General features: G+C 67.6%; 48 protein-coding genes and 1 tRNA gene (2 of these 49 running past the window's edge). 34 read left to right on the top strand and 15 right to left on the bottom strand.

The window, feature by feature from the left end; genetic code table 11:
* Positions 1 to 46, top strand: the 3' portion of a protein-coding gene (locus CTB96_RS14975; RefSeq protein ID WP_110127631.1) for a helix-turn-helix transcriptional regulator. 857 nt of this gene lie to the left of the window's left edge; 46 of the gene's 903 nt are visible here — the last part of the coding sequence; its start codon lies beyond the left edge, outside the window; its stop codon occupies positions 44 to 46.
* A 60-nt stretch (positions 47 to 106) separates the two neighbouring features.
* Here CTB96_RS14975 and CTB96_RS14970 read toward each other — a convergent pair whose 3' ends face one another.
* Complete coding sequence (locus CTB96_RS14970) at positions 107 to 1,582, bottom strand: MFS transporter (RefSeq protein WP_110127630.1); 1,476 nt, start codon at positions 1,580 to 1,582, stop codon at positions 107 to 109.
* A 198-nt stretch (positions 1,583 to 1,780) separates the two neighbouring features.
* Between CTB96_RS14970 and CTB96_RS14965 the strand changes: the two genes are divergently transcribed.
* The 4 genes from CTB96_RS14965 (at position 1,781) to CTB96_RS14950 (ending at position 3,900) form a co-directional block, all read left to right on the top strand.
* Positions 1,781 to 1,999 carry a dodecin gene (locus tag CTB96_RS14965; protein ID WP_110127629.1) on the top strand — a complete coding sequence of 73 codons (219 nt, stop codon included), beginning with the start codon at positions 1,781 to 1,783 and terminating at the stop codon, positions 1,997 to 1,999.
* 107 nt (positions 2,000 to 2,106) lie between these two features.
* The gene (locus CTB96_RS14960) at positions 2,107 to 2,958 is read left to right on the top strand and encodes a PHP domain-containing protein (RefSeq protein ID WP_110127628.1); all 852 of its coding nucleotides are present in this window, start codon (positions 2,107 to 2,109) and stop codon (positions 2,956 to 2,958) included.
* Positions 2,959 to 3,074: 116 nt separating this feature from the next.
* Complete coding sequence (locus CTB96_RS14955; protein WP_110127627.1) at positions 3,075 to 3,329, top strand: YciI family protein; 255 nt, start codon at positions 3,075 to 3,077, stop codon at positions 3,327 to 3,329.
* Between the two features lie 154 nt (positions 3,330 to 3,483).
* On the top strand, positions 3,484 to 3,900 hold the full coding sequence (locus tag CTB96_RS14950) for a cupin domain-containing protein (protein ID WP_110127626.1): 417 nt from the start codon (positions 3,484 to 3,486) through the stop codon (positions 3,898 to 3,900).
* A gap of 36 nt (positions 3,901 to 3,936) precedes the next feature.
* Here the strand turns inward: CTB96_RS14950 and CTB96_RS14945 are convergent, their stop codons facing one another.
* On the bottom strand, positions 3,937 to 5,262 hold the full coding sequence (locus tag CTB96_RS14945) for a glycosyltransferase (protein ID WP_248283392.1): 1,326 nt from the start codon (positions 5,260 to 5,262) through the stop codon (positions 3,937 to 3,939).
* Positions 5,263 to 5,415: 153 nt separating this feature from the next.
* Between CTB96_RS14945 and CTB96_RS14940 the strand changes: the two genes are divergently transcribed.
* Entirely contained in the window at positions 5,416 to 7,065 is a 1,650-nt protein-coding gene (locus CTB96_RS14940) for a SulP family inorganic anion transporter (RefSeq protein WP_110127624.1), read from the top strand.
* A gap of 9 nt (positions 7,066 to 7,074) precedes the next feature.
* Entirely contained in the window at positions 7,075 to 7,743 is a 669-nt protein-coding gene (locus tag CTB96_RS14935) for a GAP family protein (RefSeq protein ID WP_110127623.1), read from the top strand.
* A 30-nt stretch (positions 7,744 to 7,773) separates the two neighbouring features.
* Here CTB96_RS14935 and lipA read toward each other — a convergent pair whose 3' ends face one another.
* The 3 genes from lipA to CTB96_RS14920 all read right to left on the bottom strand — a co-directional run bounded on the left by lipA (position 7,774) and on the right by CTB96_RS14920 (position 10,196).
* A complete protein-coding gene (gene lipA, locus CTB96_RS14930; RefSeq protein WP_110127622.1) occupies positions 7,774 to 8,760 on the bottom strand; it encodes a lipoyl synthase in 987 nt (328 codons plus the stop codon).
* Positions 8,757 to 9,392, bottom strand: a complete 636-nt coding sequence (gene lipB / locus CTB96_RS14925) for a lipoyl(octanoyl) transferase LipB (protein ID WP_110127621.1) — start codon at positions 9,390 to 9,392, stop codon at positions 8,757 to 8,759. The genes lipA and lipB overlap by 4 nt, the downstream gene beginning before the upstream one ends.
* Positions 9,393 to 9,464: 72 nt before the next feature.
* Positions 9,465 to 10,196: an alpha/beta fold hydrolase gene (locus CTB96_RS14920; protein ID WP_110127620.1), complete on the bottom strand. Its 732-nt coding sequence runs from the start codon at positions 10,194 to 10,196 to the stop codon at positions 9,465 to 9,467.
* Positions 10,197 to 10,454: 258 nt separating this feature from the next.
* Between CTB96_RS14920 and CTB96_RS14915 the strand changes: the two genes are divergently transcribed.
* Positions 10,455 to 11,126: a phosphoribosyltransferase gene (locus CTB96_RS14915; RefSeq protein ID WP_110127619.1), complete on the top strand. Its 672-nt coding sequence runs from the start codon at positions 10,455 to 10,457 to the stop codon at positions 11,124 to 11,126.
* Between the two features lie 107 nt (positions 11,127 to 11,233).
* Here CTB96_RS14915 and CTB96_RS14910 read toward each other — a convergent pair whose 3' ends face one another.
* On the bottom strand, positions 11,234 to 11,611 hold the full coding sequence (locus tag CTB96_RS14910) for a YciI family protein (protein ID WP_110127618.1): 378 nt from the start codon (positions 11,609 to 11,611) through the stop codon (positions 11,234 to 11,236).
* A 69-nt stretch (positions 11,612 to 11,680) separates the two neighbouring features.
* A complete protein-coding gene (locus CTB96_RS14905) occupies positions 11,681 to 12,319 on the bottom strand; it encodes an MBL fold metallo-hydrolase (RefSeq protein WP_110127617.1) in 639 nt (212 codons plus the stop codon).
* Positions 12,320 to 12,493: 174 nt separating this feature from the next.
* On the opposite strand from CTB96_RS14905, the gene CTB96_RS14900 reads away from it, so the two are divergent.
* Together CTB96_RS14900 and CTB96_RS14895 are read left to right on the top strand one after the other, a co-directional pair.
* Positions 12,494 to 12,566: transfer RNA gene (locus CTB96_RS14900), tRNA-Glu, on the top strand.
* Positions 12,567 to 12,763: 197 nt separating this feature from the next.
* Positions 12,764 to 13,324: a DoxX family protein gene (locus CTB96_RS14895; RefSeq protein WP_181397275.1), complete on the top strand. Its 561-nt coding sequence runs from the start codon at positions 12,764 to 12,766 to the stop codon at positions 13,322 to 13,324.
* Between the two features lie 60 nt (positions 13,325 to 13,384).
* Here CTB96_RS14895 and CTB96_RS14890 read toward each other — a convergent pair whose 3' ends face one another.
* Positions 13,385 to 13,675, bottom strand: a complete 291-nt coding sequence (locus tag CTB96_RS14890; protein WP_181397274.1) for a 2TM domain-containing protein — start codon at positions 13,673 to 13,675, stop codon at positions 13,385 to 13,387.
* 297 nt (positions 13,676 to 13,972) lie between these two features.
* Here CTB96_RS14890 and CTB96_RS14885 point away from each other — a divergent pair, with 297 nt between their 5' ends.
* The 11 genes from CTB96_RS14885 (at position 13,973) to CTB96_RS20370 (ending at position 36,481) form a co-directional block, all read left to right on the top strand.
* Complete coding sequence (locus tag CTB96_RS14885; protein WP_110127615.1) at positions 13,973 to 14,998, top strand: TerC family protein; 1,026 nt, start codon at positions 13,973 to 13,975, stop codon at positions 14,996 to 14,998.
* A gap of 117 nt (positions 14,999 to 15,115) precedes the next feature.
* A complete protein-coding gene (locus tag CTB96_RS14880) occupies positions 15,116 to 15,994 on the top strand; it encodes a PP2C family protein-serine/threonine phosphatase (RefSeq protein ID WP_110127614.1) in 879 nt (292 codons plus the stop codon).
* A gap of 37 nt (positions 15,995 to 16,031) precedes the next feature.
* The gene (locus tag CTB96_RS14875) at positions 16,032 to 17,384 is read left to right on the top strand and encodes an FHA domain-containing protein (protein ID WP_181397273.1); all 1,353 of its coding nucleotides are present in this window, start codon (positions 16,032 to 16,034) and stop codon (positions 17,382 to 17,384) included.
* A complete protein-coding gene (locus CTB96_RS14870; RefSeq protein ID WP_110127612.1) occupies positions 17,384 to 19,051 on the top strand; it encodes a serine/threonine-protein kinase in 1,668 nt (555 codons plus the stop codon). The genes CTB96_RS14875 and CTB96_RS14870 overlap by 1 nt, the downstream gene beginning before the upstream one ends.
* Positions 19,035 to 19,826 carry an FHA domain-containing protein gene (locus tag CTB96_RS14865; protein WP_248283391.1) on the top strand — a complete coding sequence of 264 codons (792 nt, stop codon included), beginning with the start codon at positions 19,035 to 19,037 and terminating at the stop codon, positions 19,824 to 19,826. The genes CTB96_RS14870 and CTB96_RS14865 overlap by 17 nt, the downstream gene beginning before the upstream one ends.
* A gap of 160 nt (positions 19,827 to 19,986) precedes the next feature.
* Positions 19,987 to 25,374, top strand: a complete 5,388-nt coding sequence (locus CTB96_RS14860) for an Ig-like domain-containing protein (protein WP_110127611.1) — start codon at positions 19,987 to 19,989, stop codon at positions 25,372 to 25,374.
* A gap of 164 nt (positions 25,375 to 25,538) precedes the next feature.
* Complete coding sequence (locus CTB96_RS14855; RefSeq protein WP_181397272.1) at positions 25,539 to 30,908, top strand: Ig-like domain-containing protein; 5,370 nt, start codon at positions 25,539 to 25,541, stop codon at positions 30,906 to 30,908.
* An 85-nt stretch (positions 30,909 to 30,993) separates the two neighbouring features.
* The gene (locus CTB96_RS14850; protein ID WP_110127609.1) at positions 30,994 to 31,962 is read left to right on the top strand and encodes an AAA family ATPase; all 969 of its coding nucleotides are present in this window, start codon (positions 30,994 to 30,996) and stop codon (positions 31,960 to 31,962) included.
* A gap of 155 nt (positions 31,963 to 32,117) precedes the next feature.
* The gene (locus CTB96_RS14845) at positions 32,118 to 33,260 is read left to right on the top strand and encodes a DUF58 domain-containing protein (RefSeq protein WP_181397271.1); all 1,143 of its coding nucleotides are present in this window, start codon (positions 32,118 to 32,120) and stop codon (positions 33,258 to 33,260) included.
* Positions 33,257 to 35,737, top strand: a complete 2,481-nt coding sequence (locus tag CTB96_RS14840; protein ID WP_110127607.1) for a transglutaminase TgpA family protein — start codon at positions 33,257 to 33,259, stop codon at positions 35,735 to 35,737. The genes CTB96_RS14845 and CTB96_RS14840 overlap by 4 nt, the downstream gene beginning before the upstream one ends.
* A gap of 9 nt (positions 35,738 to 35,746) precedes the next feature.
* Positions 35,747 to 36,481: an FHA domain-containing protein gene (locus CTB96_RS20370; protein WP_146215825.1), complete on the top strand. Its 735-nt coding sequence runs from the start codon at positions 35,747 to 35,749 to the stop codon at positions 36,479 to 36,481.
* 10 nt (positions 36,482 to 36,491) lie between these two features.
* On the opposite strand, the gene CTB96_RS14830 is transcribed toward CTB96_RS20370, so the two are convergent.
* Positions 36,492 to 38,174 (bottom strand): MFS transporter, encoded by a 1,683-nt coding sequence (locus CTB96_RS14830; RefSeq protein WP_110127605.1) that lies wholly within the window; start codon positions 38,172 to 38,174, stop codon positions 36,492 to 36,494.
* Between the two features lie 209 nt (positions 38,175 to 38,383).
* Between CTB96_RS14830 and leuC the strand changes: the two genes are divergently transcribed.
* The 6 genes from leuC to CTB96_RS14800 all read left to right on the top strand — a co-directional run bounded on the left by leuC (position 38,384) and on the right by CTB96_RS14800 (position 44,879).
* A complete protein-coding gene (gene leuC, locus CTB96_RS14825) occupies positions 38,384 to 39,856 on the top strand; it encodes a 3-isopropylmalate dehydratase large subunit (RefSeq protein ID WP_110127604.1) in 1,473 nt (490 codons plus the stop codon).
* Between the two features lie 11 nt (positions 39,857 to 39,867).
* Positions 39,868 to 40,476, top strand: a complete 609-nt coding sequence (gene leuD / locus CTB96_RS14820; RefSeq protein ID WP_110127603.1) for a 3-isopropylmalate dehydratase small subunit — start codon at positions 39,868 to 39,870, stop codon at positions 40,474 to 40,476.
* Between the two features lie 83 nt (positions 40,477 to 40,559).
* Positions 40,560 to 41,888 carry a UDP-N-acetylglucosamine 1-carboxyvinyltransferase gene (murA, locus tag CTB96_RS14815; protein WP_110128513.1) on the top strand — a complete coding sequence of 443 codons (1,329 nt, stop codon included), beginning with the start codon at positions 40,560 to 40,562 and terminating at the stop codon, positions 41,886 to 41,888.
* Positions 41,889 to 41,991: 103 nt separating this feature from the next.
* On the top strand, positions 41,992 to 42,732 hold the full coding sequence (locus CTB96_RS14810; RefSeq protein ID WP_248283390.1) for a lysophospholipid acyltransferase family protein: 741 nt from the start codon (positions 41,992 to 41,994) through the stop codon (positions 42,730 to 42,732).
* Entirely contained in the window at positions 42,722 to 43,849 is a 1,128-nt protein-coding gene (locus CTB96_RS14805) for an NAD(P)H-dependent glycerol-3-phosphate dehydrogenase (RefSeq protein WP_110127602.1), read from the top strand. The genes CTB96_RS14810 and CTB96_RS14805 overlap by 11 nt, the downstream gene beginning before the upstream one ends.
* A complete protein-coding gene (locus CTB96_RS14800) occupies positions 43,752 to 44,879 on the top strand; it encodes a D-alanine--D-alanine ligase family protein (protein WP_110127601.1) in 1,128 nt (375 codons plus the stop codon). The genes CTB96_RS14805 and CTB96_RS14800 overlap by 98 nt, the downstream gene beginning before the upstream one ends.
* Positions 44,880 to 45,191: 312 nt before the next feature.
* On the opposite strand, the gene CTB96_RS14795 is transcribed toward CTB96_RS14800, so the two are convergent.
* The 4 genes from CTB96_RS14795 to CTB96_RS14780 are packed head-to-tail and all read right to left on the bottom strand — an operon-like array spanning position 45,192 to position 47,262.
* Positions 45,192 to 45,512, bottom strand: coding sequence for a DMT family transporter (locus CTB96_RS14795; protein ID WP_110128511.1), 321 nt, complete (start codon positions 45,510 to 45,512; stop codon positions 45,192 to 45,194).
* Positions 45,512 to 45,889 (bottom strand): DMT family transporter, encoded by a 378-nt coding sequence (locus CTB96_RS14790; RefSeq protein WP_110127600.1) that lies wholly within the window; start codon positions 45,887 to 45,889, stop codon positions 45,512 to 45,514. Before CTB96_RS14790 ends, CTB96_RS14795 begins: the two co-directional genes overlap by 1 nt.
* Positions 45,886 to 46,731 carry an SDR family oxidoreductase gene (locus tag CTB96_RS14785; RefSeq protein WP_110127599.1) on the bottom strand — a complete coding sequence of 282 codons (846 nt, stop codon included), beginning with the start codon at positions 46,729 to 46,731 and terminating at the stop codon, positions 45,886 to 45,888. The genes CTB96_RS14790 and CTB96_RS14785 overlap by 4 nt, the downstream gene beginning before the upstream one ends.
* A 27-nt stretch (positions 46,732 to 46,758) precedes the next feature.
* The gene (locus CTB96_RS14780) at positions 46,759 to 47,262 is read right to left on the bottom strand and encodes a DUF3515 family protein (protein ID WP_110127598.1); all 504 of its coding nucleotides are present in this window, start codon (positions 47,260 to 47,262) and stop codon (positions 46,759 to 46,761) included.
* Positions 47,263 to 47,286: 24 nt separating this feature from the next.
* On the opposite strand from CTB96_RS14780, the gene thiL reads away from it, so the two are divergent.
* Complete coding sequence (thiL, locus tag CTB96_RS14775; RefSeq protein WP_110127597.1) at positions 47,287 to 48,297, top strand: thiamine-phosphate kinase; 1,011 nt, start codon at positions 47,287 to 47,289, stop codon at positions 48,295 to 48,297.
* Here thiL and CTB96_RS14770 read toward each other — a convergent pair.
* Both CTB96_RS14770 and rsmD read right to left on the bottom strand, forming a co-directional pair.
* On the bottom strand, positions 48,267 to 48,860 hold the full coding sequence (locus CTB96_RS14770; protein WP_110127596.1) for a flavodoxin domain-containing protein: 594 nt from the start codon (positions 48,858 to 48,860) through the stop codon (positions 48,267 to 48,269). The two genes, thiL and CTB96_RS14770, sit on opposite strands and share 31 nt — an antisense overlap.
* Before the next feature lie 106 nt (positions 48,861 to 48,966).
* On the bottom strand, positions 48,967 to 49,542 hold the full coding sequence (rsmD, locus tag CTB96_RS14765; protein WP_110127595.1) for a 16S rRNA (guanine(966)-N(2))-methyltransferase RsmD: 576 nt from the start codon (positions 49,540 to 49,542) through the stop codon (positions 48,967 to 48,969).
* 125 nt (positions 49,543 to 49,667) lie between these two features.
* On the opposite strand from rsmD, the gene CTB96_RS14760 reads away from it, so the two are divergent.
* The 6 genes from CTB96_RS14760 to CTB96_RS14735 form a co-directional block, all read left to right on the top strand.
* Positions 49,668 to 51,929 carry an ATP-dependent DNA helicase RecG gene (locus CTB96_RS14760; protein ID WP_110127594.1) on the top strand — a complete coding sequence of 754 codons (2,262 nt, stop codon included), beginning with the start codon at positions 49,668 to 49,670 and terminating at the stop codon, positions 51,927 to 51,929.
* 130 nt (positions 51,930 to 52,059) lie between these two features.
* Positions 52,060 to 52,548 carry a pantetheine-phosphate adenylyltransferase gene (coaD, locus tag CTB96_RS14755; RefSeq protein WP_110127593.1) on the top strand — a complete coding sequence of 163 codons (489 nt, stop codon included), beginning with the start codon at positions 52,060 to 52,062 and terminating at the stop codon, positions 52,546 to 52,548.
* Positions 52,545 to 53,645 carry an AAA family ATPase gene (locus CTB96_RS14750; RefSeq protein WP_110127592.1) on the top strand — a complete coding sequence of 367 codons (1,101 nt, stop codon included), beginning with the start codon at positions 52,545 to 52,547 and terminating at the stop codon, positions 53,643 to 53,645. The genes coaD and CTB96_RS14750 overlap by 4 nt, the downstream gene beginning before the upstream one ends.
* A gap of 42 nt (positions 53,646 to 53,687) precedes the next feature.
* Positions 53,688 to 55,160 carry a DUF58 domain-containing protein gene (locus CTB96_RS14745; RefSeq protein ID WP_181397270.1) on the top strand — a complete coding sequence of 491 codons (1,473 nt, stop codon included), beginning with the start codon at positions 53,688 to 53,690 and terminating at the stop codon, positions 55,158 to 55,160.
* Positions 55,161 to 55,269: 109 nt separating this feature from the next.
* Positions 55,270 to 57,600: a transglutaminase TgpA family protein gene (locus CTB96_RS14740; protein WP_110127590.1), complete on the top strand. Its 2,331-nt coding sequence runs from the start codon at positions 55,270 to 55,272 to the stop codon at positions 57,598 to 57,600.
* 11 nt (positions 57,601 to 57,611) lie between these two features.
* Positions 57,612 to 57,671 carry the 5' portion of a YceD family protein gene (locus tag CTB96_RS14735; protein ID WP_248283389.1) on the top strand. It continues 513 nt past the right edge of the window, so the window shows 60 of its 573 coding nt (coding positions 1-60); its start codon is at positions 57,612 to 57,614; its stop codon lies off the right edge, out of view.

The following is a 57,671-nucleotide window of genomic DNA, read 5'->3' as shown; positions in this document are numbered from 1 at the left end:
GATTGCGCGCGACCCCCACACGCGGCAGCACATTCCGGTCGATTGAGCGCTTCGTCAAGACTCCGCCGAATCGAAGTCGCCACATTCGCAGCCCCAAAATGCCCAGTCAGAGTGCGGGGCGACGGGTTCGGCTCCGCGCCATGCCGACCAGGACGAGGGCGGCGGCCGCGGCGGTGAGGGTGAACCCGGCTACGGTGACTCCGTCCTGAAAGGTCGCAGCTTGGCGCACGCTCCAGGTGGACGATGACATGTCGCCGGTGAAGAGCGCCGCAAGAATCGTACCGGTCACGGCGATCCCGACTCCCGTCGCGACTTGGCTGGACGTGTCGACGAGAGCTGCGCCTATGGTCGTGCGGTTCGCCGGCAGGCCAGTCATGACGTTGGTGCCTGCGACCACTCCGACCACACGCATGCCTGCGGCGACGAGCACGAGGGCGATGGCGATCCAGATGTAGCCGAAGCGACTTCCCGCGGCGAAGACGGCAAGGCCGAGAACCACGGATGCGGCGCTCATCCACGCTGCGTGGTTCATTCCAACCTTCCGCAGGAACGGTCCGACGATGCGGCCGCTGAAGAGGAGCACGACGACTTGGGGGAGTAGGCCGATTGCAGCCAGGGCCGGCGGCCATCCCCAGGCGAATTGGAGCTGCAGGGTCGCCATGTAGCCGATACCGGCGATCGCGAGGCCCGACGCGGCCTTGTAGGCCAGCCCGCTGGACACCAACGGCAGTGCGATGAGCTTCACGTCGAGGAGGGGGTAGCGAGCGGTGCGTTCGCGAACGACGAAGAGGATCGCCGCAGCCGCGGCACCACCAGCCGCCGCCCACGGCATCCAGGATCCGGTGCCTTCCTCAAGGAACAGGGTTGGAGCAATGAGCGCCAGCACGATGGTGGCGGTGCCGAGAAGCGCCCCAATGACGTCGAGAGGGTCGCGGTGTAGTTCCTCAGGGAGATCCTTGGCGACACCGATCCTGATTCCGATGAACGCGAGTACGGCGAGGGGTATGTTGATCAGCAGCAGGACTTGCCACGGCGCGATGGCCAGGATGAAGCCCCCGAGGGTTGGGCCTACAGCCAAGCCCACGAGACCCACCGTGGAGATGAGCGTGAGCGCGCGAACGCGTAGGGACTCCGTGTCGAAGAGACGGAACGCAAGAGCCATGGACCCTGGGGTGGTCATCGCCGCGGCGACGCCCATGGCGGCACGGACGGCGATGAGCTGCTCAGGCGTCGTGACGAATGCGGTGGCGAGACTGGAGAGAGCCAGCAGAGCGAGACCCACCAGCATCACTCGTCGGCGCCCGAACCGGTCTGCCATAGCGCTGAACAGCAGCATCAGCCCGCCGAAGACGACCGCGTACGCGCCTGTGACCCACTGCAAACCGGTGGCCGACGCGTTCAGTTCACGCCCGATCGTGGGAAGTGCCACGTTCAGGATCGAATTGTCGAGCATCTCGAACAGGAATACCGCCGACAGGCCCGCCAGTGCGACCGCAGCAGCTCTCAGCGTTTCGGGACGGCCTGGATGAGATGAGGTCGGAGACCCCTGGATCTTGTCTGGTGATTCGTTCTGCACGCTCATTCACATTCTCCTTCTAGGGGAGAAGTGGCGGCTCTAGGAGCGGCGTACGAGCGTGAGCGAAAGCCCACGGTTTTACTTCCGGTGCCACGAGTCTAGCTCGGACGTTCGAGAGATTTCGGTCCTCCGGGTGCGAGCCAGAGAGCAAGCACGTAATCTCGGTGCATCGACCTTTGAGTGAATCAAGAAGGAGTGACAGTCATGGCCAACCACACCTACAGGGTGATCGAGATCGTCGGGACCTCGCCTGACGGCACGGATGAAGCAATTCGCAATGGGATCGAACGAGCATCCGAGACGATTCGGAGCATTGACTGGTTCGAAGTCGTCGGAACTCGCGGTGACATTGAAGACGGGAAGGTGGCTCATTTTCAGGTCACGTTGAAAGTCGGATTCCGGCTCGAGGAGCCTAGCGTCTGATGGGTGGCATAGCCGCTCGCGCGCACGGTTGCGAGTCGCCCGAGGTGGATGGTTTCTCCTGTCGCTGACGCGAGTGCGTCGATCACGCCTTGGCTAGGGTGTGCGGTATGACCTTGACGGCAGACGCTCACGTTCACAGCGAGTGGTCGTGGGATGCAGGGTCGGACCCTGCCTCGGCGGGCGCCATGAATCGGATCTGCGAACGTGCGGTGCGCATCGGGCTGCCGGCGATCGTCTTCACTGAGCACCTCGACTTCGAGGATGCGTGGAAGGTGGACGCCGGTGATATCGGCGAGCACGGCCAGCGCTACGTCGATGACGAGGGATATGTCAGGCTTCCACCGTTCGACGTCGATGGATACCTGGCCGCGATCGATCGGTGTCGGCACGACTTCCCGGAGCTCCGAATCCTGACCGGAGTCGAGTTCGGGCAGCCGCACATCTGGGACGCCCGGGCGGCGTCGTTGCTGCGGAGTGGTGTGATCGATCGCGTGAACGGCTCCCTGCACATGCTCTCGTTCACGGATGGTGACCGCTCCGAGCCGACCACGCTGTACCGCCACCTACCGGCTGACCAGGTGATGTGGGAGTACCTCGCGGAGATCCCTCGAATGGTCGGCGGGTCCGACTCGTTCGCGGTCTTCACTCATATCGACTACGCCGTTCGGTCGTGGCCGGTGTTCACAGCCGGCCCGTTCGACCCGGGGCGGTTCGAAGAAGGGTTCCGCGGCGCGATGCGTGCGATCGCTGAATCAGGACGAGCGCTCGAGATGAACACGCGCCGTCTCTGGCCATGGATTCCGCGCTGGTGGGCAGAAGAGGGCGGGCAGGAGGTGTCGTTCGGCAGCGATGCTCACGACGCAGGTTCCGTTGCGGCGAATTTTCCCGAGGCGATGGCGATGGTCGAATCGTTCGGGTTCACGCCGGGACGGCGCCCGGAGGACTTCTGGATGCGCTGAGTCACTGTCGCCGGAACGGGACGGATGTGCGCGGTGATGGCTATTTCGGTCGATCCCGTTCGACGTCATAGTAAAAGGGCGCATCGGGCGGCCTCGCACCGGCGGACGAAGGCGTCGTGGTCGATTTCGCCGGCGACAAGCCCATCGTGACCGACGGACCGTACGGCGAGACGCATGAATTGTTCAACGGGTTCTGGATCCTCGAGGTCTCGAGCCAGCAGGAAGCCGCCGAGTGGGCGAGCCGTGCTCCACTCGGGCCGGGCTCCAAGCTGGAGGTGCGCCGCATCCCGAGCCAGGAGGAAGCGTTCGCAGACCATGCCGACAACGAGTACGTCAAGAAGGCGGCGGAACTCAGGGCTGACAGTCACTGAGAGCGGCGGCGCGGTCTGATCGTGGGTGGGGCCGTCGCTTTGTCGCGCGCCGCGTTGCGGGAGCTGGCTGAGGGGGTGACTCACAGGGACTCCCAGAACCCGCCAGTGCCTCTTAGCGTGGTGGTTCTGCCCATCCGATCAGAAGGAGCGCTCCATGAACATCGAGCCCGCAATTCCCACCACCAAGAACCCGCCGGAACAGTTTGCCGGCGACGTGTGGCTGGATCCCATCGCCCTGCCGCACGAAGAGGGCCAGCGGATGGTCGTCGCCACCGTGCGCTTCGCCCCTGGCGCCCGCACCGCCTGGCACTCCCACGGCCGCGGCCAGTACCTTCGGGTCACCGACGGCATCGGGCGCTTCGGCACCCGCGACGGGAAGATCATCGAGGTGCACGCCGGCCAGACGATCTACACTCCGCCCGGCGAAGAACACTTCCACTCCGCACCGGAGAATTCGTACATGCAGCACATTGCCATGCTCGAGGGCGCCGACGACCCCGCCGAAACCACGATCTGGCTCGAGCACATCACCGAAGACGAGTATCGCGGCAACGCCACGACCGCAGACTGATCACCATCACCGCACGCGACGCCCGCCGCTGAGCGTTCAGGCCGCGACCCGATTGCGCTCGAGAAGGGCGTCAACGACGTCGGCGTACTCGGTGATCATCCGCTGGCGTCCGAATCGGGCGCGAGCGCCCAGGCTGCGACCGCGGAGGTCGTGGCGCCGGCTCAGCACGTCTCTCCAGGTGGCCGCGATGACGGCAGGGTCGGCTGGTGTGACGAACCCGATGTCCTGCACGGATACTGCGGCGTCACCGACATCCGTGGTGACGGGTGTCGCACCTGATGCTGCGCCTTCGAGGAGACACAGCGGCGACGCCTCGCCGAAGGCGCTGGTGAGCGCGACGATGTCGGCTATCCGGTAGATCGACGGCATGTCATCGCGGATGCCGAGGGCATGCAGATGTGTCGCATCGCTGATGCCGGACTCGTGGAGCAAGGCACGAAATGCCTCGTTCTCCAGCGTCATCCCTGCGCCGCAGACGAGGAAGTGCGTGTCGGGGCGCTGCTGGGAGAACAGGGCGGCTGAACGCAGGAAGAGCCCGGGATCCTTCATCGCGTCGAATCTGGCGGCGAAGACCACGACGGGTGCTGTTGCCGGTATCCCGAACTGCGTCCTCGTCTGGGCATTCTCGAGCGCCGTGCCGGGGCGGAACCGGTCGGTGTCGATCCCGTTCGCAATGACGAAGCGTGCCGTGGTCGGTGGGAGGAAGGGTGCGTAAGCGGCACTGGTTGATCGGGCGCACGAAATCTCGGCCGTCACCAGACCGGTGGTGGCGGCTTCGTTGAGCCAGGCCAATGCTGGCCCTGAATGTTCAGGGTCGGATCGATGCAGGCAAGCGGCAACCGGAATGTCGGGCATCAACCCGCGCTCGCGCAGCGCGAGCAGCAGTCCGAGTGGCTGCTCCTTCAACGACAGGATCACATCCGCTCTGCGCACCGCATTCGCCGCGATGCGCAGCTGGCGTTCGGTGAAGGTGGACGGGTCAAGGGCGTCAACACCGCCAATCCGTCCCAGCGTGGTGACGCCGACGCCGGCCGCGGTGAGCCGGACATAGCGCGGGTCCGCATGCAGGTACTGGATGGACGACTCGCGGCGGGCGGCCGAGGCGATCGACAGCACGCTGTGCTGTTGATCGGCCCCGCTGTGCAGCCCCGCGATGAGGTCGGTGTGCAGAATGCGCGCCCCGCCGGCGAAGAAACCCTCATACAGCGACAGGACTCGAATAGGACGGATCATCGCGACGCCTTTCGGGGGTGTACAGAGCGGGGGAGCGGCAGAGCCGTTCGGACAATGCTGGAAGCTGCGCGCCTGGATGTCGATTAACCGCGGATGTGCATCGGGTGAACGACAGATCACGCCGACCACGCAGAGGGCCAGAGACCTGACAGATCGTCATGTTCGTGCGTACAGTTGTCGGTGATCAGTCCATGCTCCGACCACTCAAACGCACGGCCGGGACCGCTCGGGTGACTCTGCTGGTTCCTTCTCAACTGCTCTTCCGACCAGGGAGGACTCAGCATGCCCCACCCGTTCGCCGGGTTGACGTGGCGGAACGCGGCCAACGAAACGGTCGCGGGCATCACCCTGCTCGCGATCGCGGTGCCGCTGAACATCGGCTACGCCCAGATCGCCGGACTACCGCCCACCGCCGGCCTCTACGCCCTCGTGGTGCCCGCGATCGTGTACGCGTTCCTGGTGTCCTCAAGGCAGCTGGTCGCCTCGCCGGACGCCGCAGCCGCCGCCCTCGTCGCCTCGTCGATCGGTGGACTCGCTGTCGCGGGAAGTGCGGACTACCTGACGATGGCCTTCGCGCAGGCCATCATCTCCGGTGTGATGTTCGCCATTGCCGCGGTGTTCAAACTGGGATTCCTCGCCAACTTCCTCTCCAAGCCGATTCTGGTCGGCTTCGTTGGCGGACTTGCCTTCGACATCCTGATCAGCCAGATCGCGAAGATGCTCGGCGTCACGATTGATTCCGGCGGAGAATTCGTCGACAAGGTTGTCGGCCTGGTCGACGGACTGCCCACGATCAACGGCTGGTCCGTGCTGATCGCAGCCTCCTCCGTGCTCGTGCTCGTGCTCGGCCGGCGGATGGCGCGTGTCGTGCCGTGGGCGCTGGTGGTCTTGGTCCTTGCGACCGTCGTGGTCCTCGCCACCGGGCTGGAGCAGTATGGCGTCGCCGTGCTCGGGCCCGTTGACGCCGGCCCGCCCACGGTCACCTGGCCGGTACTGGACTGGGTGAGTTGGTTGGCGTTGATTCCCTCGGCCATTGCGCTGACGCTCGTGACGATGGCAGAGGGGCTGCTCGTCGCCCGCAGCTACGGCGAGAAACGCGGGTACGCCACTCGGCCGAATCAAGACCTGCTCGCATTCGGCGCCGCGAATGTCGCCGCCGGTGCGACCGGCGGATTCGCGGTCGGTTCGTCGACGTCGCGTACCGCGGCGATGGATCAGGCCGGGTCCCGCACACAGCTGCCCACCGTGGTGGCCGCGATCGGGACCCTGCTCCTGCTCGTCTTCGGCACGGCCCTGTTGGAGCACATTCCGTCTCCCGCCATCGGCGCCATCGTCGGGATCGCGATCCTTCCGTTGCTCGGATTCCGCGACTTCCGGCAGCTGTGGACGCAAGACCGGTTCGAGTTCCTGATCGGTGCGACCTGCTTTCTCACGACTCTTCTCATCGGCGCCATCCCCGGCATCGTCGTCGCATTCGTGCTCGCCCTCATCAATCTCGCCAAACGCGCCTCCGCGCCCGCGATCGACGTGCTCGCCGCCGACGGTGAACCCGGCTCCTCGCTGCTGGACCCGGCCCCCGCCGGCACGCCCACCGTGCCGGGGGTGGTGGTCATCCGCATGAGCGCGCCCCTGTTCTTCGCGAACGGCTCCGTGTTCTCCGACGCCGTGAAGACGGCCGTGACGATCACGCCGCAGGTGCGCCACGTCGTGCTCGACCTCGAGGCCGTCACCGACATCGACGTCACCGGGGCCGAAGCCTTCGACTCGCTTAAGAGGTGGCTCGCTGCGCGGCCGGTAGCGCTCGCCGTGAGCCGTCCCCGGCCGCAGACCCTCGACCGGATGCGCACCCTGGGTCTGATCACCAGCGAGACGGTCTACCCCACCAACAGGGCGGCGATCATCGCGCTGTCCACCCCAACGCAGCCGGAGTAGGAGAACGCCATGGGTTCCGTCATCGGAGAGATACTTCCTCTCGCGCTCGGTATCGCCATCAGCCCGGTACCGATCATCGCCGCGATCTTGATGCTGCTGTCCCCGAAGGCACGCGGCACCAGCATCGGCTTCCTGGTCGGCTGGGTTCTCGGCATCGTCGTCGCTGTCATCGTCTTCACGCTCGTGTCGTCGTTCCTGCCCGACAGCGGTGATGCGTCCAGGCCCATTGCTGGAGTCATCCAGATCATTCTCGGTGTGCTCTTGCTGTTGCTGGCCGTCAAGGAATGGCGGTCGCGACCGCATGGCGACGCTGAACCAGCGCTACCGGGGTGGATGGCGGCCATCGACTCCATGACAGCGGCGCGCGGGCTGCTACTCGGATTCGCGCTCTCAGCACTCAACCCCAAGAACCTGCTCATGGGTGTTGCAGCCGGCGTGGCCATCGGCTCCGGTGGGCTGACCGTGGGCGAATCGACGATCGTGATCGTGCTCTTCACACTGATCGCGGCGTCCACGGTCGCCGTGCCGGTGATCGCCTATCTGGCCGCGTCGAACCGAATGGCCGCACCCCTCGAATCGCTCCGCAGGTGGCTCGTGCACAACAACGCCACCGTCATGGCCGTGCTGCTCCTGGTGATCGGGGTCGTGCTGATCGGCAAGGGCATCGGCTCCTTCTGACCGATACGCGTTGGCGCATCCGTTCCCGGCTCACACTGCCTGCCGGAAAGCGAGCGTCGCATCGGCCAGGTGGCGCAGGTGCTCGGGCACGGGGCGCCCCGTCGCCACCATCGATTGAGCCCACAGCCGGCCCGCGCGGTATGAGGAACGTACGAGCGGCCCGGCGAGCACGCCCAGGAACCCGATTGCCTCCGCTTCCTCCTTGAGCTCCACGAATTCTTCGGGACGCACCCACCGTGCCACCGGCAGATGACGTGGGCTGGGCCGCAGGTATTGAGTGATGGTGATGATGTCGGTGCCGGCGTCATGCAGATCCTGTAGCGCCTGGCTGACCTCGGTGCGCTCTTCGCCCATGCCCAGGATCAGGTTCGACTTGGTGATCAGCCCGGCCGCGCGCCCTTGGCTGAGCACGTCGAGGGACCGGTCGTAGCGGAAGGCTGGGCGGACCCGTTTGAAGATTCGCGGCACGGTCTCCACATTGTGGGCGAACACCTCGGGACGGGCGGAGAACACCTCGGCCAGGTGGGCCCGGTTGCCGGTGAAATCAGGAACCAGGATCTCCACGCCGGTGCCGGGGCTCTCGCCGTGAATCTGCCGGATGGTCTCGGCATAGAGCCAGGACCCTTCGTCGGGAAGGTCGTCACGGGCCACGCCCGTCACCGTCGCGTAGCGCAGGTTCATCGCCAGCACCGATGCGGCCACTCGCCGAGGCTCGTCGGTGTCGTAGTCAGCCGGTTTGCCGGTGTCGATCTGGCAGAAGTCGCACCGCCGGGTGCACTGCGAGCCGCCGATCAGGAACGTCGCTTCCCGGTCTTCCCAGCACTCGTAGATATTGGGGCAGGCCGCCTCCTGACAGACCGTGTGCAAGCTCTCGCTCTTCACGAGTTCCTGCAGCTGACGGTACTCAGGGCCCATTCTGGCCCTGGTCTTGATCCACTCCGGTTTACGCTCGATCGGTGTTTCGGCATTCCGGATCTCCAGTCGGAGCATGCGGCGGCCCTCAGGTGCGGCGGTCATACCCGTACCGCCATCCGGTTGCGGAAATGGGCGACGACGGCCTCGGCGCTCTCCTCGGTGCTCACGGAGCGGCCCAAGAGGTGGGACATAGTGGTGACCCCGGCATCGGCGATGCCACAGGCGACGATTCGGTCGTACGGTTCGAGGGAGTTGTTGCAGTTGAGGGCGAACCCGTGCATAGTGACGCCGTCGGACACCCGGATGCCAATGGCGGCGATCTTGTCCTCGGCGCCCGTGGGTCCGACCCACACGCCGCTCCGACCCGCCACGCGCCTGCCGTCGATGCCGAAGTCGGCCAGCGCGTCGATGAGGATGCCCTCGAGCAGACGCACGTAGCCGACCACGTCGATGGGTTCGGGGAGCCGCAGGATCGGATAACCGACCAATTGGCCCGGGCCGTGCCAGGTGATTCGGCCGCCCCTGTCCACGTCGACCACCGGCGTACCGTCGGTGGGACGGTCCTCCGGCTGCGTGCGTTTACCGGCCGTGTAGACGGCGGGGTGTTCGAGGAGCAGGACGGTGTTCGGTCGTTGACCGGACACCACCGTGCGATGGACGGCGCGCTGGAGCTCAAGGCCCTCGAAATACGGCACGGAGTTGGCGCTTAGCCCCGCGACGACAAAGTCGAGCATGGTGGCAGTCTACGGGGCGGAATTATCGCGGCCGACCCAGTGCCCTCACGCCGCGCTCCGCACCGGTCGCCGTCAGCTGATCGCCGCGACCGCTGCCTGGATCGCGGCGAGGGTGACCTCCGGATGGGAAACCATTGAGACATGGGAGGCGTCGACTTCGGTGATCGTCGCATTCGCGCGTGCGGCCATCCGGCGTTGTGTGCCGATCGGAATCACCCGGTCCTCGGTGCCCAGCACGGCCCAGCTCGGTATCGTCTTCCAGGCCGGAGGCCCGGACGGGGTGACGTTGGCCACGAACGATGCCGGTCGTTGAGTGGCCACGATCGTCCACCGGTCTGCCTCCGGCAGGTCCTGGGCAAACGCGGTGTGCACGGTGTCGGGCTTGAGGAACGCCTCGGCGGCACCCTCAGGGGCACCCGGGTAGCCCGCCACATCGAACACCGTCGTCGGGTCGGCGACCGCGAGTGCAGAGCCCGAACCGTCGAGGATTCCGACCACGGTCTCACCCTCGTCGGGAATGAAAGCGTCGACGTACACGAGCGCCTTCACGTCGCCGCCCTGGGCGCCCGCGTTGGTGATCACCGCGCCACCGTAGGAGTGCCCTACCAGCACCACCGGACCGCTCGTGCGCTGGGCGAGGAAAGATGCGATGTAAGCGGCATCCGAGGTCAGCCCGCGCAATTCATTGGGTGGGGCCAAGACGGTGAATCCCTGAGCCTGCAGGGGCACGATCACGGCATTCCAGCTGGACGCGTCGGCCCAGGCTCCGTGAACAAGAACAATGGTCGGGGTGCTCTCTGGCATTTGACTTCCATTCAATAGTGTCGCGCGAGCGATTCAGGTGTTTGGGGTCACGTCCTCTGCTGTGCCAGACGCTGGAGACACGATAGCCGGGAGCCCGACAGTTCCATAGGGGCGGGCGCCCACTCATGCGACGAAAATCCCACCCGCCAGCCGCATCCGCGAACGACCTGTCTGCACGCACTATGCGGTGTATCTGCCGGTCACGGGCGTGTCGCTGCGGGGCTAGCGCACGGCCCGGCCGGGGCCGATGATGGCGTCATGGTGCTCTTCACTGATCGCGTCGAGGCAGGGCGTCGGCTTGCCCTGCAGCTCGATTACCTGCGCGGGCAGGAGGTGACGGTGCTCGGCATTCCGCGCGGGGGAGTGCCGGTGGCCTACGAGGTGGCGGTGGCGCTCGGTCTGCCCCTGGATGTGATCGTCGTGCGCAAGTTAGGCGTGCCGTTCCAGCCCGAGTTCGCGATGGGTGCCATCGGTGAGGGCGGTGAGGAGCTGGTCGACGAATCGGTGGTCGCGTTGACCGGGGTCACCGACGACGAGGTCAGTGCCGTTGAGGCCCGCGAACGGGTGACCCTCGACGAACGAGTGGCACGTCTGCGCCCCGGGCATCGTCGGCTGTCGCTGCAGGGCCGAACGGTGGTGATCGTCGACGACGGTGTGGCGACGGGAGCGACCGCCCGGGTCGCCTGCGACGTGGCTCGCCGGTTCGGCGCCGAATCTGTGATTCTGGCGGTGCCCGTTATCGCCGCGGCAACCCTGGCCGACATGACCGGTGCCGACGACATCGTCTACCTCGTGGCGCCGGAGACGTTCTGGGCGGTCGGCCAGTTTTACACCGACTTCTCGGCGACCACCGACGACGAGGTGGCGCGGTTGCTCGCCGACGCGGCACGGCGCCACGTCGGCCGGTCCGGGGAGGAACAGGCAGACTGACGGCCCGGCGGCTTACGGCTCGTGCCGTGCTGGGCAACCATGAAGCCATGGCCCTGTTCGACGATCGACGGGATGCCGGCCGGCAGCTCGCCCGCAGCTCGGACTGTTCAGTCGGCGCTGCCCCAGTGCCCGTCCCGAAAGGCGATCGCCGACGGCCGTACCTCGACCACGCCGTACAGCGCGGCCGGGCATTTCTCGGCCCAGTCGAGCGCAGCCGCCCGGGTGGGCACGTCGATGACAAAGCTGCCGGATAGGGTCTCGACGGCGTCGATGAACGGTCCGTCGCGTACCTCCCGACTGCCGCCGCGGAGTGTCACCGTGGTGGACTCCGCGGCAGGCCGGAAGATATCCGCCGACACAAGCGCACCGGCATCCTGCAGCGATGCCGCGTAGGCGTCAAAAAGCTCCCGGAACGGCGGCAGTTCTTCCTCGGAGATATCGCCCTCCCGGGTCTCGGCCTTGATGATGAGCAACGAGAAGCGCATGAGATCTCCTTTGATCAGGCGGTGCTGGTGGTGCGGGCGGTGCGAGCGGTGCAGTTGCTTCCGAAGCGGTTACAGGTCGAGTGACTCGTGCGGTTCGAGCGGAAAGAAAGTGCCGCCGTTCTGCTCGGTGACGCCCTTGATGCGGGCATTGGCGAGGTCCTTGCCACCCCGGGACAGGCCCATCTCGTGGGTGGGGAAGCTGCGCCGAGGCTTCACCTCGAGCACGTAGTCCATGACCTCGCCGATCTTCAGCCACGGGGCCCCGGCCGGTACCGCGAGGGTCTGCACCTCGATGCCGTCGGGAATGGTGAAGGCGTCGCCCGGGTAGAAGACCTCGTCGTTGACCAGAACTCCGACATTGTCGATCACCGGGATCGAGGAGTGGATGACGGCGTGCTTCTCGCCGAAGAAGCGCAGGGTGAACGGGCCCGCTTCGACCGTGTCACCGGCCGCGACGACGGTCACGGCGATGTCGCCCGCCGCCGCCGCGACCCCGGCCGGACCGAAAATGGGCACGCCAGGGTTCATCGCGATAATCCGGTTCAGCTGCTCCGGAGTCCAGTGATCGGGGTGCTCATGCGTGATCACCACGGCCGCGGTATTCGCGGTTTCGGTCAGCGCAGTGGTGAACGACCCCGGGTCGATGTACAGCTTCTGCCCGGAGGCTTCGAGGACGAGTGCGGCGTGCTCCAGTTTGGTCAGCTTCATGCTCTGAGCTAATACCCAATCCGGGCCGCCAGCAACGCGACACGCGCGTGCCGGGAGCCCGCCGTTCGGCCGCGCGAGCCGGAGGGGTGGAATCCAGTCGGGGCGACGCGCGGAAGGACGACTCGATTTGAACTCGGTATCCCAGCTGTGGCATACTCGTGAAGTTGCAAAAACGGCCCCATCGTTTAGCGGCCTAGGACACCGCCCTCTCACGGCGGTAACACCGGTTCGAATCCGGTTGGGGTCACAACCGCCCGGTTCCTGCGAAAGCAGGGGCCGGGCTTTTTTATTGACGCGGCGGATGCGCACCCGCTGGAGCAGTCGACGTGGAGAACCTCGCGGGACGTTCGGCCCTATCGACGCTGAGAACAGGCTGGGAGTCTTGAATTCACAGCCCGCAGCCAGATGGCCCGGACTTCGACCCGACACAGAGGATGAATTCTCATGGCCAGCACGACCACCACCCGCGGGGCCGCTGTCGCCCCGACAGCGACGACCGGCACCACCCTGCTTCAGCGTCGTACCCTCGCGGTGCTGCGTCTCGCCATCGGCTTCATCTTCCTCTGGGCCTTCCTCGACAAGACCTTCGGTCTCGGTTTCTCCACTCCGTCAGAGCGCGCCTGGCTCAACGGTGGCACCCCGGCCCAGGGCTTCCTCAACAGCCCCGGCGTCACCGGCCCGCTGCAGCCGTTCTTCGTCGGCATCGCCAGCCCGCTGGTTGACTTCCTCTTCATGCTCGGCATGATCGCCGTCGGCCTCGCCGTTATGGTGGGCGTCGGCCTCCGCGTCAGCGCCGTCGCCGGCAGCCTCATCATGGTCTTCATGTACCTCGCCGAGTGGGTCTTCACCCCCAACGCCGCCTCGACCAACCCACTTGTCGACTACCACATCATCTACGCCCTCGCGCTGATCGTCGTAGCCGTCTTCGCCGCCGGCGACACCTGGGGCCTCGGCAAGACCTGGAAGGCCCTGCCGATCGTGCAGAAGTACACCTGGCTCATCTAACGGAAGCAGCACGCTTCACCGGCCGGTCGTCCTTCGGGGCGGCCGGTTCTTTCGTTTCTCCTAGCGCGGCCCGCCGGTCTGGTTGCGGCTCAGCCGGGCCACTTCTTCATCTATGGCCTGCTCGGTGATGATCCCGCGGCTGGGACCGAAGGCATCAAGTCCGATGAAGAATGCGGCGATACCCATGCCGCCGATGGGCCAGATCGGCCAGAAGTACGAGCCAGGCGTGGTGAGCGCCCAGACGGCAATCACGATGATGGAGACACCCAGCCAGATGCCGAGGTAGTTGTAGAAGTCCCGGCGCGCCTTGAGCCGCTTGGTCGCGAGCGTGCGGAGTTCGTCGTTGTTCATAGTGCGACAGTAACGCCGGTATCCGCGGGCGGCCATCCCCCGACCGGAGGAGGCAACCGGCCAACCAATCGGCGGATGCGGGCCCGATCGGACGCCGCCGGGTGAGTAGAATCGGAAGCCGAAGGGGAGTATCCCTCTGGGCTCCCGCTTCATCTTCCGAGCCCTATGCCGTGATCGTCAATACGGGTCTCCACGTGGAGGCCCCGGGCACGGTGGTGTCGATTCATCGATACGGGAGAGACTTTCGGGTTTTCGCTGACTCCAGCATCCCGCCGCATTCTGAAAGGCCCTTGTTACGTGAATCTTGAGCTGCCCATTGCATTCGAGGTCACCTCGCTGGTGGTCTTGACCCTGATCCTGGTCGCTGACCTGCTGATCGTCTTCAAACGCCCCCACGTGCCCTCGATTCGGGAGGCCACGCTGTGGGTGGTGTTCTACGTCGGTCTCGCCCTGGTCTTCGCACTCTTGATGCTGATCTTCGGCGGCGGCGAACACGCCGGACAGTTCCTGGCGGGCTGGCTCACCGAATACAGCCTGTCGATCGACAACCTGTTCGTTTTCGTCATCATCATGGCCAGGTTCTCGGTGCCACGGAAGTACCAGCAGGAAGTACTGATGGTGGGCATCATCATCGCCCTGGTGCTGCGCGGCATCTTCATCCTGCTCGGCGCCTCGCTGATCGAGAACTTCAGCTGGATCTTCTACATCTTCGGCGCGTTCCTGCTCTACACCGCGGTTCACCAGGCTTTCGCCAAGGAGGGTAGCGAGGACGACACCGACAACGGGCTGGTGCGCTACCTGCGCCGCCACATTCGCATCTCCCCGTCATTCGACGGCTCGAAGATCCGCACCACCATCGATGGAACCCGCTTCTTCACCCCGATGCTGATCGTGCTGATCGCCATCGGTACCACTGACCTGATCTTCGCGCTCGACTCGATCCCGGCGATCTTCGGCATCACCCAGAGCCCGTTCATCGTCTTCACCGCCAACGTGTTCGCACTGATGGGACTCCGCCAGCTGTACTTCCTGCTGGGCGGACTGCTCGAACGGCTGGAATACCTCAAATACGGCATCGCGTTCATCCTCTTCTTCATCGGCGTCAAACTCGTCTTCCACGCCCTGCACACCAACGAGGTGCCCTTCCTCAACAATGGCGAGAGCTTCGAGTGGGCGCCCGAGATCGACACCTGGACCTCGCTGGCCGTGATCATCGTGTCGATGGCGGTCGCCACAATCGCCAGCCTGATCAAGACGCGCCGCGACGAACGCCGGGAGAAAGCGTCCGCCTCCACGCCGCTCAGCGGTCCCGACGGCGAATAGGCCCGGTCAGAGCGCGTATGAACGCCGTGCAGGTGTTGGTACGGTGGTAACTCCACTTCCCCCGTTCGGGGAGGGGAGCTTGCGAATGCGAGCACGGAGACGACTCGTGGAGTGCGCATGGCGGTGAATGGCGAGAACGTGATCACCCTCGGCGACTCGAGTGTGCATTTCAGCTTCAGCGCCAGCAGCGATGTCGGGCGGGTGCGCAAAGTGAACGAAGACAGCTACCTGGCCCAGGCGCCGGTGTTCTTCGTCGCCGACGGCATGGGCGGTCACGCCCATGGCGACGCGGCCAGCCAGACCGTCATCCGGGTGTTCGACGAGCACATCGAACTCAACGTGCCCTCCACCCCCGAGCGCATCCTCGACGCGATCCACTCCTCCAATGACGCTGTGCGCGATCTCAGCTCGGCCGATGACTACGGCACAGCGGTATCGGGCACCACGCTCGCCGGGGTCGCGTTCGTCGACGCGGGCGACGACGTCGGCTTCCACTGGATGGCCTTCAACATCGGCGACTCCCGCATCTATACCTGGGACGGCCGCACCCTCGAACAGCTCAGCGTCGATCACTCCGCGGTGCAGGAAATGGTCGATGCCGGCCTGATCAAGGCCGCGGATGCCGAGAAACACCCGGACCGCAACGTGATCACCCGGGCCATCGGCGCCGACGAATTCGTGGATGCCGACGTCTGGCTGCTGCCCGCCACCGGCCGACACGCGTTCCTGATCTGCTCAGACGGACTCACCAAAGAGCTCTCGGGCGGGGAGATCTCAGCGCTGCTCGCCTCCCACACCGTGCCTGAAGACCTCGGTACGCTGGCCGACGTGCTCGTCGCCGCAGCCCTGGCCAAAGGCGGCCGGGACAACGTGACAGTCGTGGTGGTCGAGTCCAGCCTGGGAGATCTCGGCGACGATCCCGATGTCACCCGGGAACGGTCGAGCGGGATGCACCACGATCTCGAAGACACCCGGCCGCGCGAACCGAATCAGTAGACAACAACCAGACTCAAGCGAAACGATGGGGGGATCTGTGCTTTCGTACGACGACGACAACGTGGGCGACTGGCTGGCGGCGACCACGGGCGACCGCCTGGTGTTGCTGCCCGCGGAGGACGCGGCCGCGGCGGCCAGAATCTGGGCGAGCCTGGGGGAGTCCGCACCGGGTGCCGACGACCAGGGCATGCGCGCGGTCCTCGACGAGCTCACTGCCGGGGGTTTGTCGCGCACGCCTCCGTTCGCCCTGCTGGCCTGGAGTCAGGACCTGCCGGCCACCGTGCGTGTTATCGTGCGGGGCACTGTGCGGGTGAGCCTCGACACCGCGGCCGGAGACGTTCTGCTCACCGGAACGGGCATCTCCACCTGGGTGGAGCGCTCGGTTGACGGCGTGACGCATGTTGACGTGCGCTCAGCCGATGCCACCGACAGGCAGGACGCCCTCGCCCTGCCGCTGGAGCGCGGCATGGTCCGGGCCCGCCGACTGCAGCTCACCCTCGAGCCGGCCGGCACGAACGCCACCGCTGCCCCCGCCTCCGTGCGACCCGCCGTCGCGCCAGCGCCCGCCCGGATCGGCGAGCCGCCCACCCCGGCCAGCAGCCCGGCCACGACCGCGGCACCGACGACAGCGCCGGCGCCACTGGCCGTTGCTCCCCGGCCCACCGCCGTGCCGCCGACCGACGAGCCGGCCAGCGAACAGACCATCACCGACCTCCGGCCGGCCGGGGACGACGCCGACATCCCGGCCGCAGAGGCACCCGCCACCACTGCGGTGGGGAGCACACCGAGCGACGGGTATGACCACCTGTTCGGCGCCACCGTCATGCGCGGCGTCGAGCAAGCCGCGGTGCGTCCTGAGGCAGAGGACGAATCCGACGGGCCGGCTGCCGCCGAAGCCGCACCGGCCGATTCCACCGCGGACCCGGGTGCCGTCGCCGACCTGGACGAACCGGGTGATCACGACGGGCACACCGTCATGAGCGGCGACATCCAGAAGCTCCGTGACTCCCAGCGCCGCAAGCCGACGCCGGCCCGTGCCGCCCCCGTCGGCCCCCAGCTCTACCTACTGCTGCCCAGCGGCACCCGGGAACCACTCACCCAGCCCATCCGGGTGGGCCGGGCTCCCAGCGTGAGCAAGATGTCCGGCGATCTCGTTCCCCGGCTGGTGAGCCTCGGCGGCGCGGACCAGGATGTGTCCCGCAACCACGTCCACTTCACCGTGGAAGGCGACACCGTCGTGGTCACCGACCTGCACTCCCGCAACGGCACCCTGGTGGTGTTGCCCGGCAAGTCGGCGCAGAAGCTGCGCCAGGGTGAACCCACCGCCGTCATCGTGGGCACCGTCGTCGACCTCGGCAGCGGAATCACCATCACCGTCGGGCAGGAGTGATGCGCCGCGCACCCTCCGTCGCACCCGAACTGCCCGGCTACGAATTCGTCTCGATCCTCGGTTCCGGCGGATTCTCCGACGTCTTCCTCTACCAGCAACGTCTGCCGCGCCGCCGGGTAGCGGTGAAGGTGCTGCTGACCGAACAGCTGAACCCCTCCAGTCAGGCGCAGTTCGTCGACGAAGCGAACCTGATGGCACAACTGTCGACGCATCCGTACATCGTCACGATCTACCACGCCGACGTCGCCGGCGACGGCCGGCCGTACTTCGTCATGGAGCACTGCTCCGGGCCGAGCCTGGCGGAGCGCTACAAGCGGGAACGGTTCGGCGTCGACGACGCCTTGCGCACCGGGGTCCGCCTGGCGGGCGCCATCGCCACCGCCCACTCCGCCGGCATCCTGCACCGCGACATCAAGCCGGCCAACGTGCTCACCAACGACTTCGGCTGGCCCGCACTGACCGACTTCGGCATCTCGTCGAGCCTCGACGAGGAACTGCCCGTGCAGACCAGCACCGGCGGCCACCGTCCGGCCGGGTCCGAGTCCACCGGCACCGGCGAGAGCCAATCGGTGGGCATGAGCGTGCCGTGGTCGCCGCCGGAGATGTTCGAAGACGACCCCCGGCCCGATGTGCGCAGCGACGTGTTCTCGCTGGCGGCCACCATCCACACCCTGCTGGCCGGCCAGACCCCGTTCGAGATCCGTGGCCGCGGCAACGGCACCCTTGATTTGATCGGTCGTATCGAACGCGGCGCGATCACGCCGATCGATCGGGACGACGTTCCCCGTTCCCTCGTCGCGGTGCTGGCCAAGGCCATGGCCACCCGGCGGGACGACAGATTCGCCACCGCCGTCGACTTCGCCCGCGCCTTGCAGCGGGTCGAACTCGAACTCGGCTACGCGCCCACCGGCATCGACATCCCCACCATCGCCGGCCCACAGCACGTGAAACCGGATGCCCCCGCGGGCGACGACGAGACCCGCGCCCGGTCAGTGGTGTCGATACCCGCCCAGGCACCGGCACCCGTGGCTGCGCCGGCCACCACTGCGGCCGAGGCTGACGCGACCCGGGTTCGCGGCGCCCGGGTGATCGAACCGGGCAGTAGAGAACCAGTCGGCCGGACGCCCGGCACGGGCGAACCCGTGCGGGAACGAACTGTCGTGCGCCCCCGCGGCGCGGTCCGAGCCCAGGAACCGGCTGCCGAGGCACCAGAGGCCCGTCACGATGACCAGGAGCACGGGTCGCCTCGTCGACGCCGTCTGGTTCTGATCGGGTCGATCGTCGCCGCCGTGGTGCTGGTCGGGGCCGTCGTGGCCGCGCTGACCCTCACGCCCGCCGACGACTCCGCCCTCACCCCCACGACCTCACCCGTGGCGGTCGACCCGGGTGGGGCGAACGTCGTCACCGGCGTGCCCGCGCCGGTGCTCGACGGCACGGCAACCTCCGATGACGGCACCGAGGTGACCTTCACGGTCAGCAACCCCGACCCGGAAGACGGCGACGTCTACCGCTGGGCGCGCGCCGAAACCCCGAACCAACCCACACTCAGCAAGACCGCCGACATCACCGTGAGCGAGATTGTTCCCGGGAGCACCGTGTGCCTCGACATCTACCTGCAGCGTGCCGACGGCAAGATCTCGGAGGCGAACCGTGCCTGCAACCGTTGAGACCCCGTCGGGAGCGCCCCTGCGCGTCGAATTCTGCGGCGAGTGGTACAACATCGACACCGGAACCGCTTTCTCGATCGGGCGCGAGTCCGACCTGACCATCGACGACAACCCGTACTTGCACCGCACATTCCTGCGGCTCTACGAGGACTTCGGCATGTGGTGGATCGCGAATGTGGGCAATCTGCTCTCGGCCACGGTGTCCGACAGCACTGGCACCGTCCAGGCCTGGCTGGCCCCCGGCGCCAAGTTGCCGATCGTCTTCCAAACCATGCACGTGATGTTCAGCGCCGGTTCATCTACCTACGATTTCACCATTCATGCCGCCGACGACTTCTACAACACGTCCCTGTCGGCGTCCAATGAGGGCGGCACCACCACGATCCTGCCCGTCACCCTCACCACCAGCCAGCGGTTGCTCATCGTCTCCCTATCGGAGAGCATCCTGACCCAGGCCGTGCCCGGCCGCGGCGCCATCCCCAGCTCGGCGGAGGCCGCAGCACGACTGGGATGGAGCATGACGACTTTCAACCGCAAACTCGACAACGTCTGCAGCAAACTCGACAAGCTCGGTGTGGCCGGGCTGCGCGGTGGAACCGGCAACCTGGCTACCAACCGGCGCGCCCGGCTGGTGGAATACGCTGTCGCGACCCGGCTGGTCAGCGTGGACGACATCGTTCTGCTCGACCGGGCCGCAGAGGATTCCAGACTGGCCGCGGCCGCCGACGCGTCCGTTGCCCCGCCCAAAGCCGAGATCGGGGCGACAGGGGAGTGATCCCCGTGTGGGGGTCGCCCAACGCCGTGTTAGCGTAAGAGCCGGTCAGGTGCCAGAGTCATACGTCCCACTCGAAGGGACGCGTGATCGGCACCCATGGACGGTTGCCCCCTGAGGGAGTAATCGGTCTCGCTGGCCGGAACACGCAAGGGGGAATTGGGTGGGGACCCTGAGTTCGTGGTTGCGCGGCCGCAAGGCCACGGCATCGGTGGTGGCGCTGACAGTGCTGGCCGGCGTGCCGTTGTCGTTCGCGGTTCTGCACGAGGGTTTCCCAGTGACGGATGTCGACCTCACGGCGCGCGACGTCTGGGTCACCAACGGCAAGCAGCTGCTCGCCGGCCGGTTGAACCGGCAGATCGAAGAGCTCAACGCCTCGGTCAACGCCGCGTCGAGCTCGTTCGACATCGTGCAGGACGGCGATGACGTCTTCCTGATCGACGAGAGCGTTGGCACGATCGAGCGTATCGACCCCGCCTTCACCACCCTGATCGAAAGGGTGGACGTCTCACCCGGTTCCGAAATCGTCTACGGCGGCGACTCGATCGCCGTGATGGAGCCCAAGTCGGGCAAGGTATGGGTGATCAATGCCGCCGGAGAGCTGAGCTTCGACCCCAAGGCCTCCGATCCCGTGATGACTCTCGGAGCTGACGGGCATATCGCCGTGTCTCCCACCGGTGTCGTGTTCGGCGCCTCTGCGGCCGACAAGACGGTGTATACCTACGACGCCGCGGCCGACGACCCGGCCGCCGGGCTCACCGAGAGCACACTGCCCAAGCTCGGTGAGTTTCAGATCGCTGCCGTGGGGGAGAAGCCGGTGGTGCTCGACCCGGAGAATGACCGCCTGGTCGTCGACGGCACCACCCTGAAATTGCCCACCGGGGCCCTCAAACTGCAGCAGACCGGCGCAGAGAACGAGATCGTGCTTGTCGCCACCGGTGCGGCGTTGCTGAAGGTGCCGCTCGATGGCGGCGAGGTCGTCACCGTCGACGCAAAGTTGGACGCGCCCGTGACCGATCCGAAATCGGTGTCGTCGCCGGTGTGGTTGAACGGGTGCGCGCACGCGGCCTGGGCCGGCGGGCAACGTTACCTGGCCGACTGCGATGGCGAAAAGGTTCTGCGGGAGAACATCGAAAAGAACACTAAGGGCTCAGTGCTCGAGTTCCGGGTGAACCGCAACGTGATCGTTCTCAACAACCTCTCCAATGGCAACGTCTGGTTGGTCGACGCCAATATGCGCCTGGTGGAGAACTGGGAAGAGGTGACCCCGCCCGAGGAGGAGGACGCCGAGGACGGCACCGAGAAGGCCGCCCAGGAATCGTTCGAGGACACCCTGGCCGAGCGCACCAACGTGAACCGGGCGCCGATCGCGCGGGACGATGAGTATGGTGTGCGGCCGGCCAAGACGACGGTGCTGCCGGTGCTCGAGAACGACACGGACCCCGATGGTGACGTGCTCACGGTGATCAACGTCAGCGGATTCTCGGAGTCGCAGGGCGCGCTGGACTACATCGACGGGGGCCGGGCCCTGCAGTTCACCCCGGCGAAGGATGCGGCCGGAACGGTGTCGTTCCGGTACACCGTGGCGGATGGTCGCGGTGCGGTCGCCGAGGCGCAGGTCAACGTGACCATGCGCCCGCTCGAGGAGAACCTGGAGCCGGTGTCGAACCGGGCCGGGGCGATCAGTGTGGAGCAGGGCCAGATCGTGAGCTACAACGTGCTGTCGGACTGGATCGACCCCGACGGTGACGACATCTACCTGGTCTCCGCCTCGCCGACCACCGGCGACGGGGTGCGGTTCGGCCCGGAAGGCTTTGTGACTTTCGAGTCCAAGACGGCTGAGCTGGGGGTCAAGGAGGTGCAGTTCGTCGTCTCCGACGGCCTGCTCACCGCGACCGGGGTGCTCACCGTCGACGTGAAGGCGCCGGGCACCCTCAACCCGATTGGCACACCCGATTTCGCCACGGTGTTCCGGGGCGAGACCGTCTTGATCGAACCGTTGAAGAACGATGTCACTCCCTCGGGTGAACCCCTGTCGCTGATCGGCGTCAACGAGGTCTCCAACGATCTGTCCGCAGTGCCCAACCTCGAGCGGGGCACCATCGCGGTGTCATCGAACAAGGCTGCCAGTTACGTCTTCACCTACAGCCTCGGTGCGGGCGCCACCGCCAGCGTCGGGCTGATCCGGGTCGACGTTCTGGAGAACCCGACCGAGATCCTGCCGCCGATCGCGGTGAAGGACACCGCGTACCTGCGCGCCGCTGAACCCGTGACCATTCCGGTGCTCGACAACGACGTCTCACCCGGCGGCCGGGTGCTCGCCGTGCAGTCCGTGGACCTCAGCGCGACCGAAGACCTCGTCACCGTGGAAATCCTCACCAATACGGTTCTGCGCGTCACGGCCACGGCTGCCCTGACCGAGCAGGTGCAGTTCACCTACACGATCAGCGACGGCGAGAAGACGGCTACTGCGGGTGTCACCGTGGTGCCGGTGCCGCCGCTGGTGAAGCATCAGCCGCCCGTCGCCGTCGACGACACCGTGAGCGTGCGCGCCGGCGACATCGTCACGGTGCCCGTCCTCGAGAATGACTACCATCCCGACTCCGCCACCATGACGGTGCTGCCCGACCTGGCAGAGACCAAGGACGCCGGCGGGCTGGCGTTCGTCACCGGCAATTCGGTGCGCTACCAGGCCCCCAAGGACGCCGGCTCCTACAGCGTGGTCTATGAGATCACGGACGCCTTCCAGGAGACAGCCACCGCCACCGTGCGTATCACCGTCGTCGCCCAGAACGACGACGCCAACCAGCCGCCCACCCCGCTGCCGCTGACGATGCGTACCTTCGCCGACTCCACCATCAAGGTGCAGGTGCCCCTCGACGGCATCGACCCCGACGGTGACTCGGTCTACCTCAACGATGTGACCAGCGCGCCTCTGCTCGGCCGGATCGTCGACCAGGGCAGTGACTTCTTCATCTACGAGGCGTACCCGGGCACCGCCGGCACCGACTCGTTCACCTACCAGGTACAGGACACCCTCGGCGCGACAGCCGAGGCAACCGTGCGCATCGGCGTGATCCCGCGCCCGGTCACCCTGCTGGCCCCGAACGCCGTCGACGACTCGATCGAGATCAAGCCCGGCCGCACCGGGTCGATCCCGGTCGTGCTCAACGACTCAGACCCCAACGGCTACAAGCTCACCCTCACCGAGAAACTGCCCGAGGTCGATCCGGGAATCGTCGCATCCGTCGACGGCAGCCGGGTCATCGTGGTGGCGCCCGCCGAAGAGGGCACGTTCACCCTGCGCTACGAGATCACCAACGGGCACGGCGGGTCCGACACCGCCTTCGTGCAGGTGAAGGTGACGCAGGACGCCAAGGCGATACCGCCGACGGCCATCGACCACTTTGTGGAGTCGGACGACGTGCTTTCCGGCGCTCCCGTCGATGTCAATGTGCTCGACGGGGCAGAGAACCCCGGCGGATTGATCGACGAACTGGTGATCACCCTCGAGGGGCCCCAGTCCGATGCCGGCGAGGTCCGCGGCAACGGGATCGTCCGGATCGTGCCCAGCTACGACCGTCAGGCGATCGCCTACACACTCACCAACGACCTCGACGACCTCAGCGCCACGGCATTCATCATCGTGCCGCCGATGCCCAAGCCGGAGCCGGTGGAACCGGAGGCTGCCGAGTCACCGGATCCAGAGCAGACCGATCCCGCTGCCGAACCGACACCGACTCCGTCAGAGACTCCGCCGCCCACTCCGACGCCGACACCCGAAGAGACGTTCCCGCCGCCCACCCTGAAGGACCTGCCGGAGCAGATCATCAAGGTCAACGGCTCGAAGTCCTGGGTGCTGGCCGATATCGTCGACGTGCCCTCTGGGCGCCCTGCGTTGCTGCTGAGCGCCACCGCCACCAACAGCGACGGCAGCAACCCCATGACCGGCACCAACACCCTCAAATTCGTGGCGGCCGCTGACTATCGCGGCCCCGGCTCACTGACCTTCGTGGTGACCGACGGCACCAGCGCAGACGATCCCCAGGGCAACCAGGCCACTCTCACGATCGAGATCACGATCGGCGACCCCAACTTCGAAGACGTCGCCCCCACCTTCACGCCGTCCAAGCTCACGGTCGAGGCCGGCGAGGGCAGTCAGGTCGTCAACCTGCGCTCGTCAAGCGGGCACCCGAACCCCGACATCATCGAGAAGCTGAGCTATGGCTCCCTCACCGGGGCAACGACGGATGTCTCGGCCTCGATTTCGGGCGCCGAGCTCACAGTCTCCTCACCCCTCGGAACCAAACCGGGCACCAAGGTCACACTGAAGTTCAACGTCACCTACAAGGAGTTCACCGTGCCTGGCTCGGTGGACGTCACCGTGGTGTCATCCACCCGCGCCGTGGCGCAGGCCGTGGCCGACAACGGCCCCAACGGCAACGGCATCGAGACCACGCCGAGCTCGACCGTGGACATCGCCGTGCTCGAGAACGACTACAACCCGTTCGCGCAGGACGGCAAGCCTCTCGAGGTCGTCGGTGCGACGATCGAGCAGGACGTCAGCGGCGGCACGGCTTCGATTTCTTTCACCTCATCCGGCGTGAGCATCAAGACCGGCCCGGGCGCCACCGGCACCCTCACCGCGGTCTACAGCATTCTGGACGCCACCAAGGATCCCGCCCGCGGTACCACCGGTCGCATCACCCTGGTGATCCGCGACCGGCCGGATTCGCCGAACCCGCCGTCAGCTACCGAGGGCGATGCCATGGCGACCGTGAGCTTCGAGGCGCCGTCGTCGAACAACTCGCCCATCACCGGCTACATCATCAGCTGGAACGGCGGCAACAAAGAGGTCCCCAGCGCCGGCAGATACGACATCGGTGGACTCACAAACGGCACCGGCTATTCCTTCACCGTCGTCGCCCGCAACGCCAAGGGTGACTCCACCCCGTCCGGCGGCAGCGCCACCGTCACGCCGTACGGCGTGCCCGGTGCACCCGCGAGTGCCTCGCTCCTGGCCGCAGCAGACGGCACCGGCGCACTTACCCTCGACTGGGCCGCCCCCGGAAACACCGGCGGCCGAGGCGTGACCAGCTACGAATACACCTGGGTTGAGGGCGGCGCCGCTAACGGTTCCACCAGCGGCAGCCAGCGCGCCACCGCCACCGGAAACGCAAACACCCAGTACCGCTACCAGGTGAAGGCCTGCAACCCGCGCGGCTGCGGCGAATGGGCGACCTCGAACGCTGCGACTCCGGTGACGCCCCCGCCCCCGCCGCCGCCGTGGACACCGAGCAACCCTTCCACCGTAACCAAGACCACTTGTCCTGAGAGCGTGGCCTCCTACGAGAACAACAACCTGAATAGCTCGCACGGCTGCACGGACAATCCGCGTGGATACCTACAGCCGGGCACTCTTGTGGATGCCATTTGTCACTCGGTGCGACGCGGGGTGGACTACTACTACTTCAAGATCGAAGACGGCAGTTACGACGGCTGGTTCATCCGGATGTCGGACACCACCAGTGCGCCGGTTTCAGACTGTTGACGATGCGGCCTATGGGGACGCCTCCCCATGAGGCCGGGACCGGTTCGCGTGTTAGCGTAATAGCCGGTCAGGGGGCCAGTGTCGAAAGTCCCGGCACCAGCAGAAAATAATAATGAGCTCGTCACACATGCAGTACGTACCAGGAACGAATGAGGGGGAATCGGGTGGGGACCCTCAGTTCGTGGTTGCGGGGTCGACGGGTGTCGGCATCCGTCGTCGCGCTCTCGGTGCTCGCCGGGGTGCCCCTGAGCTTCGCCGTACTGCACGAGGGGTTTCCCGTCACCGACGTGGACCTCACCGCCAGTGACGTCTGGGTGACGAACGGCAAGCAACTGCTGGCCGGGCGGTTGAACCGGCAGATCGAAGAACTGAACGCCTCGGTCAACGCCGCCTCGAGTTCGTTCGACGTGGTGCAGAACGGCGACGACGTCTTCCTGATCGATGGCAGCGTGGGCACCATCGAACGAATCGACCCCGCCTTCACGACGCTCGGCGAACGGGTGGATGTCTCGCCCGGCTCCGAGATCGTCTACGGTGGCGACTCGATCGCCGTCATGGAGGCCAAGTCCGGCAAGGTCTGGGTGATCAATGCCGCCGGGGAGCTGAGCTTCGACCCCAAGGCCACCGACCCGGTCATGACGCTCGGCGCGGGCGGTCATATCGCGGTCTCCCCAGATGGTGTGGTCTTCGGTGCGTCCACAACCGAGAAGACCCTGTTCAGTTTCGATCCCACGGCCGAATCGCCGGCGCCGACTGAAAGCACCCTGCCGAAACTCGGCGAGTTCCAGCTCGCCGCTGTTGGCGGCACACCGGTGCTGCTCGACACCGAGAACCACCACATCATCGCCAACGGTGAGACGATCACGGTGCCGAAGAATGCCGTCAAGTTGCAGCAGACCGGCGCCGAGAACGACGTAGCCCTGGTCGCTACCACCGAGTCGCTGGTGAAGGTTCCGTTGGACGGTGGCGATATCGTCACGGTTGATGCTGAGTTGGAATCGGCGGTGAAGGAGCCGAAGTCGGTGTCCAAGCCCGTGTGGCTGAACGGGTGTGCGCACGCCGCTTGGGGCGGTGCCCAGCGCTACCTGGCGGACTGTGACGGTTCGAAGGTGCTGCGGGAGACGATCGAGCAGAACACCAAGGGTTCGGTGCTCGAATTCCGGGTGAACCGCAACGTGATCGCGTTGAACAATCTCTCCAATGGCAACGTCTGGTTGGTCGACTCGAACATGCGCCTGGTGGAGAACTGGGAAGAGGTGACCCCGCCCGAGGAAGAGGACGCCGAGGACGGCACCGAGAAGGCCGCCCAGGAATCCTTCGAAGACACCCTGGCCGAGCGCACCAACGTGAACCGGGCACCGATCGCCCGCGACGACGAGTACGGCGTGCGGCCGGCCAAGACCACGGTACTGCCGGTGCTCGAAAACGACACCGACCCCGACGGTGACGTACTCACCGTGACCAACGTCAGCGGCTTCTCCGAGTCCCAGGGCACACTCGACCTGATCGACGGTGGTCGCGCCCTGCAATTCACGCCCGCGAAGGATGCCGTAGGCACGATCTCCTTCCGGTATACCGTGGCGGATGGCCGCGCTGCGGTCGCCGAGGCACAGGTCAACGTGACCATGCGCCCGCTCGAAGAAAACCTCGCCCCGGTGTCGAACCGGGCCGGGGCGATCAGCGTCGAGCAGGGCCAGATCGTGAGCTACAACGTGCTGTCGGACTGGATCGACCCCGACGGCGACGACATCTACTTGGTGTCGGCCTCGCCGACCACCGGAGACGGGGTGCGGTTCGGCCCTGAGGGCTTCGTCACCTTCGAGTCGAAGACTGCCGAGCTGGGAGTGAAGGAGGTGCAGTTCGTCGTCTCCGACGGCCTGCTCACCGCGACCGGGGTTCTCACCGTCGACGTGAAGGCGCCCGGCACTCTCAACCCGATCGGCACCCCCGACTTCACCACGGTGTTCGTCGGCGAAACCGCCCTGATCGAACCCTTGAAAAACGACGTCACCCCGTCGGGCGCGCCGCTCGCCCTCATCGGTGTGAACGAGGTGCCCAACGACCTCAGCGCCGTCGCGAACCTCGAACGCGGCACAGTCGCGGTCTCCTCAGGCAAGGCCGGCAGCTATGTCTTCACCTACAGCCTGGGCGCCGGTGCCGCCTCCAGCGTCGGCCTGATCCGGGTCGACGTGCTCGAAGACCCCGATGACGTGCAACCGCCCATCGCGGTCAAGGACACCGCGTACCTGCGCGCCGGCGAACCCGTGACAATTCCGGTGCTCGACAACGACGTCTCACCCGGCGGCCGGGTGCTCGCCGTGCAGTCCGTCGACCTCAGTGAAACCCAGGACCTCGTCACCGTGGAGATCCTCACCAACACCGTGCTGCGGGTGACCGCCGCCGCGGCACTCACCGAGCAGGTGCAGTTCACCTACACGATCAGCGACGGCGACAACACGGCCACCGCCGGCGTGACCGTGGTGCCGGTGCCGCCGCTGGTGAAGCATCAGCCTCCTGTCGCCGTGGACGACACCGTGAGCGTGCGTGCCGGCGACATCGTCACGGTGCCCGTGCTCGACAACGACTACCACCCCGACTCCGCCACCATGACCGTCGACGCCGACCTGGCCGACACCGCGAACGTCGGCGGCCTGGCCTTCGTCACCGGCACCCAGGTGCGCTATCAGGCACCCCAGGAGGCCGGTTCCTACAGCGTCGTCTACACGATTCGGGACGCCTTCGGTGAGACCGCAACGGCCACGGTGCGATTCACGGTCATCGCGATGGACGAGAAGAACAACCGCCCGCCCACGCCGCTGCCGCTGACCATGCGCACCTTCGCGGACTCCACCATCAAGGTGAAGGTTCCCCTCGACGGCATCGACCCCGACGGTGACTCCGTGTACCTCAAGGACGTCACCAGCGCGCCGGAGCTCGGCCGGATCGTCGACCAGGGCAGCGACTTCTTCATCTACGAGGCCTACCCGGGCACTGCCGGCACGGATGCGTTCACCTACCAGGTTGAGGACACCCTCGGGTCCACCGCGGAAGGGGCGGTGCGCATCGGCGTGATCCCGCGCCCGCCCACCCTGCTCGCTCCCAACGCCGTCGACGACTCGATCGAGATCAAGCCCGGCCGCACCGGGTCGATCCCCGTGGCCCTCAACGACTCCGACCCCAACGGCTACAAGCTCACCCTCACCGAGAAACTACCTGAGGTGGACCCGGGCATCACGGCATCCGTCGACGGCAGCCGCATCATCGTGGAGGCCCCGGCCGAAGAAGGCACCTACACGCTGCGGTACGAGATCACCAACGGCCACGGCGGCGCCGATACCGCCTTCGTGCAGGTGAAGGTCACCGAGGACGCCCAGGCGCAGTACCCCGTGGCCATCGACCACTTCGTCGAACCCGAGGAGGTCGAATCCGGCCAGGCCGTCGAGGTCGACGTGCTCGAGGGTGCCGAGAATCCCAGCGGCCTGATCGAGGACCTCGCCATCAGCCTCGAAGGACCCAACGCTGGTTCCGGCGACATCCAGCAAGGCGGCACCGTGCGGGTCGAGCCCACCTTTGAACGCCAGGCGATCGCCTACCGGCTCACCAACGAGCTCGACAAGCTCAGTGCGACGGCCTTCATCATCGTGCCGCCCAAGCCCAAGCCGGAGCCGAGCGAGACCCCTCAGCCGGCCCAACCCGAAGACGTACCGACGGCAACACCCACCCCAGAGGAAGAGGTCTTCCCGCCCCCGTTCCTGAAGGACATCGGCCCGCAGGTGATCAAGATGAACGGCTCGAAGAGCTGGACCCTGGCCGACATCGTGGAGGTGCCGTCCGGCCGCCCGGCCCTGCTGATCAGCGCAACGGCTACCAACACCGACGGATCCAACCCCATGACCGGCACCGGGAGCCTGAGTTTCGTCGCCGCGCCGGAGTACCGCGGGGAGGCCTCGCTGACCTTTGTCGTGACCGACGGAACGAGCGCCTCAGACCCGAAGGGTGTGCAGGCGACCCTCACGATTCCGATCACCGTGGGCGACCCCAACTTCGAAGACGTCGCACCCACCTTCACACCGTCGAAGGTCACGGTCGAAGCGGGGGAGGGCGCCCAGGTCGTGAACCTGCGCACCTCCACCGGGCACCCCAACCCCGACATCATCCAAAAGGTCAGCTACGGGTCGCTCGATGGCATGGACAGCAAGGTCGCCGCGTCACTCAGCGGCGCCGAACTCACTATCTCCTCGCCGCTCGGCACCCAACCCGGCGCAAAGGTCACACTCACGTTCACGGTGACCTACAAGGAGTTCACCGTGCCCGGCTCGGTCGACGTGACCGTGGTCTCCTCGACCCGACCCGTGCCCCAGGCCGTGGACGACGCCGGTCCCAACGGCAACGGCATCGAGACCCGGCCGAGCACCACGGTCACCGTGCCCGTGCTCGACAACGACTACAACCCGTTCGCCAAGGACGGCAAGCCCCTCGTTGTCGTCGGCGCCAAGATCGAGCAGCAGGTCGGCACGGCCACCGTTGCCTTCAGCGGCACCGATGTCACCGTGAAAACCGGATCCGGCGCCACAGGCACCCTCACGGTTGTCTACGAGATCAAGGACGCCACCGGCGACCCCGCCAGGCAGACCACAGCCAGGATCACCTTCGTGATCCGCAACAACCCGGATGCCCCTAACGCTCCGGTGGCCGTGGAAGGCGACGCCAGTGCGACCGTGAGCTTCACCGCCCCGTCGTCGAACAACTCGCCGATCATCGACTACACCATCAGCTGGTCCGGTGGATCCATCGTGGTGCCAAATGCTGGCACCCACTCGATCACCGGCCTGGCCAACGGCAGCAACTATGCCTTCTCCGTCACCGCCCGGAACGCGATCGGCGCTTCGACGGCCTCCGCCGGCAGCAACACGATCACGCCATACGGCAAGCCGGGAGCCCCCGCCAGTGCCACGCTCAAGGCGCCGGGGCAGGGCACCGGCGAGCTCAGCCTCACTTGGGCGGCGCCGGGCAGTAACGGCGGGCGCGGGGTGAGCAGTTACAACTACGAGTGGATCCAGGGAAGCGCCGCGAACGGTTCCACCTCCGGCGCGCTGTCGGCATCGGCCATCGGAACCATCGATCAGCCCTACCAATACCGGGTGCAGGCATGCAACCCGCGGGGCTGTGGCGAGTGGACCTCGTCGGATGTAGCCACCCCGCAGCCCACCCCGCCGCCGCCCCCGCCCACGGCGACCATCCGCAAGGGCGCCGGGGCCTCCGTTCCGGGCTGCAGCGACTCCAACATCTGCCACCGCGTGAACGTCGCTTATACGGACTACGTGCCCGGTGACTACCGCATCACCACCCAGGTGACGGGCGGATCAACCTCCGAGAGCACCTACACGCTCGGAGTAACCGACACCATCGAGCTCACGAACACCCTCGGAAGCCGGCCCGCCGGAGACAGAATCCAGGTTCGGCTTACCCGGGTGAGCGACGGTGCGGTGCTGTACAGCAACGAGATCTCCGGCGCCGAATGGAATGCGCAGTGATGGCGTTGACCGGCCGGTACCACGGCACATCCAGACCCCGACTTTTTTGCACTCGACTACAGACCAACAGAACGGACACCAACGAATGAGCGTCACACAGGAACAGGCAGACTGGTTCGCCGAGGCATTCGGCAAGCTCGTCGGCAATGTCGAGCAGGCCATCCTCGGTAAGGAACATGTCATCCGCCTGGTCGTCGCCGCGATGCTCACCAACGGCCACGTTCTGCTCGAGGATTTTCCCGGCACCGGCAAGACCGTGCTCGCCAAGGCCCTCGCCAACACCCTGGACGGCACGCACTCCCGCATCCAGTTCACGCCTGACCTGCTGCCCTCCGACGTCACCGGTGTCACCATCTACGACCAGGGCAAGGGAGTCTTCGAGTTCCACAAGGGACCGATCTTCGCGTCGATCGTGCTCGCCGACGAGATCAACCGGGCGAGCCCGAAGACCCAGTCCGCACTGCTCGAGGTGATGGAGGAAGGCCGGGTCACCGTCGACGGCATCAGCCACGAGGTCGGCAGCCCGTTCATGGTGATCGCCACCCAGAACCCCGTCGAGCAGGCCGGAACGTACACGCTGCCCGAAGCCCAGCTCGACCGATTCCTGTTCAAGACCTCACTCGGCTACCCCGACCACGACACCGCGGTCACGCTACTGCTGGACTCGTCGAACCGGGCGCGGGATGCCGGCATCACGCCGATCATCGCCTCCAGCTCCGTGGTCACCATGGCCCAGCTCGCCTCAGAGGTGTTCGTGGATGCCGCCGTGCTCGGCTACCTCAACGAGATCGTCACCGCCACCCGCACCGACGTCTCCTCGACCCTCGGCGTGAGCATGCGAGGCGCCCTGGCCCTCGCCCGCGCCGCCAAGACCTGGGCGCTCTCGCAGGCTCGCACCTTCGTGAGCCCCGACGACATCCGCGACCTGGCCATCCCGGTGCTCGCGCACCGCATCATGGTCGACCCGGAAGCCGACTTCGCCGGCGTCACGGCCGAGGACATCGTCAGCCGCATCCTTGTCGAGGTGGCTCCTCCCGCCTTCCGCGCAGCATGAAGCGCACCGCCGAGCGTGGCCCCGCACGAATCTCACCGGCCAGACACGCCCTGAGATCGGTCGGGCGCGCGCTCGGGGCGGCGGGCGCCAACGCTTGGCGGCTGCTTAGCCAAGTTGTCGCCCTACTGTGGGGGCGCATCCGACCCGTCTTCGCGGTGGTCGGCCCGGCCGGCCGGCTCGTGCTACTCGGCGCCATCGGCGCCGCCATCGTGAGCGTCGTGTTCGGCTGGGTGGAATTCACCTACCTGGCCACGACGCTGCTGGCCGCCCTGCTGGTGGCCGTGCCGTTCATCGTCGGCCGGGCCACCTACAAGGTCGACCTGCAGCTGAACCCGCACCGCGTGGTCGCCGGCGAACGCGCGCTCGGCCAGATGACCGTCACCAACACCGGCGAGCGAGCCCTATTGGCCGCCCGCATGGAACTGCCGGTGGGATCCGGTCTCGCCGAATTCGTCATCCCCGGCCTGGCTGCCGGCGCCGAGCACGACGAACTCTTCGCCGTGCCCACCCAGCGCCGCGCGGTCATCGTGGCCGGCCCGGCCATCTCGGTGCGTGGCGACCAGCTCGGGCTGATGCGGCGTACCGTGCGCTGGACCGAGGCCGTGGAACTGTTCGTGCACCCTGTGACCACCCGGATCGCGTCGTCCGCCGCCGGCCTGATGCGCGACCTCGAGGGCGAGATCACCAAGAAGATCACCAGCGACGACATCTCCTTCCACGCCCTGCGCGCCTACGAGCCCGGCGACCCCCTGCGCAACGTGCACTGGCGCACGTCGGCCCGCACCGGCCAGCTGATGGTGCGCCAGTTCGAAGAGACCCGCCGCACCCAGCTCACCATCGTGCACACATCGGAGACCGCCTACTACGCGACCGATGACGAGTTCGAACTCGCGGTGTCGGTGACGGCGTCGCTGGCCCTGCAGGTCATCCGGGACGGCACCGGTCTCAGCGTCGTCACCGAGAAGCTCGGCTTGCGCACCGCGACCCCGGTCGCGTTGCTCGACGACACCTCCCGCATCGAAGCCGTCTCAGGGCTCTTTCCGAGCCTGCGCGAGTTCGCCAGGGCCGCGACCCGCCGCCTGCCGCCGCCGAGTGTGGTCATGATGATCGCCGGTTCCCTGATGGACCTCACCGAATTCCGGGCCGCGCAGACGCTCTTCGGCAAGGACGCCACCACCCTCGCGTTCCGCATCGAACCCGGGGCGCAATCCCGGTTGTCCACGGTGTCCGGCCTCACGGTCATCACCATCGGCGATCTCGCCGACCTGCCCAAACTTCTCCGACGGGTACACCGATGAGCCGTTTCACCCGCACCGCCGCTTCGGGCAAGCCCGCCCGGCCGGCGCCAGCCCCGAAACCGCGCGCCGACCGGCCGACCGGCCCTGGGACCGCCTGGCGGCCGTTCCCGCGCGCGGCGTGGACAGACGTCGCGGTGCTCAGCGTGCTCTCGCTGCTCGGCGTGCTCGGCCTGGAGACCTCCTTCGGCGACTACAACTTCCTCGTCGCCGGACTCGGCGGCCTGGTCGTCGGCACCGGCATCGCCATGCTCGGCTACTCCCTGCGGTTGGGCGTGGTCACCAGCGTGCTGGCCGGCATCCTGGCGTATTTCCTGCTCGGCACCCCGTTCACCATGCCCGGTGAGGCGCTGCTCGGGGTGTTCCCGAGCGTGTCGTCCACGGCGGGTCTCGCCCTCGGCGCTGTCTTCGGCTGGAAGGACATCGTCACCCTCGGCACGCCCGTTGAAGCCCCGTACTACATGCCGGTGCTGCCGTACTTCGCCGCCTGGTTGATCGCCCTCGCCGGCACCATGTTGGCCAGCCGCTGGCTGCCGACCCGGCCGCGCACGGTCTGGCGCACCGGCATCCTGCTGATCGGTCCGGTGCTGCTCTACCTGACCGGCATCCTGATGGGCACCGACAAGACCTACTTCGCGGGCCTTCGCGGTGTGGTCTTCGCCGTCGTCGCCATCGTCTGGATCGGCTGGCGCCGCACCAAGACCGAGAGCGCGGATGCCCAGGGAGCGGCCAGGCTGTTCCGCCGCAAGATCCTGGGCACGGCCACCCTGGTTCTGGGCGCCGTGCTGATCGGCGCCCTGGTGGGCGGGGTACTCGCCCCCGACCCGAAGAGCCGGTACGTGCTGCGGGAGGAGATCCAGCCGCCATTCGACCCGCTTGAGTTCCCCAGCCCCCTGGCCGGTTTCCGGCAGTACACCAAGACCCTCGCCGACACCCCGCTGTTCAGCGTGACCGGGCTCCAGCCCGGCGAAATGCTGCGCCTGGCCAGCATGGACGCCTATGACGGCAAGCTGTGGAACGTCGCCGCGGCGGACAGCCTGGTGGGCGGCTCCGGCAGCTTCCGGCTGGTCGGCCGCACCATCCCTGCGCCGTCCCTGGTGACGAGCAACCAGGACAGCACCGTCACCATCGACGTCACCGGCTACGAAGACGTCTGGCTGCCCGGCGTCGGTTACCCGACCACGGTGGACTTCGACGACGCCGCCAGCCAGGACGAAAGCGAAACCCTGCGCTACAACGCCGAAAGCGGCACCGCAGTGCTCACCAGCGGCGTGGAATCCGGCTACCAGTACACCGTCAGCGCCATGCTGCAGCAGACCTACCGAGACGAAGACCTCGCGAACGTTCCGGTCGCCGACGTGCAGCTGCCCGCAGTGCAGAACATCCCTGACGTCGTGGTCGCCAAGGCCATCGAGTACGCAGGCACGGCCGATACCCCGATCGACAGCCTGCGCGCGATCGAGCAGGCGCTCAAGACCAAGGGCTTCCTCAGCCACGGCCTCGCCTCCGACGGCATTCCGTCCCGCGCCGGCCACGGCGCCGATCGACTGAACGAGCTCTTCACCCGCACCCAGATGGTGGGCGACGAAGAGCAATACGCCGCCGCCATGGCCCTGATGGCTCGCAGCCTCAACTACCCGGCCCGGGTGGTGATGGGCTTCGCACCCGACGTCCCCGAAGAAGCCGGGGCGATCGAGATCACCGGCACCGATGTGACGGCCTGGGTGGAAGTGGCGTTCGAGGGAGTGGGCTGGGTGCCGTTCTATCCCACCCCCGACCAGACCGACGTGCCGCAGGACCAGACCCCTAAGCCGATGACCGAGCCGCAGCCGCAGGTGCGCCAGCCGCCACGGATGGACAACGAGGCCGACGACCTGCTCACAGCGGTCGAGATCGCCGACACCAAGGACGAAGACAAGGACAAGGACTTCGAGCTGCCCGGCTGGGCCTGGGTCGTCATCGGCTCCGTCGGCATTCCGCTCGTGCTGCTCGGCGTACCGCTGCTGGTCATCGCCGCGCTCAAGTCCCGTCGCCGTCGTCGCCGGCGCAGCCGAGGGACCGGCGACCAACGCGCCGCCGGCGCCTGGTCCGAGCTGACCGACGGCTTCGCCGAGCTCGGCTTCGAGGTGCCCCGCTCGTCGAGCCGCCGCCAGGTGGCAGTGAGCCTGGAGGCCCAACTGGCCGCCCAGCTCGCCGATACCTCGGGCGCCAGCGACGTCGTCGACGCCGCCGCGTTCGTGGCCCCGCATCGCCTGGTGCCGGTGGCGGACTCGGTGGACAGCGCCGTCTTCGGCGGCCAACGGATCGAGGACGACGTCGTGGAGAGCAACTGGACGGCGGCGATGGCCTCCCTGGCTACAGCTGGAAAGTCTGCCGGGCGACTGCGGCGGATCTTCGCGAGGTTCCGCCTGCGGTCCAAGCGGGACTGGAGCCAGGTGAACGTGCGCGGCAGCCGCGGCTCCGGCCCCGGTCGCCGGTAGGGTGGCATCGTGGAAAATCCGGATTTCATCGTGCCCCCACCGGGGCTGTTCGCGCCGCGGGAGTCTGACGACGAGGCGACCGCCCGGGTGCGGCATCCGAAGGCGCTGGAGGTCATCCCGCCGGCTTCGGTGAGCGGGGCCCCGAACTCGGACACCAGCGCCGACAACGACGCCTCCGACGACAACGCCGCGGCGCCGCCGACCGGGCCGGCGCCGACGGTTGCCGCGCTGTCGATCCCTGCCTTCGTGGCGACGCCATTGGGAGCGCCGCCACGCGCCCCCTCGGCTGCACCCGTCGCGCCGCCGGAGCCCATGGTGCCGGACGCCGTCGCGTTGCCCGGTTCTGCCCTGCCCGGCACCGTCATGATGGACATCGTGCCCGCGGCTGTGCCTGCCGCAGAGGTTACGACCGTGGCCACGGGCTGGCTGCTTGAGCTCGCCGACGGCCAGTCGGTGGCGGTCACGGGTTCCATCGTGCTCGGCCGGGACCCGGCTCCCGTGACCCGTCGGGCCGCCACCATGGTCAGCGTGCAGGACCCGGCCCGATCCGTGTCGAAGTCGCACGCTCTCATCGAGCTGATCGACGGTGCGTTGTGGATCACCGATCTGCACTCCACCAACGGGGTCAGCCTCGTCGACGCCCACGGCGAACGCACCCCGCTCGATCCCGGCATCCGCGCCCCACTGACCGGCCGGCAGAGCCTGACACTGGGCGAATTCACCGTGGACGTGTCCAGGGCCTGACGCCGAGGGGCTACGCCGGCGCCTCGTCTGCGCCCGGGCCGTCGCTGCTGCTGCCCGCTGTCGCTGCCGGGGCGCGCGACAACGGTGCCGTCTTCGGCAGCCTTGTGGCGACGACGAGACCCAGCAGGCCGGCCAGGGCTAGCCCGGCGTAGACCACCGTCAGGGCGGTCTGCCTGGCCTCGGCATTGATCTCGATCGCGGCATCCTGCTGCTCGGCGGGGTAGTCGGCCACGGCGTCACCGAGTTGGGCGTCACTCACGATCTGGGCCTTGTCGGTGACGGCCTGACTGAGCTGGGATTGCTCGGCAGTGGAGAAGGCCGGGCTGTCGTCGATCAGCGTGGTGGCGGTCAGCACGAAGACCGACAGGATCAGCGCGCCGGCCAGGGAAGTGCCGAGGGAGGCCCCGATGTTCTGGGCGGTGTTGATCACCCCAGAGGTCTCGTTGGAGCGCTGCGCGGCGACCGACGACATGATCAGGTTCTGGTTCTGCGACACGATGGTGCCGGTACCGAACCCGATCAGGGCCAGGCCGACGATGAACTCGGCACCGCTGGTCGCATCCCGAGCCAACAGGCCCATGGCCATGGCCCCCAGAACGATGATCACGAATCCGGTGAGGATGACACTGCGCGGCCGGAATCGTTTGCTGAAGACCCTGCCACTCACGGCAGCGGCGAGCAGAACCGCCAGCGAGAGCGGAAGTACCGTGAGGCCGCTCTGGATCGCCGAGTATGCCAACTCCATTTGTACATAGAGCGAAACCGCGAAGATCACCCCGGTCAGAACCACGTACTGCAGTAGCTGCACCGACGTGCCGGCAGAGACCGCGCGGATGCCGAACAGCTCCAGGTCGAGCAGCGTGTCTTTGTCGCGGCGGTGGCGGCGCCGTTCCACCAGCACGAACCCGATCAGCAGCAGCAGGCCGAGCACCACCAGGATGACGGTGGGCGACACCTGACCGGCGGTGAGCACCACCTGGCCGAGCACCACCACATCGGTACGGGTGGTGACGAGGCCGTAGGCGGAGGCCAGGACGATCCCGAGCACCACGATGATCAGCCCGGCCGCACTGAGCAGGAACCCGGGCACGTCGAAACGCTGTTTGCGGCCGCGGTACGGGGCATCCGCAATGATCTTCAACTGGCTGAAGATGAACAGAGCCACGAGCAACTCGCTGGCGAAGGCGAGCCGCCAGGACAGGTACGAGGTGAAGAGGCCGCCGATGATCGGCCCGATGCCGGCGGCGATGCCGGCGATGGCCGCGAACCCGGCGTAGGCCTGAGCACGAGCCGGCCCGGCAGCGAAGTTCGACACGATCAGCGACATCATGGCCGGCAGCATCATCGCGGAGCCGAGTCCCTCCAGCACCGACCAGCCCAGGATGAACACGCCCAGGGTGGGGGAGAGGGCGGTGACGGTGGTGCCCACCGAATAGACGCACAGCCCGATCACGAACGCCCGCTTGCGGCCGATGATGTCGCCCACCTTCGCGCCCGCGATCATGAACGCCGCCATCACCAGGGTGTAGAGCGTGATGGCGTTCTGGATCCCGGTGACGGTGGTGTCGAAGTCCGCCACCAGGGTGGAGATCGAGACGTTCATGAAGGTGGAGTCGACGACGATGATGAACTGCGCCAGCAGGATCACCACCAGCACCCTGCCGGTCTTCTGCGGAGCAGCCACTGTCGTCATGCGCACACCATAGGACCAACTCCGCCGGCCTGCCACGCCGCGGCAGTAAGCGAAACCTTGCCTGACGCATCCCGTTCTCAGTGTTAGCCTGAGGTGTGCTGCCACGTCGACTTCTTCTTCTGTGCCGCGACGAGTCCCGTACCTGAAGGCCTCACTCGTCGCGGAGTTTGTCGTTGGCTGACCACTTTTCCCGAGGAAGACGCACGAACATGACAACTGCAGCAATCGTGGACACCCGTCCGCGCACCCTGGCCGAGAAGGTCTGGGACAAACACCTGGTGGCCAAGGGCGAGAACGGTACCCCCGACCTCATCTACATCGACCTGCACCTCGTGCACGAGGTCACCAGCCCGCAGGCCTTCGACGGCCTCCGGCTGGCCGGGCGCCCCGTGCGCCGGCCCGACCTGACTATCGCGACCGAGGACCACAACACCCCGACGCTGGCTATCGACCGGCCCATCGCCGATCTCACCAGCCGCACCCAGATCGAGACCCTGCGAAAGAACTGCGCCGAGTTCGGAGTGCGCCTGCACTCGCTGGGTGACATCGAGCAGGGCATCGTGCACGTGGTCGGCCCGCAGCTGGGCCTCACCCAGCCCGGCATCACCGTGGTCTGCGGCGACTCGCACACCTCCACCCACGGCGCCTTCGGCGCCATGGCGCTGGGCATCGGAACGAGCGAGGTGGAGCACGTCATGGCCACCCAAACCCTGCCGCTCAAGCCGTTCAAGACCATGGCCATCACGGTCGACGGCACCCTGCGCCCCGGCGTCACGGCCAAGGACATCATCCTCGCCGTGATTGCCAAGATCGGCACCGGCGGCGGCCAGGGCTACGTGCTCGAATACCGCGGCAGCGCCATCCGTGCCCTCTCCATGGAGGGGCGCATGACGATCTGCAACATGTCGATCGAGGCCGGCGCACGCGCCGGAATGGTGGCCCCCGACGCCACCACCTACGCCTACCTCAAGGGCCGCGCACACGCGCCGGCCGGCGACGACTGGGATGCCGCCGTGGAGTACTGGGACACCCTGGCCACCGACGACGGTGCCACCTTCGACGCCGAGGTCATCCTCGACGCCAACACCCTCGAACCGTTCGTGACCTGGGGCACCAACCCCGGCCAGGGCGTCTCGCTCAGCGACACCGTGCCCAACCCCGCCGAGATCGACGACGCCAACGAGCGCAGCGCCGCCGAACGCGCCCTCGAATACATGGACCTGGCCGCCGGAACCGCGATGAAGGACATCCACGTCGACACCGTGTTCCTGGGTTCCTGCACCAACAGCCGGGTCGAAGACCTGCGCGCCGCGGCCGAGATCATCAAGGGCAAGTCCATCGCCGACGGGGTGCGGATGCTCGTAGTTCCCGGCTCCGCCCGCGTGCGGATCGAAGCGGAGGCCGAGGGGCTCGACAAGATCTTCACCGACTTCGGCGCCGAATGGCGCTTCGCCGGCTGCTCGATGTGCCTGGGCATGAACCCCGACCAGCTCGCCCCGGGGGAGCGCTGCGCGTCCACCAGCAACCGCAACTTCGAGGGCCGGCAGGGCAAGGGCGGACGCACCCACCTGGTGTCGCCGCTCGTCGCGGCGGCCACGGCCATCCGCGGCACCCTGTCCAGCCCGTGGGACCTCGTGCAGGACGGCATCGTGCCGGCCGGCCTCGTTCCGGCAAGCCTGTAGGAGGGCCGACCATGCAGAAATTCACCACCGTCACCGGCGTCGCCGTGCCGCTGCGCCGTTCCAACGTCGACACCGACCAGATCATCCCGGCCGTCTTCCTCAAGCGCGTCACCAAGACCGGATTCGAGGACGCCCTGTTCTATGGCTGGCGCCAGGATCCTGAGTTCATTCTCAACCAGGCCGCCTACCAGAGCCCCAAGGTGCTCGTCGCCGGAGCCGACTTCGGCACCGGTTCCTCCCGCGAACACGCCGTGTGGGCGCTGCGCGACTTCGGTTTCGACGTAGTGCTCAGCCCCCGCTTCGGCGATATCTTCCGCGGCAACGCCGGGAAGCAAGGCCTGCTCGCAGCGCAAATCAGCGAGGACGACGCCGAGACCCTCTGGGCCACCCTCGAGGCGACCCCGGGAATAGAACTCACCGTGGATCTGGTTGCCTACACTGCCAGTGTCGGGGACCTCACAGTCTCATTCGAGGTCGACGAATACACTAGATGGCGACTGCTTGAAGGCCTCGACGACATCGGCCTCACCTTGCGCGATGAAGCGCGAATCGCAGAATTCGAATCCCAGCGGGAGCCTTGGCGCCCCCGCACTCTCCCCGCAAGGCAGGTAAATTTGTGATCATCGTCGGCGAAAACAATCAGGTCCGTGAGAATGTTCAAGAACTCTCTGAGCGCGGAAACGCACAGAGCCATGGAGCCAATGTGGGCCTGGTCGGCGACAAGATCACTATCCGCGGTGGACGCCCCCTGATCGGACGCATCGAGGTCAAGGGCGCCAAGAACCTGGTCACCAAGGCCATGGTCGCCGCCCTCCTCGGCGAGACGCCCAGCATCTTGCGCGACGTACCGAACATCAGCGACGTGCGCATCGTGCGTGGCCTGCTCGAGGCCCACGGCGTCAAGGTGACGGAGGGCGATGAGCCGGGCAGCCTGCTCCTCGACCCGGTAGACGTGGAGAGCGCGCACTACGCCGACATCGACGCTCACGCCGGTTCGTCCCGTATCCCGATCCTGTTCTGCGGCCCGCTGCTGCACCGCCTCGGCGAAGCCTTCATCCCCGACCTCGGCGGCTGCCGCATCGGCGACCGCCCGATCGATTACCACCTCGAGGTTCTGCGCAAGTTCGGCGCCGTCGTCGAAAAGCAGCCCAACGGCATCCGCATGTCGGCGCCGAACGGCCTCAAGGGCACCAAGGTGGAACTGCCCTACCCGAGCGTTGGCGCCACCGAGCAGGTGCTGCTCACCGCCGTGCGTGCCGAGGGCATCACCGAGCTGAAGAACGCCGCGATCGAGCCCGAGATCATGGACCTGATCAACATCCTGCAGAAGATGGGCGCCATCATCACGGTCGACACCGACCGCGTGATCCGCATCGAGGGTGTCGACAGCCTGCAGGGCTACCAGCACCGCGCCCTGTTCGACCGGAACGAGGCCGCCAGCTGGGCCGCCGCCGCGTTGGCCACCGACGGCGACATCTTCGTCGGCGGTGCCAAGCAGGCCGAGATGCTCACCTTCCTCAACGTCTTCCGCAAGGTCGGCGGCGCGTTCGACATCCACGACGACGGCATCCGGTTCTACCACCCGGGCGGCGACCTCAAGCCCGTGATCATCGAGACGGATGTGCACCCCGGCTTCATGACCGACTGGCAGCAGCCGCTCGTGATCGCGCTCACCCACGCCCACGGCGTGTCGATCGTGCACGAGACCGTCTACGAACAGCGCTTCGGCTTCGTCGACGCCCTGGTCGAGATGGGCGCCACCATCCAGATCCACCGCGAATGCCTCGGCGGCCACCCGTGCCGGTTCGGCCAGCGTAACTTCAACCACTCCGCCGTCATCGCCGGCCCCACCAAGCTTGTCGGCGCCGACATCGAGGTTCCCGACCTGCGCGGTGGCTTCAGCCACCTGATCGCGGCACTGACGGCGGAGGGCACCTCCACCGTGAGCAACGTGGGAATCATCAGCCGCGGTTACGAGAACTTCATCACCAAGCTGCGTCTGTTGGGGGCTGACTTCGATCTCGAAGGATAATGGCACCGTGCCAAGTTCAAACGTGCCAAGTTCAAACGTGCCAAGTTCAAACGCGCCAAGTTCCTCGTCCACCCCTCCGCTGACACCCAAACCCGGTCGTAAGGTGCGCTCCGAAAAGAGCACACCGTCGATCTTCTGGGTGCTGGCGGCGATGGTGGTTCCGCTAATGAACCTGGTGGCGCGTTACCGCATCACCGACGGTCACAAGTTCCCCAAGGAGGGTGCGTTCGTCTTCGCACCCAACCACTACAGCGAGATCGACCCCATCGTGATGGGCATGGTCAGCTGGAAGCTCGGCCGGCTGCCGCGCTTCATGGCCAAGGCGTCGCTGTTCAAGCTTCCCGTGGCCGGCTGGCTGCTCACGAAGTCCGGCCAGATCCCGGTGCAGCGTGGCGGCTCGGTGCGCGGCAGTGAGCCGGTCAAGGCCGCCCGCCAGCTGGTCGAACGCGGCCAGATGGTCGTGGTGTACCCCGAGGGCTCGCTCACCCGCGACCCGGAGCTCTGGCCCATGCGCGGCAAGACCGGAGCCGTGCGAGTCGCCCTCGAACACGGCATCCCGATCGTGCCCGCCGCGCACTGGGGCACCCAGGCGATCATGCCCCGGTACTCCAAGAAGCTGCACCTGTTCCCACGCAAGACGATCCTGGTGAAGATCGGCGACCCGATCGACCTGGCCCAGTTCCGCGGCCGCAACCTCGACCCGACCACTCTGAACGAGGCGACGGCGGTCGTGATGGACGCCATCACCGCGTTGCTCGAGGACCTGCGCGACGAGGCCGCACCGGCCAAGCGCTGGAACCCGTCGGAGCACGACCAGAAAGAGACCGGCCGTTTTGAAGCCTAAGATCCAGCCAGGCACCCGGGTAGCCGTTCTCGGCGCCGGCAGCTGGGGCACCACCTTTGCGAAGATCCTCACCGACGGCGGAGCGGATGTCGTGCTCTGGGCACGCCGCCCCGAGCTGGCCAGGGAGATCACCGAGGGGCGCCGCAACAGCGACTACCTGCCCGGTATCAACCTGCCCGTCGGCCTCCGCGCCACTTCCAGGCTCGACCTGGCCCTGGCCGGCGCCGAGCAGGTCTTCGTGTCCGTGCCCAGCCAGTCGCTGCGCGAGAACCTCATTCAGGCGGAGCCGTTCCTGGCACCGGACGCGATCATCGTGTCGCTGATGAAGGGCGTTGAGCGCGCCTCGGGTCTGCGCATGAGCGAGATCATCGAACAGGTGCTGCCGATCGACCCGAGTCGCATCGCGGCTATCTCCGGCCCCAACCTCGCTCTCGAGATCGCCAAGGAGCAGCCGACGGCCGCCGTGGTCTCGTCATCGAGCCTGGAGACCGCCCAGGCGGTCGCCCTGCTGAGCACCACCAAGTACTTCCGCTCCTACGTGAACACCGATGTCATCGGCACCGAGTTCGGCGGCGTGCTGAAGAACCTCATCGCCGTGGCGATCGGCATCGTCGACGGTGTCGGCTACGGCGAGAACACCAAGGCCTCGATCATCACCCGCGGGCTCGTGGAGATGACCGACTTCGCCGTGGCCTACGGCGCCCACCCGGAAACCCTTGCCGGACTCGCCGGGCTCGGCGACCTCATCGCCACCTGCCAGTCGCCGCTGTCGCGCAACAACACCGCGGGCCGGCTGCTCGGGCAGGGCTACAGCTACAACGACGTCATCGCGCAGATGCAGCAGACCACTGAGGGCCTCGCATCCGTCAGCCCGATTCTCGAACTGGCCAAGGCCAAGGGCGTCGACATGCCCATCGTCGAACAGGTACGCCAGGTGCTGGCCGGTACGCTGAAGCCGCGGGATATTGCGCCGCACCTCACCACTGACTCCGGCGCACCGCAGGGTGAAAGGACTCTTGATGACGGACAAGCTCACGGTAGCGCTGCTGTTTGGGGGGCGTTCAAGCGAACATTCGATCAGCTGCGCCACAGCGGGCGGGGTACTCGCGGCAATTGACCGCGATCGCTACACCGTCATTCCGGTGGGCATCACCCGCGACGGCGCCTTCGTACTCGAAGCCGACGACCCGGCCAAGTTCGCCCTGACCGCCTCGGCCCTGCCGGAGGTGCTCGACAACGGCACTCGCGTGCTCTGGCCCGACCGGGCCGGCAGCCGGGAACTGACCGTCGCCGACGCCGACGGTCGCCGCAGCCTCGGCACGATCGACCTGGTCTTCCCGATTTTGCACGGACCCTTCGGCGAGGACGGCACCGTGCAGGGACTGCTCGAGCTCGTTGACGTTCCGTTCGTCGGCTCCGGTGTGCTCGCCTCTGCGCTCGGCATGGACAAGCACTTCACCAAGACCGTTCTGGCCCACTCCGGCCTGCCCGTCGCCCCGTGGCGCACGATCACGGCCGACGACTGGGCCGAGGCGCCGGGAATGGCGTACGCCGCCATCGAAGAGCTGGGCCTGCCCGCCTTCGTGAAGCCCGCCAGGGCCGGGTCGAGCGTCGGAGTGAGCCGCGTCGCCAGCCGTGAGCAGCTGGCCGAGGCCATGACGGTGGCGTTGGCGGAGGACGACAAGGTGCTCATCGAGGCCGGCCTGGTCGGCCGTGAACTCGAAGTGGCGGTGCTGCAGGGCCGCCCCGGGCAGCCGACCCACGCATCCGTCGCCGGTGAAGTGGTGGTCACCGGCCGCGAGTTCTACGACTTCGCGGCCAAGTACCTGGATGCCGCCGGTATCGACCTGGTCTGCCCCGCCGACCTCGCGCCGGCCGATCTGGCCGATATGCAGGCTATGGCGGTGCGAGCGTTCGAAGCCATCGATGCCTCCGGCCTGGCCCGGGTCGACTTCTTCCTCACCGCGACCGGCTGGGTGATCAACGAGATCAACACCATGCCCGGCTTCACTCCCATCTCGATGTTCCCCAGTTGCTGGCTGGCCAGCGGGTACACCTACCCGCAGCTGATCGACGAACTCATCGAGGTGGCCCTGGCCCGCTCCGCGCACCGTCGTCGTCGCACCTCCGCGGTCGTCGTCGAATAGAGTGCCGCCCGCGGGGCACCTTCTGCACGCTCGCAGACCGACCCCGCGTCTTGACGTGCGGGTGGGCCGCGCCCGATCGTTGGTTGACTCGGTCTGCGGATGCCGCCGCAGCGTCTTTCACATCGTTGCGCGGCTCTGAACGGAGTCCGGTGAGTTGCCAGTTGGGTCCCGCCACCGCGCGTGACGGGGCTGAATCTGGCAACTCGCCGGATGCGTCGTCGTGAGTTGCCGGATACGGCCCGTTCCGGCTGCGTGAGGGGGCGGAATGTGGCAACTCGCGACGCGGAGCGGGGCGCGACGCGGGGCGGGCCGCTAGTGGCTCGCGCCGAGCTCGACGAGCAGCACGCCGCCCATGATGAGGGCGATGCCGGCCCCCATCAGCCAGGTGAGGGGCTCGTCGAAGAGGTACTTGCTCGCCACCGCAGTGAGGGCCACGCCCACAGCCGCCCAGACGCCGTAGGCCACGCCGAGGGGGAGCCCGGCGCCGAGGGCCAGGGACAGCAGCGAGAACGCCGACAGGTAGCCGACGCTCACCACGACGTACCAGGCCTTGTGCCCGTGCACGGCGGCCCGCAGCGCGAGAGTGGCCGCGACCTCGGTGAGGATCGCCCCGGCCAGGAACAGCCAGCCGATCATCGCGCTGCCCCGCGCGGGCCGGCGGCCGTCTCGCGGGCGGCACGCGCCTTCGTGGCCTGCTGCGAACCGAGCTCGACGCAGAGCACCCCGCCGATGATCAGCACCATGCCCGCCATCATCACGGGGGTGAGCGCCTCACCGAAGAGAATCGCGGCCAGCACCGCTGTGGCGGCCACGCCGGTCGCGCCCCAGATGCCGTAGGCGACACCCAGGGGAAAGCCCGTGCTCAGCACCTTGGCGAGGAACACGAACGAGGTGAGGTACCCGGCCACGACGAGCAGGTACCAGGCGGGCGCGTCCAGCGCGCCCTTGAGCGAGAGTGAGGCGGCGACCTCGCTCACGATGGCGCCGGCCAGGTACAGCCACGCCCTCATGTGGCCGAGAGCAGCTCGCGCAGGCCCTGCGGCGGCACGCCGGTGACCCGCTGGACGTCGCCGCTGACGGTACTCATCGACCCGTCCGCGATCGCGGTGTAGGTCGACACCCAGGCATCGTTCTGCCAGTCGGGCGCCGCCCATGGGCGCCGGGATTCGTAGGCTTCGGCGATGCTCTCGTTGTGGAAGGCCACCGGGGTGCCGGTGATCTCCGTCAGGACCGCGGCGATTTCGGCCATCGTCAGCGCCTCCGGCCCGGTGAGGTCGTAGGTCACGTTGGCGTGCGCGCCAGGATCCCGCAACACGGCGATCGCGGTGCGTGCGACATCGGCGCGGGTGACACCTGCCACCCGGCCGTCACCGGCCGGTCCGCGGATGACGCCGTCGGCGCCGACCAGCGCCGGCATGAAGTCCAGGTAGAGGCTGTCGCGCAGGAAGGTGTGCGGAATGCCGGTGGCCCGGATCAGCTGCTCGGTGACGAAATGGTCCCGGGCAAGCGTGAAGGTGGCCGTGGGGGAGGCGGCGAGGAACGAGGTGTAGACGATGTGCCGCACACCCGCGGCGGCGGCAGACTCGATGAAGGCGCGGTGCTGGTCGACCCGGTCCGCGCTCTCGGAGGCCGACACCATGAAGAGGGTGTGCACGCCTGAAAGAGCCGCAGCGCACGCGGCTCGGTCGGCGTAGGAGAACGGCATGACCACAGACCCGGGCAGCTCAGGCGCGTTGGCCGGCGTGCGCACCAGCAGGCGCTGGGGTATCCCGGCGTCGGCGACGCCGCGGGCGACGAGGGCGCCGAGGGCGCCGGTGGAACCGGTCACCGCGAGGGTGGGTGCTGGGGTCATGGAGAGCTACCTGCCTGACGAATGCGGTTAGGGCGCCGAACTCGGCAGTGTCACGTCATCGGCGTCCAGGCACTGCTTGGTGGCTGGGACGTTCGCGACAGCGCCGGCGAGGTCGACCAGGGTGGTCGATCCGCTGACCACCCCTGAGTCGAGGTAGATCTCCGTGGCCGGCTCACGGCCGTAGGTGGTGTACCGGTACATCGGAGCCTCTGAGTCGTCTTCGATCCAGTCGATGCCGTTGATGTTCACGCAGGGCAGCGTGGTGGGGCTGGGAATCTCCACCCCGCAGGTGAGCAACACCGCCGTGGGGTTGCCCCATGCGCCGGTGGCCTGAGCGTCGGTCTCCCGCTCCGGCTGGTCGGCCACGGTGGTGGGCAGGCGCACGATGATGTCGGCGCAGCCCGGGTTCTCGGCATCCGCGGCCGGCTGCATGGGCACGGCGGCGGCGCAGCCGGTGAGCAAGGCGGCGGATGCGGCGAGAATCAGTGCCGTCGCCGAACGCGCGAGGGCCTGGGTGAACTGGAGAGTCATCGCATTCAGGTTACCGTTTGAACCATGACGAATTCTGCGGCGGCGATCCCCGGTTCGACCGATCAGACCCTGGCGGAGCTCAGCGAGGGTGAGGTGCTGGCGAGGATCTTCCCCCGGCTGCCCCAGGCCGACACCGAAGTGCTCGGTCCCGGCGACGATGCAGCGGTGCTCAGCGCCCCCGACGGCCGGTTCGTGGTGACGTGCGACATGATGATCCAAGGCCCGGACTTCCGGCTGGCCTGGTCCACACCGCACGACCTGGGTTGGAAGGCCGCGGCCACCAACCTGTCCGACGTCGCCGCGATGGGAGCCCGGCCGACCGCGCTCGTGGTGGCCATCGCTGCGCCGCCGTCCACCCCGATCTCGGTCATCCTCGGTATCGCCGACGGCCTGCGCGACGGCTGCGAGGCGCTCGCGCCCGGATGTGGCGTCGTCGGCGGTGACCTCTCCGCCGCCGACGCGCTGACGCTGTCGATCACGGCGTTCGGCGACCTGGAAGGCCGCGCGCCGGTGCTGCGTTCCGGTGCACGTGTCGGTGACGTGGTGGCGCACGCCGGACGCCTGGGCGACGCGGGCATCGGCCTCGGCCTGCTGTTCCGGCACGGCGTGGACATCGACGGAGTGCCGAGCCGGGTGCACGCCGATGCGGTCAAGGCCCGCTATTCACGCTATGTCGACGCCCAGCTGGCGCCGGTTCCACCGATCCACCTCGGTGCGATCGCGGCGGAGTCCGGCGCGACGGCCATGCTCGACGTGTCTGACGGCCTGGCCATCGACGCCGGGCGGATGGCCAGGGCCAGTCAGGTTGGCATCGACTTCGACTCGGCTACCCTGGGAGAGAAGATCGCTCTGGCCCTCGGCGGCGGCGAAGACCACGGCTTGTTGGCCACGTTCCCACCGGATGTCGTGCTGCCGGCCGGATTCCGCCGCCTGGGGTCCGTCACGGGGCAAGCCGGTGCAGTGCTCGTCGACGGCGCTCCGTACAGCCAAGGCGGCTGGGACCCCTACCGGGGCTGGGACGGCGCCGTCGGCTGAGGCTCGCCCGGCCGGCCACAAATGCCCAGGCTGCCGGCGATCTCCAGGCCCCAGGCGTCGATGGCGGCCCAGTCCCTGAAGTCGCCGGCGGGAATCTTCTCCGCAGCCCCCGGGAACTTGCGAATCATCCGGTGCGGCAGGCTGAGCTTGTCGGTGTCGATGGCGCCGGAGAACACCCGGTGCCCGACCGGCCGCACGGACGTGGTGAACTCGCCGATCTCTGCCGGAACGAGATCAGCCGGGTTGAGCTCAGCAGGCGGCGCACCGGATTCGTCTGCCGCCGGAGTGCCGAGCGGACCGCTGCTGAACAGCCAGATCGGATGCTCGAGCAGCGTGGGCTGGTAGCGGCGCACGAAGCTCGCGGCATCCCGTAGCCAGTGGCCCATGTACACCGCGCTGCCCACCACGAAGGCGTCGAATCCGGCGACGGCCTCGGCGTGCGGCGGCTCCGCGGCATCGAAACCGGCGACGTCGGCACCCGAGCGCACGAGGGCTCCGGCGAGGTGTTCGGCGATACCCCTGGTGGCGCCGTAGTGGCTGGCGCAGACGACGGCTACACGCACGGGAACGACCTCTCGTATCTGTGGACGATGGTGGCCACATCCTCCACGCTAGGCGCGCCGTCAGCGTGTGACCAGCCTCACTGGGAGGGCTGGCCATATGTGCAGGCTAGGAGGGGCTCGGCACCCCGGCGTACCAGAGGGTGGTGTCGCCGTAATCCTTGCGCCGTTCAAGCTCGAGCCCAGGGCCCCAGGCTGGTTCGGGGGAGCGGGACGACCGCTCGACAACCACCAGGGCGTCGCGGTCGAGGAGCGGGGAGAGAGCCACCAGGTTGGCGGCGAGTTCGGCCTCGGAAAGCTCGTACGGCGGGTCGAGGAAGACCAGGTCGAAACCGTCCGGGGTTGCGGCCAGGAACGACTGCACCGCCTGGTTCGACACCGTGATGGCCAGCGCCTGGCCCTTCGGTGCGGCCTTCTGCACGGCGGCGGCGTTCTTGCGGCAGGTCTGGCTGGCCGCGAAGCCGTTCTCGACCAGCGTGACCACCCGCGCGCCCCGGCTGGCCGCTTCCAGACCGAGGGCGCCGGACCCGGCGTACAGGTCGAGCACCCGGTAGTCGCGAATCGCGTCCCTGGCGTCGAGCGCGTTGAACAACGCCTCGCGCACCTGGTCGCTGGTGGGCCTGGTGCCCTTGGCCGGCACAGTGAGGGTGAGGGAGCCGGCGAACCCGGCGACTATTCGCGTCATGACGCTTCGAGCCTAGCTGGCGGATGCCGCCGGCCGGCCGTGGTTCGCTCATCGGGGCGGCTGGCCGGGCCCACACACTGACCCGCGGGGCTGCCGGTGTCGGTGGCGACCTTTAACATCGAAGTATGACCGGTTCAGACGCCGCCGACGATCTTCCCGACGACCCCGAAGACTCCGTCACCCCCGACACCCCAGACGCCGTCGGGAAGCTGCGGATCGACACCAGCCTGCGCGTCGCGCTCGGCCCGGCGGCGGCTGCCGCCCTGGCCACGTCCTTCGGCATGGCCACGGTGGGCGACCTGCTCAGCCACTACCCACGCAAATACGCTCGCCGCGGCGAACTCACCACCATGGCCGAGTTGCCGCTCGACGAGTCGGTCACCGTGCTGGCCGAGGTGCTCGACGTGCGCGTCATGCCGCCCGTCTCCAAGCCCGGTAAGAAGCCGTTGCACCGAACGAAGGTCACGATCTCCGACGGTCGGGGCATGCTCTCCCTCACCTTCTTCAATCAGCCCTGGCTGCCGAACAAGCTGCGCCCGGGCGTGCGGGCGATGTTCTCCGGCAAGGTCACCGTCTTCAACGAGGCTCGTCAGCTCGCTCACCCCGCCTACGAGATCTTGCCGGGCAGCAACGACCCGATGGATGCCACGATCTCGCCGGAGGACGCCGCGGAGGCGCGATTGTGGGCCGACCGGCCCATCCCGATCTACGCTGCGACCGCAGCCATGACCAGCTGGGCGATCGCCAAGCTCGTCGTCAAGGTGCTCGACCAGCTCGGTCCCGTCGACGACCCCATCCCCGAGCGATTGCGGCGGGAACGCGGCCTGATGGCACACCGGGATGCCCTCGTGTTCATCCACCGGCCCACCACCGACGAAGAGTGGGACCGCGCCCGCGACACGCTACGGTTCACCGAGGCCTTCGTGCTGCAGTGCCTGCTCGTGCAACAGCACACCGAGCATCGTGCGCGGCGCACCCGGGCGCGGCTGCCGGTGCCCGGCGGGTACCTGGAACGGTTCGACGCCGGCCTGCCCTTCGCCCTCACCGTCGACCAGGAGATCACCGGCGCCGAGATCCTGCGCGATATCGCCCTGACCGCACCGATGAACCGGCTCGTGCAGGGCGAGGTCGGGTCGGGCAAGACCGTGGTGGCGGTGCGCGCCATGCTCGCGGTGGCCGACTCCGGCGGCCAGGCGGCGCTGCTGGCACCCACCGAGGTGCTGGCCGGCCAGCACCTGCGCTCGATCGCGCGCATCCTGGGCCCTGACCTCGCCGAAGAGTTGATGCCGACCCTGGTCACGGGCCAGATGCCGGCCGCTGCCCGGCGCAAGGCGCTGCTGCGCACGGTGTCAGGGCAGGCGCGCATCGTGATCGGCACGCACGCGCTGCTCAGCGACACCGTGCAGTTCTTCGACCTGGGTCTGATCGTGATCGACGAGCAGCACCGGTTCGGCGTCGACCAGCGTGAGGCGCTGCGGCTCAAGGCGGAGCTGCCTCCGCACGTGCTCGTGCTCACTGCCACCCCCATTCCGCGCACCATTGCCATGACGGTCTTCGGCGACCTCGATGTGAGCACCATTGCCATGCTCCCTTCTGGGCGCCCGGGCATCGAGAGTTTCGTGGTGCCGCTGGATGAGAAACCGGCCTGGGTGATGCGGGTCTGGCAGCGGCTCTCCGAAGAGCTCGCCCTGGGCAGGCAGTGTTTCGTGGTGTGCCCGGCGATCGCCCCGAAGAAGCTCGAACAGGGGGAGGAGATCACCTTCGACGCCACGCCGATGACCACGGTGGAAGAGCTGCTCGCCGAGCTACGCAGGCATCCACTGCTGCGAAGCGCGCGCATGGAGGCCCTGCACGGTGCGATGAGTTCCGACGACAAGGACTCCACCATGCGGGCGTTCGCCGCAGGAGAGATCGATGTTCTCGTGGCCACGACGGTCATCGAGGTCGGCGTCGACGTTCCCAATGCGTCGGCCATGGTGGTGATGGATGCCGACAGGTTCGGGGTCTCGCAGCTGCACCAGCTGCGTGGCCGGGTCGGCCGTGGCGGGGTGCCTGGGCTGTGCCTGCTGGTGACGTCCGCCCCGATCGGCACGCCCGCCCGCGAGCGGATCGAGGCGGTGGCCAAGACCCTCGACGGTTTCGCCCTGGCGCAGGTGGACCTCGAGCAGCGCCAGGAGGGCGACGTGCTCGGCCGGTTCCAGTCCGGCGGTGCCTCATCGCTCCGACTTCTGCGCGTGGCGACCGACGGCGAGATCATCGCCGCGGCCAGAACGGCCGCCCGCGAGCTGATCGGCGGCGACCCTGAGCTCCGCACGCTCCCCGCCCTGCGCGCGGCCGTGCAGAGCCGACTCGACGAGTCCGAACGGTCAGCCCTGTCCAAGGGGTAGCCGAACCGGCCGCCCGGTCGTGCCGGACTGCCAAGCGAATCCGGCGGTCAGGCTGGCAAGGGGCTGGACGTCTGGTGAATACCTCGACCCCGGGCAGCGCCCGTCGCACGCTGGCGCTAGGGTGAAGCGTATGCGCAGGATCGCCGTCGTCCCTGGATCGTTCGACCCCGTCACACTGGGGCACCTCGACGTGATCCAACGGGCAGCCGGACTGTACGACGAGCTGCATGTTCTCGTGGTACACAACCCGGCCAAAACCGCCCTGCTGCCGATCACCCAACGGGTGTCGCTGATCGAACGGGCCGTTCTCGACGCCGGACTGCCCACCAACATCGTGGTCAGTTCCTGGAGCATGGGCCTCCTGGTGGACTACTGCATCGACGTGGGAGCCAGCGTGCTGGTGAAAGGCATCCGATCCCAGATCGACGTGGCCTACGAGACCCCGATGGCCATCGTGAACCGCAACCTGGCCGGGGTGGAGACCATCTTCATGTTGCCCGATCCGGCCCATGCGCACGTCTCCAGTTCCCTGGTGCGCCAGGTCGCCGCGCTCGGCGGTGACATCGCCCCCTACGTACCGCCCGCGGTGGCGGCGTTCCTGAATCGGCCGCTGGCATGAACGTCTTTCCGGGGCGGTTGGCCACCGACCCCAGGTCGGCTGCAGCGACGACTGTCGCCGGCCGACGCGAGTCCGCCACGTCCCTCGACGAGGACGGCATCGACGTGACCAGTGAGGCCGACGTGACCCTCGGCGAGGTGCAGGGCGCCGCACAGGCGATCATCCGCAACGTCGAGTCGGTGATCGACGGCAAGCATTCGGCCGTGCAGATCGCCCTCACCGTGCTCCTGGCCGAAGGTCACCTGCTCATCGAGGATGTACCGGGCGTCGGCAAGACCATGCTGGCCAAGGCGCTGGCCAAGTCGGTGGACTGCAGCGTCAGCCGGATCCAGTTCACGCCGGACCTGTTGCCCTCCGATGTGACCGGCGTCTCGGTCTACAACCAGGCCGAACGCCGGTTCGAGTTCAAGCCGGGCGCCATCTTTGCGAACATCGTGATCGGCGACGAGATCAACCGGGCCAGCCCCAAGACCCAGTCGGCGTTGCTGGAATGCATGGAGGAACGCCAGGTGACGGTAGACGGGCACAGCTACCCGTTGGCCAGGCCGTTCACGGTCGTCGCCACCCAGAACCCGATCGAGATGGAAGGCACTTACGCGCTTCCCGAGGCCCAGCGGGATCGCTTCATGGCCCGCATCTCGATGGGGTACCCCGACTCGGCCTCTGAGCTGGCGATGCTCGACTCTCGTGATCTGACCAGTCCGCTTTCCCAGATCGACGCCGTGGTCACCGGCGCGCAGTTGCGCGGCATGATGACGGCGGCGCGGAGTGTGTTCGCGTCGGCGGCGGTGAAGGAATACGCGGTGGCCGTGGTGCGTGCCACCAGGGACGACCGGGACCTCCGGCTCGGAGCGAGTCCGCGCGCCACCCTGCAACTGATCCGTGCTGCCAAGGCGCAGGCCGCGCTGCACGGCCGGGAATACGTGTTGCCCGACGACGTCGATTCGCTGGCCGTCGCGGTGTTGGGCCACCGGCTGGTGCCCACCACCAGGGCGCTGGGGCATCGATCCCAGGACAGCGCCCTGTTCATCGAGGAGACGGTCAGGCGCATTCTGGCGGCGACGCCGGTGCCGACGGGGTCGCAGGGCCGCCTGTAGCGGCGCGGCAGCGAGTCGACGGCGGCAGGAATCATGAGCAGCATGAACGTGACGCGAGGCACCGGATCGCAGGAGCGGTCCCGCGTTGTGCTCAGCAGTGCCGCGTCCGTTGCCGACCCGGCCTTCGTCACGCGGGCAACGAGCCGCACCGGCCGGCTCGCGCGCCCCACCCTGCGCGGTGGGCTGTTCCTCGGTGTCGGGGGAGCCGTGCTGATCGGAGCCTGGGCTTTCGACATCCGGGACCTGATCTTCGTGGCCGGGGTGCTGCTGCTCGTTCCGCTTGTGGCCCTGGGCTACGTGATCGTGCATCCCCTGCGCGTCGCCGTCAGCCGGGTCTTTCGTCCAGCAACCGTCTCAGCGGGCCTGGGTGCCACTGTGACGATCCAGATCCACAATCTCGCCCAGACGCCGCTCGTCGGCCTGCGATGGCGCGACACCGCCGCCAGCGGCGTCACCGTTCCCGCCACCCAGGCGCTGCGAGCCCTCGGCCCGGCACGCCCCGGTCGCCAGACCACGGCCGATACCGCTGTGGTGAGCTACGACGTGAGCCCACCACGCCGCGGTGTCTATCCGGTGGGCCCGCTGATGCTCGGCCGGGTGGATCCGTTCGGGCTGGCCTACAGCGAGTGGCCGGTGGGCGCGCCGCACGACCTCACCGTGACCCCTCGAGTGACGCCGCTGCCGGGCAACGGCGTCTCGATCACCAGGGGAGAGGGGTCCAGGCACGAGCGGCTGCGGCACCTCAACAACGACTCTGACGAACTGATCGCCAGGGAGTATCGCCCCGGAGACCCGATGCGGCGGGTGAACTGGCCGGCCACGGCTCGCCACGGCGAGATCATGGTGCGCCAGGAGGAACAACGCAGCCATCCGGAAGCCCGCGTGGTGCTGGATACCACCCGGGGCGGCCGTGGACCCGATGCCGGGCGCGGCTACGCGGCGAACAGCGCGGAATTCGAGCACGCCATCGAGCTGGCCGCTTCGATCGCCGTGCACCTTCTCGACGGGGGTTTCCGGGTGGATATCGTCGAACTCGGGCCGTGCCAGCTGGTCGCCGCCCGCTCCCGGCCCGGCGATTCGGCCGGTTCACACGATCCCGACGAGGGACGCCACGGCGGGCTCCGCGGCGACGACCCGGTGTCATTCACCGGCCCTGAGGGCGCGCGGGCGCTCCTGGACGCCCTCGCCCAGGTGGTGCCGCTGGAGCAGGCGGCGCGGGTCGACGCCTGGAGTGGGGATGGTGGCGCTCCCGGCGGCGGGTCGGCTCTCGGTCGGCAGATCCCCACCTTCGCGGTCCTCGTCGACACCGGCGAAGCCGACACGGCGGATCTGGTCGCCTTGCGCTCCCTGTGCCAGCCCGCCGTCGCCTTTGTGTTCGACACCATGCCCGGTCGGGCGGTCGAACGCCTCGACGACGCCGGCTGGCAGTCGGTTCATCTGACCCGGGCATCCGGAATCGCGGAGGCGTGGCTGCAGGCCGGCCAGCAGGGAGGCGAGCGTCGTGGTCAGGACTGAGTCCGTGCTGACGGCCCCTCCTGCGGCCGGGCGACGCCCTGCAGCACCAGCTGGCCCGGGCCGCCCCGGCGATGGGCGACGGCCGGACCGGCGTGCGCGCCGAGCTGGCGTGCGGTGGCCGCTCTCGCTCTCGCTGCTGGTGCTCTTGATGGCCGGCTGTTCAGCCCTCGGCGCCATCCTCTCCGGCTCCGCCTGGTGGCTGCTCCTGTTGATCGTGGCCGGGGTGGTCTTCGGCGCGGCCGCGGGTTTTCGCCGGTTCGGGGTTCCGGCCCCGGTGGTTCCGGTGCTCTCGTTCGGCGCCTTGGTTCTGGCGCTCACCCTGTTCTTCGGCGGCGGTACCGGGCTGTTGTGGCTGATTCCCACCGGAGACACGCTCGCCCGTTTCACCAGCCTCGTCACCGCCGGGCTGCGCTCGATCCAAACGCAGGGCACCCCGGCCGAGGTCCTCGACGGCATCCTCTTCCTCCTGGCGGTCGGGGTGGGCCTGCTCGCGATCCTGATGGACGGGCTGGCGATCGGGCTGCGCCTGCCGGCCCTGGCCGGTGTGCCCGTGCTCGTGCCCCTGCTTGCCCCCGGCTTCGTGGTCTCGGAGGGCGCCGATGCGGCGGCGCTGATCAGCACCGCCGCCGCCTATCTGCTCGTGCTGCGGGTCGAAATGCACCTGCGCGGCCTGTCGGCCAACAGGCAGGGCGGCGCCGCCGAGCTCGGAGCAACCGGGACATCGGGCGCTGTGCGGGGTGCTGTCATCATCGCGGCCATCGGCATCGTGGGCGCACTCGTGCTCAGCGTCGTTGTGCCCGTGCGCGACGGGGGAGCATTCGGTTCGCGCCCCAACAGCGCCTTGTTCAGCGCGGGGGTCAGCCCGATGATCGACCTCGGCCAGGACCTGCGCCGGCCCAAGGCCGGGCCGGCGCTGCATTACCGCACCACGGCCACAGAACCGCCCTACCTGGCCCTGCTGACCCTGGACGACATCAAGGGCACCAGCTGGCTGCCCAGGCCCGTCGAGGCCGACCCGGAGAAGAGCGTCGACGCCATCGCCGATCCACCCGGGCTTTCCGCCCAGGTCGCACGGACCGAAGCGATAACCAGCATCGGCATCGACGGTGTCAACACGGACCTCCTGCCCGTTCCCGTGCCGGCGACCAGCATCGCCGGCCTCACCGGACAGTGGTCGTGGAGCAACGAGACCCGGGCCATCTCCAGCTCGCGGTCCTCCACAGTCGGGCAGCGGTACACGGTGACCTCCCTCGAAATCCAACCCACCAGGGAGCAGCTGCGAGAGTCCGGCGGTCGGTACCCGGCCGGTATCGAACCGAGCCTGCTGGTGCCTGAGGACACCCCGGCGATCATCGGCGAGACCGCAGCGGCGGTGGCCCAGGGCACCGAGTCCAACTACGACGCCGCCGTCGCCGTGCAGGACTATCTGCGCGGCAACGACTTCAGCTACGACACCGAGGCGCCCGTCGAAGACGGCTACGACGGCGGCAGCGCGGAAGTCATCGCGACCTTCCTCGAGGTGAAGCGCGGCTACTGCGTGCACTTCTCCTCGGCGATGGCGCTGATGGCGCGCACCCTGGGCATCCCGTCCCGGGTCGCGCTGGGATACCTGCCCGGAACCCGGACCTCCACCGTGATCGGCGGCCTCAACCGTTACGACGTCACCAGCGATGACCTGCACGCCTGGCCGGAGCTGTACTTCGTCGGCGTCGGGTGGGTGCCGTTCGAACCGACTCCAGGGCGCGGTTCGGTGCCCGACTACGCGCAGCCGGAATCCTCCGGTACGTCCGGAGTGCCGACCGGGGGCGCCGCACCGGAGATCGCCCCACGACCCAACGACGATCCCGGCCTGCCCAGCGTCACGACCGACACCGCCGCGACGGTCGAAGAAGACCTGCCGGCCACGCTCTGGCGGATTGCGCTCGTGGCCATCGCGCTCCTCCTGCTCCTCCTCGTGCCTGGCGTGGTGCGCCAGCTGAGTCGTCGGCGCCGTCGGCGCCACCTGGCCTCTGGGCGCTCCGGCGCCCCTCTGGCGTGGCAGGAGCTGGCGGACACCGCCGTCGATCACGGTGTCCCCGTCTTCGACACCTTCACCACGCGGGAGCTGGCCGCGGACATTCGGGCACGCCCAGGTGTGCGCGACACGCCGGAGGCGCAGGATGCGCTCGATCGGCTCTTAGTGGCGACGGAGCAGGCGCACTACGCCCGCGGTTCGGTTGCCGGGCCCGGCCAGCCGGGAGCGGCAGGCACTGGGTTGTCGGCCGATCTCGACCTGGTGGTCGAGGCGCTGCGACGTGGCAGCACAGCCCTGGAGCGGGTACGCGCACTGTTGATTCCGGCCTCGCTGAGCACGTCGGTTCTGCGGCGAATGGGCCTGGCCCGCACGGCCCCGATGGGCGCCGATACTGCCGCGAACCCGCATCGCGCTGCGGACGCGTAGAATTTCCCGTTGTGAATAAGTTCAAGAAGACCCCGTACAAGGTTGACGTCCGTGATGTCATCAACCGCCCG

This window comes from Cryobacterium arcticum, from assembly GCF_003185895.1.
GTDB classification, from domain to species: Bacteria; Actinomycetota; Actinomycetes; order Actinomycetales; family Microbacteriaceae; genus Cryobacterium; species Cryobacterium arcticum.
Note: the sequence above shows the minus strand (reverse complement) of the source record. Positions and strands in the feature narration are given on the sequence as shown.

Bases quoted from the DNA above. Each gene is read 5' to 3' on its own strand.
- CTB96_RS14940 (WP_110127624.1), top strand. From the start codon at position 5,416: ATGCCCCACCCGTTCGCCGGGTTGACGTGGCGGAACGCGGCCAACGAA.
- CTB96_RS14880 (WP_110127614.1), top strand. From the start codon at position 15,116: ATGGCGGTGAATGGCGAGAACGTGATCACCCTCGGCGACTCGAGTGTG.
- coaD (WP_110127593.1), top strand. From the start codon at position 52,060: ATGCGCAGGATCGCCGTCGTCCCTGGATCGTTCGACCCCGTCACACTG.
- lipA (WP_110127622.1), bottom strand. From the start codon at position 8,760: ATGACCGCCGCACCTGAGGGCCGCCGCATGCTCCGACTGGAGATCCGG.
- CTB96_RS14750 (WP_110127592.1), top strand. From the start codon at position 52,545: ATGAACGTCTTTCCGGGGCGGTTGGCCACCGACCCCAGGTCGGCTGCA.
- CTB96_RS14905 (WP_110127617.1), bottom strand. From the start codon at position 12,319: ATGAAGCTGACCAAACTGGAGCACGCCGCACTCGTCCTCGAAGCCTCC.
- thiL (WP_110127597.1), top strand. From the start codon at position 47,287: ATGACGAATTCTGCGGCGGCGATCCCCGGTTCGACCGATCAGACCCTG.
- CTB96_RS14760 (WP_110127594.1), top strand. From the start codon at position 49,668: ATGACCGGTTCAGACGCCGCCGACGATCTTCCCGACGACCCCGAAGAC.
- CTB96_RS14890 (WP_181397274.1), bottom strand. From the start codon at position 13,675: ATGAACAACGACGAACTCCGCACGCTCGCGACCAAGCGGCTCAAGGCG.
- CTB96_RS14790 (WP_110127600.1), bottom strand. From the start codon at position 45,889: ATGAGGGCGTGGCTGTACCTGGCCGGCGCCATCGTGAGCGAGGTCGCC.
- lipB (WP_110127621.1), bottom strand. From the start codon at position 9,392: ATGCTCGACTTTGTCGTCGCGGGGCTAAGCGCCAACTCCGTGCCGTAT.
- CTB96_RS14785 (WP_110127599.1), bottom strand. From the start codon at position 46,731: ATGACCCCAGCACCCACCCTCGCGGTGACCGGTTCCACCGGCGCCCTC.
- CTB96_RS14935 (WP_110127623.1), top strand. From the start codon at position 7,075: ATGGGTTCCGTCATCGGAGAGATACTTCCTCTCGCGCTCGGTATCGCC.
- CTB96_RS14870 (WP_110127612.1), top strand. From the start codon at position 17,384: ATGCGCCGCGCACCCTCCGTCGCACCCGAACTGCCCGGCTACGAATTC.
- CTB96_RS14745 (WP_181397270.1), top strand. From the start codon at position 53,688: ATGAACGTGACGCGAGGCACCGGATCGCAGGAGCGGTCCCGCGTTGTG.
- CTB96_RS14970 (WP_110127630.1), bottom strand. From the start codon at position 1,582: ATGAGCGTGCAGAACGAATCACCAGACAAGATCCAGGGGTCTCCGACC.
- CTB96_RS14800 (WP_110127601.1), top strand. From the start codon at position 43,752: ATGACGGACAAGCTCACGGTAGCGCTGCTGTTTGGGGGGCGTTCAAGC.
- leuC (WP_110127604.1), top strand. From the start codon at position 38,384: ATGACAACTGCAGCAATCGTGGACACCCGTCCGCGCACCCTGGCCGAG.
- CTB96_RS14850 (WP_110127609.1), top strand. From the start codon at position 30,994: ATGAGCGTCACACAGGAACAGGCAGACTGGTTCGCCGAGGCATTCGGC.
- CTB96_RS14780 (WP_110127598.1), bottom strand. From the start codon at position 47,262: ATGACTCTCCAGTTCACCCAGGCCCTCGCGCGTTCGGCGACGGCACTG.
- CTB96_RS14960 (WP_110127628.1), top strand. From the start codon at position 2,107: ATGACCTTGACGGCAGACGCTCACGTTCACAGCGAGTGGTCGTGGGAT.
- CTB96_RS14895 (WP_181397275.1), top strand. From the start codon at position 12,764: ATGGCCAGCACGACCACCACCCGCGGGGCCGCTGTCGCCCCGACAGCG.
- rsmD (WP_110127595.1), bottom strand. From the start codon at position 49,542: ATGACGCGAATAGTCGCCGGGTTCGCCGGCTCCCTCACCCTCACTGTG.
- leuD (WP_110127603.1), top strand. From the start codon at position 39,868: ATGCAGAAATTCACCACCGTCACCGGCGTCGCCGTGCCGCTGCGCCGT.
- CTB96_RS14915 (WP_110127619.1), top strand. From the start codon at position 10,455: ATGGTGCTCTTCACTGATCGCGTCGAGGCAGGGCGTCGGCTTGCCCTG.
- CTB96_RS14950 (WP_110127626.1), top strand. From the start codon at position 3,484: ATGAACATCGAGCCCGCAATTCCCACCACCAAGAACCCGCCGGAACAG.
- CTB96_RS14910 (WP_110127618.1), bottom strand. From the start codon at position 11,611: ATGCGCTTCTCGTTGCTCATCATCAAGGCCGAGACCCGGGAGGGCGAT.
- CTB96_RS14840 (WP_110127607.1), top strand. From the start codon at position 33,257: ATGAGCCGTTTCACCCGCACCGCCGCTTCGGGCAAGCCCGCCCGGCCG.
- CTB96_RS14920 (WP_110127620.1), bottom strand. From the start codon at position 10,196: ATGCCAGAGAGCACCCCGACCATTGTTCTTGTTCACGGAGCCTGGGCC.
- CTB96_RS14830 (WP_110127605.1), bottom strand. From the start codon at position 38,174: ATGACGACAGTGGCTGCTCCGCAGAAGACCGGCAGGGTGCTGGTGGTG.
- CTB96_RS14965 (WP_110127629.1), top strand. From the start codon at position 1,781: ATGGCCAACCACACCTACAGGGTGATCGAGATCGTCGGGACCTCGCCT.